Here is a 57,671-nt window from a genome sequence, read left to right on the forward strand (position 1 = left end):
GTAAATAGTAATAAGAAGTGAAATATAATGAAGATAGAAAGCGATTGGCTGTCCGCTGCCAAAGATTATAATGTCTTCATGTTCATTAAAAGCATAATAACTGAACCAGAATGCAAACAGAATAATATTGATTAAAGCAATTAGTGCAGCACCCTGATATCCTGTGTCGGTTTTCTTTTTTGCTAAAAATCCTGCCAGTACAGCCGAGAATAGCAAATGATATACAACAGGAAGTGCCGCTGCAGAACTTGAATTTTCTATTGCGTAATTAGATTGGTAAATGACTTCAAACAATCCTGCTAAATAACTAATTAGAAAGCCTGCCTGAATAATGAAATTTCTATATTTTTCAGGATTAAACCTGAATTGGTAAAGTTCGACGCTTTCGCTCTCCTTCTTTAATAAAAACCAAACAGCAAACAATGAAGCCGCTGCGAATAATCCGGTTGTGAATATTGAATTGATTACAATATTTAAGATCTCATCTCCATTGTAATATTTGTTCCAGTCCATTATAAGGCTGATAAGCATTAAACCGTGTACAATTACAGAACCAAATCTGTAACTGCTGATTTTTGATTTTTGCGAAAGCCATAATAACAAAACAGCTTCTGCTGCCCAGAACAACGTAATATAATTGCCTTCAAACTGAATAGGAATTGCCAGTGTAATGAATGTCAGTGTTAATCCAATAAGAAGATAAACCGCTCTTTTATCCAAACCGAATTTTTTATATAAAAACCAGGCATAAGTAAGATTGAGTAAGGCGATTGCGGTTGTAAAAAGTCCTCTTAATTCCGGATGATAAAGATGTAAAATAGACATTCCGGCAGCATAAAACAAAAAGGTGTTGCTGGCTAATATAGTTAATTGCGCAGTAGAGAATTCTCCTTTTGTTCTTATATTATTGATGATGTTCATCAGGATAAAAATGAAATAGAAAACAAATCCAAAAATTAAAGCTCCAAGATAATGGGGTTTGTCAGCTTGTAATTCCTGCGAAAGCCATCCGCCGTACAACAAAACGGTAAAAATGTATGATAAGATGTTAACCAGATTCCATTTTTTGTGATAAGCCAATGCTAAAATACCAACATTGAGGATTCCGATGTAGGTAAACAATACCACATAATTTCCTTCTCCGGTGCTGACCATAAAAGGAACGGCAAAGCCTCCTATCAGGGAAAGAACAGCCAGTTCAATTCGGTTATAAGATAAAGATATCAAAGCACTGAAAGCTGTAATGATAACCATTATGCTAAAAGCAGCGGTTTGATTAAATAAATGATAATCATGAAAAGCAATTCCAATTGTGAAATAAAAAATGGCAATCGCACCTGCTACAATTACTGAGCTGAATGCTGCATAACTTTTACGCAGTTTGTGAGCAACTCCCATAACCAAAACACCGCAAAGAATCCCAATGCCAACACGTGCAGGCTCGTTAATCCAATCTTTGTCGATTGCGTATTTTACAAAATAACTGATTCCTAATACCAGAATTAAAATACCAATTTTATTGATTAGGTTTTCACCGATAAATTTCTCGAGGTCCGGATTTTTTTCTTTGAAGTTTTCCCAGAATGATTTTTGTGGTTCAGCAGGTACAATTGGTTTTCGCACCGTTTCCTGAAAAACAGGAGCCGGTTTTGATTCCATAGAAAAAACAGGTTTTTCTGCTTTTATTTCCGGGGTTTCTTCTTTTTTAGGTAAGATGACAGAAGGTTCTGTTATTACGGGTCTCTCGGGTTTAATTTCTTCTTTTGGAGTAATTATAGGAGAAGTTACCGGTTTTTCTACAGGTTTTTCGGTTGGTTTTAGCAGATCTATTTTTTTATTGAGCTTTTGAATATGGTCTTCGAGATTGTCGAAACGACTTTTTATGTTGTTCAGAAGGTAAATTAAGAAAAAAAATAATCCGACTAAAAGAAAGCTTTCCATGTCAAAATAATATAATGTTACGAAGGTGTAAATATAGCAACATTTTAATAGGAGGGGTGTTTTTTTAGTTTTTTTCGCGTTAATGTTGTGTAGGGTGCGTTTAACCGCAAAAAGCTAAAAGGAGAAAAACACAAAGTTTGCTAATTTATCGGGATTTTGGTATTATGAGTAAACATTGCAGATAGATTTATTTTGATGTTGTTTCTGCTGTTTTGCGATAATGAGAAAGCTTGTAAAACAAAAAAGCCGAACATTTCTGTTCGGCTTTTGTCGGGGTGGCAGGATTCGAACCTGCGGCCTCCTGCTCCCAAAGCAGGCGCGATAACCGGGCTACGCTACACCCCGAAGATGTAATGGTTTACTGCCCGAAAGCGGATGCAAAGATAGAAATAAATTTCATTTATAAAAGCAAAATTTTAAAAATAAATAAAACTTATTTTCGGATAGTTATTTAGGATTTATTTTCGGCGTTATTTTTTATAATAAAGTTTACATTTGCAACTCTTAAAACAATACACATTATGTCAGATACAATCGAAAAAATTAAATGCCTTATTATAGGTTCTGGTCCTGCAGGGTATACTGCGGCTATTTATGCAGCCAGAGCAAATATGAATCCGGTTTTATACCAGGGGATGCAGCCAGGAGGCCAGTTAACTACCACTAATGAAGTAGAAAATTTTCCGGGATACGTTGATGGTGTTACAGGGCCGGAAATGATGATTCAGTTACAGGAGCAGGCAAAACGCTTTGGTGCTGATATTCGTGACGGCTGGGCTACAAAAGTTGATTTTTCAGGCGGAGTTCATAAAGTATGGATCAACGATTCAATTGAATTACACTGCGAAACTGTTATTATTTCTACAGGTGCTTCGGCTAAATATTTAGGATTACCATCAGAACAGCATTATTTAAATATGGGCGGGGGAGTTTCTGCCTGCGCCGTTTGCGACGGATTCTTCTATCGCAATCAGGATGTAGTAATTGTTGGAGCAGGAGATTCTGCCTGCGAAGAGGCGCATTACTTATCTAAACTTTGTAAAAAAGTAACGATGCTGGTAAGAAGCGAGAAATTCAGAGCTTCTAAAATCATGGAAGAACGTGTTCGCAAAACAGAAAACATCGAAATTTTAATGAACCACGATACTGTTGAAGTTCTTGGAGATAATAATGTGGTGCATGCTATTAAAGCCTTAAACAAAACTACAGGTGAAGTTATCGAAATTCCGGCAACAGGTTTCTTCGTAGCTATTGGCCACAAACCAAATACGGATATCTTTAAAGATTATATCACATTAGATGAAACAGGTTATATCGTAAACACTCCTGGAACTTCTAAAACAAATGTTGAGGGTGTTTTTGTAGCAGGAGACGCAGCAGATCACGTATACCGTCAGGCAATTACTGCTGCAGGTACAGGATGTATGGCTGCTCTTGACGCTGAAAGATATTTGGCTTCTAAGGAGTAATTTCTTTAGTCTCAGTTTTCAGTCTCGGCCGCAGTCTGAAAAAAATATATAAAAAAAATCCCAATCAATACGATTGGGATTTTTTTTATAGTCTGTAAACTGTAAACTGTAAACTGTAAACTGTAAACTGTAAACTGTAAACTGCGACTGAAAACGGTCACTATTTAATCTTCTTAAACAGCTTAGCTTCTTCAGAAAAACGGGTTAGTTCTATTTTAGGACTTCCGTATAATGAAAGTTCTGATTTATCACTCGCGGCAATCGATGCTGCGATTTCTACTAAAACACTGCCAACAGAAGAATTTTCGGCTGTAATGTTTGCTTCTTTCATTGTAAATTTTGTTCCTGTAAATATTGAATTGTTATCTAAACGAATAGTAGCTTTTTCGGTAATTCCTTCAATAGCAGCGGTAGATTTTTGGTATAAATCGCATTTAAATTTCGTAGCAGAAACCAAAGATTTGATAGATGAATTTTTACTTAACTGTAAATTTCCTTCATCTGCTTTTAAGTTCAATTCTGTTTTTGATTTATCATCGGCAATAAGGCTGAATTTTTTCGAGTTTACATTTAAGTACAATCTCGAATAGTCAAAACTGTTAAATGTAATATCGTCCAGCTGAATTTCCTGAATGGCATAAATTTTTGCTTCATTTTTAGAAATTACTTTATTCAGTGACCCTGTATATGTAACACGGACAGCCAGTTTTTTAAAAATAGTGCTTTCTTTTGCGGTATAAATACGAAGCGTTTTTTCTCTTAAATCAAATGCGATAATATCGTGCAGGTTATCATCGGCTTCGATTTTGATTTCGTTTTTTTCTCCTTTTTCTAAATAAACCTCTAAATTGTCATCTGCTTCGAGACCGTCAAAACTTCCTACGTCTTTAATAGATGTAGTTACATTTTTAGATCCTTTTACTTTTTCTCTTTTCTGAGCGAAAGTTAATGTTGTCACTAAAAGTAATAAAAGCAACGCTGTATTTTTTCTCATCATTCTGAATTTGATTTTGGCAAATATAAAAAAATCATCCACTTAAGATGAATGATTTCTTTTATATTTAACAGTTCCGTAAATATTAGCTTTGGCTGACACTTCCTCCTGAACTTGTTGATTTTTCGATCGCCTTAGGAACATTGTTGTAGTTAATATTGCCTCCGCTGCTAGCCTGAGCTTTAAGACGTAAAATAGGATGAACATGTATTACAGCACCGCTTGAAACTTCTGCATCAATATCATTTGCCAATAACTCGCCGGCCTGGATTGAAGAACCGCTCGAAGCCGAAGTTTTAACTTTTAAAGCCTTTCCTTTAATATCTATCGAACTGCCGCTGCTTGAATTACAGGAAACATCGTCTGATTCAACATCTACATTCATCGATGCCGCACTTGAGGCTTCCAGTTTAATATCCTCTCCGTGAAGAACATTTATACTTCGAACCGTCGAGGCACTTGATGCTTCTATTTTTTCAATCGAAGGTATTCTTACCGTTACTTTTTTCTGAGTTACATTGCGGAATGAAGAAAACTTGCATTTAATTACCAGAGTCCCGTTTTCTACTTTAGTAATAATTTCTTTTTGAAGGTTATCATCGGCCTCCACTTTAATTGAAACCGAATCAGATTGTTCAACAACCAAATCTATGGCATTGCTTACTTCAATATTTTTAAAATCTCCCTGAACGAATCTTTTTTCAGTAGTCACATTGCCGCTTCCTTCAATGCTGTTCATGTTTAAATTGCAGGATGCAAATAATAATGCCGTAATTGCTGCAATAAAAAATTTTGTAATATGAATGATTATTTTGATCATGGTTTAGTTAATTTTAATTATAACTCCGTTTTTATCAGTGGTTAGTCTGCTTTTGGTTGTTTTACCGTTTATAACTTCTTTTCCATTTATTTTAATCGAAACTTCTTTTACGGTATCGTTTGTGATTTCATTGTCATAATCGTCATCGTTTGCATCATAACTGTCCTTATGATCATTTTCATTTTCAGGACAGTTTAAACATTTAATTTTAGAACCTTCAACTTTGTAGTTGTAATTACCGCTGAAATGAAGATTGAAAAAATCATTATCAGAATCATCATAATCCTGTAGAGAAGCGTCTGGTTTGAACAATTGTCCTTGAGGTAAATATAAGTATATGTTAATTTCCTGACCTCTGAATTTGTTTTTCACTTCTGTGAGAAAATGATTATCCAAAATTAACTGATTTCCGTTAATCTGAAATTTAAAATTGATTTTTTCTGCTCTTTTTTTCGCATTGGTAAATGAATTTCCTCTTGCGCTTTTTTCAATCTGAACATACGGCGAAGCTTCATCTGTACGTAAAACGTGTAAACGTACATTTGTAGAGTAGATTAAATCGTTTCCTGCTGAATCCTGAACAAATTCAAACTCACCGTACTGCTCCAAATCTTTTGCGTAATAATCATTGTATCTGAATTTTACATACAAAGTATCCTTTGGCGTAATGGGTATAGCTCTTTTTTCGACTACTTTATTATTATACGATACCTCCGTTGCTTGTTTAATAAGAATACTGATTGTGATAGTAATCGCAACAATCCATACCGCTAACAAAGTGTATTTAGCAAAATTACCAATTGATCTTAAATTTGGAGATAATAGTTTAAAACCTAATAATGTTAAGAAGAAAAACGGAATTCCAACAGCAAAAAGCATCAATAAACCAAATGACCAGATAGGATAATCTGTAAAGTTTTCAGCTTCTATAAAATTCTGCCATGGGAAATCAATAAAAACGTTCGTTCCTAAAGTAAACACTCCAATTAGCAGCAAAACCAAAGTTGCAAGTCCTGCCATAATCAAAACTACGCCTAAAACCTTTGCAAAGATTTTAAAAACCGTCATGATAAAGTCTCCAAATGAACTACTTATTCTCTCAGCTCCCGACTTTACCTGGTTTCCCATTTTGTCATAATCTGCATTTTTGAATTTTTCAGATAATGAGTCAATTTCCTCGCGTACTTTTTTTTCGATGTTCGAAATGGTAACCGGCTCTCCTGTCATTTCCAGTTTTTCAGAAGTTGTAACTGCCTCAGGAGTTACAATCCAAAGTACAAAATAAGCTAAGATTCCTGTTCCAAAACCGGCAAAAACAAAGATTAAGAATACAATTTTAATCCATACGGCATCAATTCCAAAATAGTGTCCCAAACCTGTTGCCACACCTCCAACCATACCGTTTTCTTTGTCACGGTATAATTTTTTATGACTTCTTTTATTGTAATTATTATACGGTGCTCCGGTATTTTCTTCATCTTCGATTCTGTAATCTTCCGGCTGCCCCATAACCGCAATCACTTCGTCAACATCTTTCAGTGCAACAACATGCTTTTCGCTTTTTTGTTTTTCTGTTAAAAGTTCAGAAACACGCATTTCGATGTCTTTTATAATTTCATCTTGTCCTGATGAGTTGTTAAGAGATCTTTTTATAGCGTCAAAATAGCGTGTCAATTTTAAATATGCATCTTCATCGATGTGAAAAAACATACCGCCTAAGTTAATATTTACTGTTTTGTTCATGACTTATTGATTTTGATTGGTGATTAGATTTACGGCATCCGACAATTCTGTCCAGGTACCGCTGAGTTCGTTTAAAAATGTTTGTCCTATTTCGGTTAATCCGTAATATTTTCTTGGCGGTCCTGATGTTGATTCTTCCCATCGATAATTAAGCAAACCGTCGTTTTTCAGTCTAGTTAAAAGCGGGTAAACTGTTCCCTCAACAACTAATAATTTCGCGTTTTTTAAAGTGTCTAATATTTCAGATGTGTATGCGTCTTTTTCTTTTAATACTGATAAGATGCAAAACTCAAGAACACCTTTGCGCATCTGTGCTTTTGTGTTTTCAATGTTCATAATTTCATTTCATTTTTTTTAGATTGAACAATTCGTTTTTTGATTGATGATGATTGATTGATGATTGATTTTTTTTTGGAGCTGTTTCCTGCTATCCGTTCCAATCTTTTGTGCCTCCCGAAGCCTCGGGATCCGCACAAAAGGATTTCCACTTCTATCAGGGCTGGTTCCTATATTGTCTATAACCTTTAACCTCTGTTACACTGAGCAGATCCCCAATTACTTAATAAAAGGAATTGTTAGCGGATATTTGTATAATTCTCCGTTTGAAGCTTTTATAGAAGCATAGATTACCAAAAAGAATTCAACAAATTTTAAAAACCCAAAAAGTAAAACTGCTGTTGCACCTACACTTAAAAGTCCGATGCTGTCTTCGAGATTAAAATTTCTGATAAAGAAATCCTCGTCATTAAAAACTGCTTCGATTGGCAGATTTTGTAAAAAGACAGTCAGGAAAATTGGAACCGCGATTAATGCTAAAACCAATGTGTAAAGCAATAAACTAAGTTGAAAATTCAAAGCTTGTTTTCCGTGGTGGTTTACAAATTCTGATTTGTCTTTGTAGCTCGACCAGATAATAATTGGGAAAATGTAATTTCCAAATGGAATAACGTATTGACTTAAGATGCTTAAATGTGTGAATGCCGAAGTATTCTTTTCTGATGATTTTTCCATGATGAGTGGTGTTGATGATTGTATGATTAAAAGTATATAGTATTTTCTTATGCAAATATATGTTCAAAAAACAGTATCTTGTTTTGCATAGTACCTAATATTAACAAAAAATTAACATTTTAAAAATTTGAATTCTATAGATAATTACTTGAAAACCATTGTTAAGTATTGATTTTACTGACAAGTTTATAAAGTAATATCGATTTATTGTGCGTGCATAGTTTTTTTGTATTTTTACATAAAAAAACAATCACATGGCAATTTCTGTATCAAAACTCAACAAATTTGTATTATTCAAATTACCATCGGCATACTTTTGCGGGGTGCGTGTAAAAGCAATTGATAAGGACAGATGCATCGTAAGTGTCAAGCATCGCTGGATAAATCAGAATCCTTTTAATTCGATGTATTTTGCAGTTCAGGCCATGGCGGCAGAATTGACCACAGGGGCATTGGTTATTTCGCAGATACAGGAAAGCGGAAAAAAGATCTCAATGCTGGTCGCTAATAACAAAGGAAACTTTACCAAAAAAGCAACGGGCCGCATTACATTTGTCTGCAACGACGGACATCTTATTGTTGATGCAATTCAAAAAACCATAGAAACAGGCGAGGGACAGACTTTCTGGATGAAATCGATAGGAACAAACGAAGAAGGCGTTCAGGTCTCTGAAATGGATTTTGAATGGAGTATTCGTGTGAAATAGGTTTTTACGGCAGATTTCAAAGATTTAGTGATTTCTAAATATTCGGTTTGCCCCGAATTACATTTACTGCAAATTTTACACAAATGCGAGACGCAGAAGTAATTTGTAATATTCGCAGCAAAAAAAGACCTCAAATCTGAGGTCTTAGAATTTCAATTATTTTTTAGTGCAGCAAGCTTTTTTATCTTTCTTGTCTGTTGTTTTTTTGCAGCAAGATTCTTTTTTTGTGCTTTCTTTTTTTGCCGGTTTTGTGTTCTGAGCACTTACGCTGATGGAGAATAAGGCAATCGTTACGATAGTAATTACTTTAGTCATTTTGTTTAAATTATTTTTTGTTAAAGATTGTAATTGGTGAATCAAATATAAAAGGAATAATGATTCGTAAGAATAATCGTGTTGTTAATGTTTTTGTAAAAATGGACAGCTGGTTTAATATTCATTAAAAATGACAATACGTATCAGCTTAATTTTTTTCTCATTCGATTTCTAATTAGAAACTGAATAAGCATGATTGTCAATAAAACGCCAAAAATTAAAAGTTCAAATACTATCATTCCAACTAAGGGCAGACCGCAGCGGATTTCTCCATTAGATCGATCTCTTAAATTGTGACTTACAATAGTAAAAGCGAGATACGAAACCAGAATCTGCAGCAGAAAATTGATTACAGAAACTTTAGTTAAATTCAGCTTTACGCTTTCGTAAATCTTTCTTATCCCAAAAATGATTTGAAATACTAATGGCAAAACAAGTAAAATCAAAGGGTTAATCTGATGCATAAAATGGTTTTTTAGTTTTGTTTCAGCTTTCAAAAGTAATGCCATTATGTTTTAAATGAACTTCTTTTATAGAATCTCATGAAATATGAATTTATATTACTTAAATGATGAAAAAAATCAGTAATTCAAATTCACTCCAAACCCAACACCCATATCACTGTCGTAATGTGTGGTAATACCAAAGTTTCGGGCAACGATATATTTTAATCCCGCCATATATTCCTTATCGGTATTCCACATCAGGTTCATTCGCAAACGTCTCGAAAGCGGAATATCTTTTCGTTCAAATTGCAAACGGACATTTCCATCGGTGTAAACCTCAACCTGCGCTTTTACTAGCATTGGAAGCGTATATTCAAGTCCGGCGCTAAAAACCGAACGACTGTCTTTGGTGTTTTTCTGTCCGAAGATATTCTGTTCCTGTTCATCCATTCCCATTTTTCGATAACGCCAGTCAAAACCAATAAACGGCATCAGCCACTGCATTTTGCCAATGTAACGACCAATATGCGTTTCGGTTTCGTAACCATGTTTGTCGTTGTATCCTAATCTCCATTCGGTTCCAATGCTCCATCTGGTATTACTGTACATCGCTTCACCGTCATTTCCGTTTGATGCAAAATCATTTTCAGCCATAAAATGAAACATACGATCGTCCATTTTCAGCATTTTATAAGCCATTTCAGGATGATGAATCAAAGGATTCGGTGCTGAATTTTCATAACTAAAAATACGTCCCATTCCGGCCATCATGTGATATAAAATATGGCAGTGAAAAAACCAGTCTCCATCGGCATTCGCTTCAAATTCGATAGTGTCGGTTTCCATCGGCATAATGTCGATTACGTTTTTCATTGGTGCATAATCACCCTGATCGTTGAGAAGCCTGAAATCATGACCGTGCAAATGCATCGGGTGGCGCATCATTGAGCCATTGTATAAAGTAATCCGAACAATTTCTCCTTTTTTAATTAAGATTTTATCAGTTTCAGAAACCACTTTATTGTCTAAACTCCAGACATAACGGTTCATGTTTCCCGATAATTCAAATCGTAATTCTTTTACGGGAGCGTCTTTTGGAAGATTGGTTTTATGTGGTGCTTTCAGCATTCCGTAATTCAATGTAACAATTTCAGCCGTTTCGGTGCTGTCATTACTCATTTTCATTTCTTCCATATTATGACCGGAATGATCCATTGGCTTTGCATTTTGATCTTCTCCCGAAATTTCAGGATACATTACGGCATTCATGTCCATTTTATTCCATGACATATTCATGCCCATATCGTTCATTTCGCCATTCATTTTCATCATATCGTTCATCATTTTCATACCTTCAAAATATTTTAATTTCGAAAGATGATGAACAGTCTGTTTTTCACCTCCGCCTAAATATAAGGAAGCAGATCCGGTTCGATCTTCGGCTGTTGCCAGAAAAGCAAAAGATTTTTTTTCTTCGGGAATAGTTACTATAACATCATAAGTTTCAGAAACCGCAATAATCAAACGATCGACTTCTACAGGTTCAACATCGTTTCCGTCGCTGGCAGCAACAGTAATTTTACCGCCGCCGTACGTAAGCCAGAAATAACTCGAAGCACCTCCGTTGGCAATTCGCAAACGGACTTTTGAGCCCGGCTTAAATTCGGATAACTGCTGTTCGGTTTTTCCGTTAATCAAAAACTTTTCATAATAAACATCGCTCACATCCATCGCATTCATTCGCTTCCACTCATTGGTCACTTTGGTCGAAAAATGTCCTTGTTTAACAGCTTCGGCATAACTTTGAGTTGTTCCTTTTTTAATGGCAAACCAGTCATTGGCGTTATGCAGCATTCGCTGAATATTCCCTGGTTTAAGATCGGACCATTCGCTCAGAATGACCGGAATAGTCGGCAGATCGTCAATGCCTTTTCGAATCGTTGGGTCGTCTTTCTTTTTGTTGATGATAAAAAGTCCGTACAAACCAATCTGCTCCTGTAAACCGGAATGACTATGGTACCAATACGTTCCGTTTTGAATAATCGGGAAACTGTATTTGTGCGTGGTTCCGGGCTTAATGGGCATTTGGGTTAAATACGGGACACCGTCTTCTTTATTAGGAAGAAACAATCCGTGCCAGTGCATGGCAGTATCTTCATTTTTTAATTCGTTGTGAACATAAATTTCGGCGATATCACCTTCTGTAAAAGTAAGTGTCGGCATTGGGATTTGTCCGTTAACCGCTATCGCTCTTTTTTCTTTTCCTGAAAAATTCACAATCGTATCGCGTACATGTAAATCGTACCGAACCACTTTTTGGGCATTCAGCGATATTACAGCAAAAAAGAGTATAGTGAGATATTTCAGTTTCATCAGATTATAATTTTAAATTTCGAAGACGAAGTGCATTTACAATTACAGATACAGAACTTAAACTCATTGCCAAAGCAGCTAACATTGGCGAAAGCAGAATCCCGAAAACCGGATATAAAATTCCTGCGGCAATAGGTACGCCTAAAGTGTTGTATATAAAGGCAAAAAACAGATTTTGTCTGATGTTTGACATTACGGCATGACTTAGTTTTTTTGCTTTTACGATTCCGTTTAAGTCTCCTTTTACAAGCGTAATTTTGGCACTTTCGATCGCAGCATCTGTTCCGGTTCCCATTGCGATTCCAATATTCGATTTTGCCAGAGCCGGCGCATCGTTGATTCCGTCGCCCGCCATTGCCACTATTTTGCCTTCGGCTTGTAAACGTTCAATTTCTTTTAATTTATCTTCCGGAAGACAATCTGCTTTAAAAGAACTCAAATGAAGCTGATTGGCTACGGCTTTTGCTGTATTTGCATTATCGCCGGTAAGCATGATAACTTCTACGCCCTGATCGATTAAACTTTTTATGGCTTGCGCGCTGTTTTCTTTAATAGCATCGGTAATAGTTACATAGCCTAAAACAGTCTGATCGATTGCGATATACGAAACGGTTTTTCCCAGATTTTGTTCGGCTGTAACTTTGTTTTCTATTTCTTCAGAAATCGAAGCATTTACTTCAAGCATTAGTTTTTTATTTCCTAAAGCTGTTTTTTTATTTTCGATTATTCCGGTGACACCTTTTCCGGTTAGGGTTTCAAAATTGCGAACTTCAAGCAGCGAAATATTTTGCGCTTTTGCAAAGTTTACAACGGCTTTTGCCAAAGGATGTTCGCTGTGCTGATTTAATGAAGCAATGTTTTGAAGTAAAAAATCCTGATCGTTATTTATAGCATAAATTTTCTCTACAGATGGTTTTCCTTCTGTAATAGTTCCGGTTTTATCAGTAATCAGAACGTCAATTTTATTCATGTTTTCCAGTGCTTCGGCATTTTTTATCAGGATTCCAAATTGCGCTCCTTTGCCCACACCCACCATAACCGACATTGGCGTTGCTAATCCCAAAGCACACGGGCAGGCAATAATTAAAACGGCAATGGCATTTATTAAAGCGTAAACATAAGAAGGTTCAGGACCAAATTTTGCCCAGAGAATAAAAGTCAGAATCGAAATTAAAACAACAGTGGGTACAAAATATTTAGCCACTGTATCGGCTAGTTTTTGAATTGGTGCTCTCGAACGGCTGGCATCGTTTACCATCTGGATGATCTGCGAAAGCATGGTTTCAGAACCTACTTTTTCGGCCTTCATTACAAATGATTTGGTTCCGTTGATGGTTCCTGAAATTACTGAATCTCCCACTTTTTTATCAACCGGAATAGGTTCTCCGGTAATCATCGATTCGTCAATATGACTTTCTCCTGCTGTGATTTTTCCGTCTACCGGAATTTTTTCTCCTGGTTTTACCCGTAGTAAATCTCCTTTTTTAATATTGTGAATTGAAATTACTTTGTCATGTCCGTTTTCAACCAGAGTGGCTTCTGTTGGAGCCAGTTTTAATAGTTGTTTGATCGCTCCGTTGGTCTGGCTGTGAGCTTTAGCTTCTAATAATTGTCCGAGTATTACCAAAGTGATGATAACCGTTGCAGCTTCAAAATACAAATGAATGGTTCCGTGATGCGATTTGAATTCGGCCGGAAAAATATCGGGAAAGAACATGCCTGCAATGCTGAATAAAAAGGCAACACAGGTTCCGATCCCGATAAGGGTAAACATATTCAAATTCCAGGTTATAATCGATTTGTAGGCGCGCACAAAAAACATCCATCCGGCATAAAACAAAACAGGAATTGAAAGCAGGAACTGAACCCAGTTCCATTTTTCAACAGACATTAAATTGTATAAAGGATTGTTGGGAATCATTTCAGACATTGAAATAATAAAGACAGGAAGCGTAAACAGTACAGCAATCTTCATTTTTTTCAATAAATCTGTATAGCTTTTGTTTTCTTCTTCTGAAGCCTGCATGGGCACCAGATCCATACCGCAGATTGGACAATCTCCCGGTTCGTTTGAGATAACTTCAGGATGCATCGGACATGTAAATTGTGTCGTGGAGATGGAAACCTGCGGTACTAAATCCATTCCGCAGACCGGACAGTCGCCAAATTTATCATAGGTTTTATCGCCTTCACAATGCATCGGACAGTAAAAAACTCCCGTGGCGTTATGCGGTATGACTTTTTTTGCGTGATCGTGTGAATGTTCTTTTTTTGATGAACAGCAGGATTTTACGGCATTTTCTCCTGAGTTTTCTGCTGTTTTCATTTCAATAGTATAGTTTCCAACGGCCGATAAAACTTCCTGAAGTTTTTCGGTTGCGATGTGTTTGTCCATTGTAATGACCGCTTCTCCGGGATTGAGGTTTACTTCGGCCTGAATGCCTTCAACTTCATTTAAAGTCTTTTCGACTTTGGTTCGGCATCCATTGCACGACATTCCTGAAATTATATATTGATGTTTCATTGCTTTGTATTTTTGGTTTACAATGCAAATTTCCGAACTGTGGTTTAGATCGGGTTGTATAATTTTGAGAATGATTTGTAAGATTTACTAAAAGAGGATTTTTACCGCAAAGCTTTGTGTTTTTTTACCGTAAAGAGCGCAATGAATTTTTATAAACGGGGCTTTGTAAAAACGGAAAGTTCGCAAGGCTATGTGTAAATAACTTTGCGAACCTTATAACTATTGGGATTACTCTCTTTGCGTTTCAGTAAAATCTACAAATTCTCAATCTGAATGCGTTTTTTATCTTTTGACTGCTTAAACGAAGTAGGCGTAAAACCTGTAATTTTTTTAAACTGATTGCTTAAATGCGCTACATTGCTGTAATTGAGTAAATCGGCAATTTCGCTTAAAGAAAGTTCATTGTAAATAAGAAGTTCTTTTACTTTCTCGATTTTCTGGCTGATGAAATATTTTTCAATCGTCGTATTTTCGATTTCAGAAAACAAATTACTCAATGAATTATAATCCTGATTTAGATTTTCTACCAAATAATCAGACAGGTTGGTTTTTAGCTCGTTGTTTTTATGATGAACCAAATCGACAATCAGATTTTTTATCTTTTCGATTGTTTTGCTTTTTTTATCATCGAGCAGATCAAAACCTAAATTTTGAAGATTTTGAAGTAATGTGTCTTTTTGATCTTCTGTTATTTCGTTTTCTAATTCCACCTCGCCAAGTTCAACAGAAATAGTATGAAGTCCGAGCTTTTCAAACTCAGACTTCACAACCATTTTACAACGGGCGCACACCATATTTTTGATGTAAAGCGTCATATTACTTGATGGTTTCTACCACGTTTCCGCAAGTTAACATCGAAGAACCGTAATAAGGGTTTTTAACCGCTTTTTCTTTGCTTAACCAGTCGGCATCGGCCATTGGGCAGTATTGCTTATAAACCGGCTGTTCCGGATTTGAAACCTTTATAAGATCGTACGTGTTTTTAGATAAGGATTTAAAAGACTCACGCTGTTTTTTAATATCCGTATTAGAGGATATGGCTTTTGCATCGGCAGTTAATTTTTTAACCACTTTCATCCAAACCGTATGTTCGTTACTCTTTAGCTTATCCATTTTTACAGCAGTAATAGCGGTTAATAAAGTTGCTGCTTTTGCCGAAGTTGTCTTGGCATCACTTTTAATTAAGGCATCTTTTACGGCAAAATAATTATCGAAAACAGACTGCAGTTCGCTGGAAGCGAGAACTTCTTCGCTGTTTATTTTTGATTTCATTTCGTTTGCTGTAATCATGTTTACAGAAAATACTATGGTGATTGCTGCTAAAACAGCTTGTATTAAATTTTTCATTGTATGTGTTTTTTATAAAAGGATTTTCCTTTAAGTTGTTGATTTTATAATAAAAACAGGTTTAAACCAAACCTATTTATGGCTGTTACAGATTATGAATAGTATATTTTTGGAGGCAGCCAGATTGTGGTAAAACCATCAGAAAGACAGGTTTCATTGTAATAAGTAATAGGTTTTTCTATTGAAAAATTGAAACTGTTATTTTGTAAATTAAGATCGTTTGAAGCCGGAATACTCAATTGCAAAGATGAGGTTGTGCAGTTTGTATGTTTGCATTTTCCGTCGCAGTCGTGTTTTTTCTTCTTTGATTTTGAAGTTTCCTTGCAGCAGTTTTTCTTGCAGCAATCCATTTCTTTTTTTTCGGAAGCCGTTTTTTTATGCGAAACTTTTTCAGCATGATTCCCACAGGCATAACCGGAATTTGGAATCAGAAAGAAACCAATCATCAGAAAAAAGAATACTATGTGGATTTTTTTTGTCAAAGGAAAAATTCGTTTGTTTTACAAATTTAGAGAAAAATACTCAGGCAGAATGTTCTTTTAGGATTTCAATAACTAAAGCTTTTTAAAATCCGTTGGCTTCATATTTCTTTTCTTTTTAAAATAATTCGTCAGATGGCTTTCATCAGTAAAACCAAACTCGTACGCAATCTGTTTAATGGGCAGCTGATTATTCTGGAACCTTTTTTCGATCAGAGTAGTTCTTAAATTATGAATGTAATCGCGGTAGCTAATGGCAAAAGTCCTTTTAAAATAAGCACTAAAATACGTTTGGGCAATATTAAAATGATCGGCAATTACTTTAATCTGAACCAGTTTAGGCTGATAAATGTTCTGATGAATATAATTGGCAATTTGTTCGTTATCGATATGCGTAGATTTCATTTGAAGATTCATACCACGAATCGTTTCTTTTATCAAACCAAAAATCGAGAGGATTTGATAAAAAACAATCGGCGAATTGGCAACGTCAATATATTCATCATATTTCGTAATGTTCTCGACCGTATTTCGTAAAATGGTTTTGCAAGGCTCATCAAACTTTAAAACCGTTTCCTTTAATATTTTGTCCCGCATAAAACTTTCGGGAGTATGAATAAGAAATTCGTCGCAGGTCAGGTTTTGTTTTGAATTAAAATAATTATCAGTGAATTTAATAAAAATAAAACGCGTACTTTTCTTTATATCAAAGTAATGCTCGTCATCCGGCGAAATCACAAACAAATCCCCCGCTTTATACGGCAGCAGGTTGTGGTTTATATGATGGATGCCGCTTCCTTTTTTAATATAGATGATTTCATAATAGGTATGAGAATGCGGAGGCAGATGAAATTTTTCTTCTTCAAACTCATCGAGCATAAGTGTTTTGAACTGATTTAGCTTCGGCATAACATAAATTTACAAATATATGTCGCAAATATACAACTTATTTCTGCTGTGGCGGTTTTAAATTTGCGGTGTAGAAAGTAATTCCCTTTCTCTTTTAATTATATGAAAAAAAGTCTTATTGCGTTGTCATTCGGAGGTTTAACAATCGGTATAACCGAGTTTGTAATGATGGGTCTTCTTCCGGATATCGCTTCAGATATGAAAGTAAGCATTCCGGTTGCCGGATATTTAATTTCGGCATATGCCTTAGGAGTTGTAATAGGCGCTCCTTTATTAGTAATTCTTGGAAGAAATTTTCCACCCAAAAAAATGCTGTTAATTTTAGCCCTAATGTTAACCGTTTTTAATGCGTTATCGATAATTGCACCTTCTTATAATATATTGTTTGCGTCCCGATTTTTATCAGGACTGCCTCACGGTGCTTTTTTTGGAGTGGGAGCAGTTGTGGCGAGCCGACTTGCCGATAAAGGGAAAGAAGCACAAGCGATTGCAATTATGTTTTCCGGATTAACACTGGCCAATTTAATCGGCGTTCCTATCGGAACCTATATAGGTCACAATTTTATCTGGCGTTATACCTTTGTATTAATTGCTTTTGTGGGGCTGCTTACTTTTTTGTTTATTTCCTTATGGATGCCAAAATTAGAAAAAGCAGAAACCGTAAATATGAAAGAACAATTACAGTTTTTTAAACGAACAGATGCCTGGCTGATTATTGGAATCACTGCTATTGGATTTGGCGGTTTGTTTGCATGGATCAGCTACATTGCACCTTTATTAACGAATGTTTCCAAATTTGATGAGGGCGATGTTTCGTATATCTTAATTCTGGCAGGACTGGGTATGGTGGTTGGAAATTTTGCCGGCGGTAAACTGGCGGATAAATATTCGCCTGCGCCAACTACACTGGCTTTATTATTTATTATGTCAGTCGATTTGATTTTGGTTTATTTCTTCTCTTCAAATCAATATGTATCGTTGTTTTTGACATTTTTAACGGGAGCCATTTCCTTCTCGGTTATTGCGCCAATCCAGATGCTGATGATCCGGACTGCAAAAGGAGCAGAGATGATTGCTTCGGCTTCTCTTCAGGGAAGTTTTAATATTGGGAACGCATTAGGGGCATTTCTGGGAGGACTTCCTTTGGCAGCAGGATACAGTTATGCTTCGCCAAATTTAATTGGAGTAGGGATGTCTATAATAGGAATGCTTATTACACTTACTTTAATAAAAATTCACCAAAATGATCTAAAGCTTCAAAAAGCTTAGATGATTTTATAAATCAATCTCTTCGAAGCCCTTAGGATTTTCTAAGGGCTTTTTTTGTTTATTTCCTCTAATTTTTTATTCCAATTGTACTGAATTTGGACTTTGTAAGAATCTGTTTTAGAATAAAACTTGTTAAAATTCTAACTTCTTGTTCTGGTTTTAGATGAAATCTTAAGAAATTAAATGTTAAAAATACACTTAAAAAAATCCTAAATTTTAAGCATGTAATCGATTGTTTTTTTTAAAGAATTGGCAAAAAAACATGAAATTACAATAATATATTTAATATTTATCCATCCTTAAAATTACATATCTCGTATAAAAAGCCTGTTTTATTTTTCATAACACATTTTTATTATGAAATTTTTATGAATTTTAATTTTTTATATTAAAAAAATATTTATGTTTGTGTAATCGATTACAACTTTTTTGAATAGTAATAATGATTTTAAATTTTATCATAAAATATGATGCGTTAAATCATATGAGATAAATGTGCGAAGCCTTATTTTTTCTGACAAAAAACTAGAATCAAAACAAAAAACTAAACCACAAAAGACCACTTAAAACTTTACTAACTTAAATGATCAACCATGAATTTTAAAAATTTAAACAAAGGAACAAATTGTTGCTTTGCCGTTGTTTTTTTATTGTGCCTTCTAATGGGGAGTCGAGCCCACGCTCAGACCGTTACGATTGAAGGTACAGTCAAAGATGCAGCCGGGCTTTCTCTTCCGGGAGTTAACGTACTGGAAAAGGGAACTAAGAACGGAGTTTCTACAGACTTTGACGGACGTTACAAGATTAAACTCACTAATCCTAAAGCTGTAATAAGCTTTTCTTTCATCGGATTTAAAACTGTTGATGTTCCTGCTTCAGGAAAAACCAAAGTCGATGCGGTTTTGCAGGAAGATGCCAACAGTCTTAATGAGGTTGTGGTAATTGGATACGGTACCGCGAAAAAATCTGATTTAACAGGAGCGGTTTCTACCATTTCAGGAACTGATTTGAAAAAAGTACCGGTGGCAAATGTCGCTGAGGCTTTAACAGGTAGAATTGCCGGGGTACAGGTAACTGCCTCAGAAGGTTCTCCGGATGCTGATATTAAAATTAGAGTTCGTGGAGGAGGTTCTCTTACTCAGGATGCTTCACCATTAATTATTGTGGATGGATTTCCAATAAACAATATGAACGATATTTCTTCATCTGATATTGAAACAATGACCGTTTTAAAAGATGCGGCTTCTACTGCCATATATGGTTCTCGTGGTGCAAACGGGGTAATTCTTATTACTACAAAAAGCGGGAAAGACGGGAAAATTCAGGTAAATTTTAATATGTTTTACGGTATGAAAACAATGGCGAAAGAAATCGATGTTCTGTCGCCTGATGATTATACAAAATGGCAGTACGAATATGCTTTGCTTTCACAAACCGGAACAAAATTACCTTCTAATCCGGAATCTTATACTAAGTATTTTGGAAATTGGGAAGATCGCGATATGTACAGCAGTTTAAAGGGGAATAACTGGCAAAAACAGATTTTTGGACGCAGAGGCGAGGTGCAGAGCCGTGATTTAGGAATTAGAGGAGGTACAGATAAGCTTAATTATAATTTTAATTATGCGCATTATGATGAAAAAGCCATCATGCTGGGTTCTAATTACAAAAGAAATAACCTTGCTTTGGCTTTAAAAAGCAAAATAAGCGACAAGATTGATATTGGTTTTACGATGCGTTATTCAGATACTGAGATTGATGGCGGAGGAGTAAACGAACAAAATGAAAAATCTTCGGCAGATTCACGTATGCGTACCATTGTAGGTTATGCACCAATTCCGGTGCCGGGTTTAACGTCAGAAGATGCAGCCGGAGATGGTTCAGAAGTACTGATTAATCCTTTGACTTCTATTTATGATAACGAACGTCAGCAGTTTCGTAAGAACTTTAATATGTTAGGAAGCTTTGGATGGGAAATTGTAGATAATTTAAAATTGAAAGTAGATTTAGGTCTGGATAATTTCAATACTTTGGATTATCGTTTTTACGGACGCAGTACATATTATGTAGCGAATAGTCCAATTGGTCCATTACAAGGCAAGCCGGCTATGATTATGGCTGACGGTAAAGATAAAAGGTTTAGAAATGCGAATACACTAAACTACGATTTCAAAAAAATAATGGGCGGCGATCATCATTTGAATGCCCTTGTTGGACAGGAAAGCATCACTTATACTTCTAATACTGTAACTAGTACTATTCATGGATATCCTGATTTTTTTGGTTTTGATAAAGCAAAAACATTAACAACACAAGGAACACCACAGGCAGTAGATAATTATTACAGCCCGGATGATAAATTATTGTCATTCTTTGGGCGTGCTAATTATGATTACAAGAACCGTTACATATTCTCTGCTACTTTTCGTGCAGATGGATCTAGTAAGTTCTCAGAACAAAATCGTTGGGGCTACTTTCCGGCTTTTGCTGCAGGATGGAAAATTTCTGAAGAGAATTTCCTGAAAGATAAAAACTGGGTAAGTCTTTTAAAAATAAGAGCGAGTTATGGTGAGGCAGGAAATAATAATATTCCTGTTGGACAGCAAATTCAAATTTTTCAATCTACACCAACAACCTGGATCAATGGAGTTACCAGTATATGGGCACCTTCTAAAACAATGCCTAATCCTGATTTGAAATGGGAAACAACAGTTACTCAGAATGCTGGTTTGGATTTTGGATTTTTCAAAAATCGTCTGAGCGGTAATATCGATATCTATAAGAATATTACCAGCGACTTATTAATAAATTTCCCGGTTGCAGGATCTGGATATGATTTCCAATACCGTAACATGGGAGAAACTCAAAATACAGGTTTCGAAGCTACTTTAAATGTCGTTGCTATCGAAAAAGAAAAATATGGATTGAATTTCTCATTTAATATGGCTGTAAACAAAAACCGTATTAATTCACTAGGAGTTATGAATAATTTCGGCGCCGCTACAGGATGGGCTTCTACGCAAATAGGTGATGATTACCTGATCGAGGTAGGGTCTTCACTTGGAACTATGTATGGGTATAAAAATGACGGAAGATATGAAGTTTCAGACTTTGATTATGTTGGCGGAAAGTATGTTTTAAAAGCAGGTGTAACTCCTACTGCAACTACTTTGGTAGGAGACGGAAGTTCTCTTAAACCGGGAGATATGAAATTGAAAGATGTTAACGGAGACGGTAAAGTAGATTTAAAAGATAAAACAGTTATTGGAAATGTGAATCCTAAAAGCTCAGGTGGTTTTGTAATCAATGGTAATGCTTACGGGTTTGATTTAATGGCAGCTTTTAACTGGAGTATTGGAAACGAGGTATATAATGCTGATAAAATTGAATTTTCGACAGCTTCGGGTTCAGGACAGTATAAGAATTTAAATTCTACTATGGCTGATGGAAAAAGATGGACCAATCTGGATCCTGTTTCAGGTCAGTTAGTAACAGAACCAGCAGCATTAGAAGCACTTAATGCGAATACAACTATGTGGTCTCCGTATATGAGAAGCGCCATCTTTACAGACTGGGCAGTCGAAGACGCATCATTTTTAAGATTGAATACATTAACATTAGGGTATACAGCTCCCGAAATGTTTACCTCTAAACTTGGTGTTTCTAAATTAAGATTCTACCTGACGGCAACCAATGTTTTTGTTTGGACCAACTACACGGGTTCTGATCCGGAAGTTTCAACGAGAAGAAAAAATCCGTTGACACCAGGGGTTGATTCAAGTCCATATCCAAGAAGCAGACAAATGATTTTTGGAATGAATCTTAATTTCTAATTTTAAAAGATCACAAAATGAAACATAAAATATTAATAGCAGGATTGATAATTTCGGGTTTATTTACTTCCTGCCAGCAATTTGAAGACGACTATTTAGATACCGATACACCTTCAACATTAGACAGATCTGTGATTTTTGCTTCGGCTGAACTGGCAAAAGGAGCGGTTGACGGAATTAAAGTGCCATTTGCAGAAACGAACTCCTATAGAGGAAGATTCCTGCCATATTATGGACTGAATACAGATACTGAATGGTATAATACTTCACAAACAGCCGGTGATAAAGCAGATTTGTGTGTTTACGATGCAAAGCCGGGTAATACAGAAATGAATACTACAACCAATGCTTACGCGATGATGTTTGCGGGTATTGAACGTGCAAATACTTGTATTGCCGGTATACGTGAATTTGGAAATCCTTTGCCGGATACAGAAATGGGACAGCTTTTAGGAGAGGCTTTAACACTTAGAGCAATTTACTATGCTGATTTACTTAAAGCCTGGGGCGATGTTCCGGCTCGTTTTGAACCTATTACTACCGCAACTTTATATTTGCCTAAATCAAGCAGAGATGTTATCTACAAACAATTAATTGCAGATTTAGGAGAGGCATCAACTCTGGTGGCATGGCCTAACGAAAATGCTTATACCGCTACTGTAGAACATGTAAACAGAGCTTTCGTAAAAGGATTCAGAGCACGTCTGGCTTTGGCAGCGAGCGGTTATCAGCAGTATCCTGACGGAGTAAGAAGAAGTAATGATCCGGATCTTTCTGTTGCCAAAATGTATGCATTGGCATTAAAAGAATCCCGTGAAGTAATCGAAAGTGGTTCTGCTCATTTGGAATCTACTTTTGAAGGATTATGGAGAAAATACAATCAGGAAATTACAACTGCGGGAGGAGAATCTCTTTGGGAACTTCCTTTTGCAGACGGACGAGGCCGTATGTTATTCACTTTTGCAGTAAGACACACAGCAGCCTCAGATCAATTTCAGGCTAATGGTGCTAATCGTGGAGGGGCAGCAGGTCCGTTGCCATTTATTTTCTACGATTATGACCAGACTGATTCCCGCAGAGACGTTACCTGCGTGCCTTATAAATGGGGTACTACTGTACCGGGAACTCCGTTTCCTATTGCTAAACAGGAATTAGGTTCGTTAGATACCTGGTATTTTGGTAAATACCGTTATGAATGGATGACACGAAGAGTTACTTCAGACAATGATGACGGAGTTAACAAAATGTACATGCGTTATGCTGAAGTGCTTCTTATTGCGGCTGAAACAGCAAACGAACTAGAAGGTCCGGGAGCAGCAATGCCATATTTAAAAGAAATTAGAAGAAGATCATTTCCTGCAGCAGTTCAGGCTGAAAAAGTAGAAAACTATGTAAACACTAAAAACAGCAAAGAAGCAATGTTTAATGCTATCGTTGAAGAAAATAAGTTTGAGTTTACCGGAGAAATGGAGCGTAAACAAGCACTTATCCGCTGGAATATGCTTAAAACAAAACTTGACGAAGCAAAACAAAAAATGACAGATTTAGCGGCCCGTACAGGAGCATATGCTGATGTGCCGGCTACTTTGTACTACAAGTATAAAGACGATAACGTAAGTTTGGACATCTATGGATTAAACAGAGGAGAAACAACAAATCCGGGTGCAGCGTATTCATCTGTTGCCTGGACATGGACCGGTGCCACTGCAGAAACTAAGATAAGTTCATTGTACAAAGTGGGAGTTAATCCTGATAACAGACAATTCTGGCCGATTTGGCAGGTGTTTATTGATGCAAGTAATGGTCAGTTAAAAAATGATTTTGGTTATTAATCTTTAGAAATTAATACGTTATTATGATGAAAACAATATATATATTTAGAGGATTAATAGCTGTTTTGCTTCTTGCAATTGGAATTTCAGGTTGCGAGAGTTATAACGAAGAGCTGTTAGACGGTATAGGAAATACAAGAGAATTTTCTCCAATTGGCCTTAAAGCGATAATTAGAAACAGAGCGACTGTCGAATTAAACTGGAATACTAAACAGGATGAAAATCCGGATCATTACATAGTAGAATTTAGTGCAGATGATACAGAGTTTAAAACTATTTACAGAACATTAAATGTAGCTCCGGCAGATTTGCCTGTGCAGGTTGATTTAGAAGGAGAAACGACGTATTCTATTCGGGTAAAAGCTGTAAGTGCCTCTGGTCTTGCCGATTCAAAGTGGTCGGTTACAACAGCTACAACATTATCTGAACAAATATTCTTCCCGATTAAACCGGAAGAGATCCAAACGCAGTCTATTACGTTACGTTGGACACCAGAGAGTAATGTGACTCAGATTTTGGTTACGCCGGGTAATATTACACATACTATAACAGCAGAAGAAAAAGCAGCCGGAGTTGCAACTGTTACTGGTTTAACCGGAGAAACAGATTATACAGCTACTTTAAAGAACGCAGCTAAAACCAGAGGAATCCTGACTTTTACGAGCAGTGTTGATCTTACAAAAGGTATAGTAGTAAACCCGGGAGATGATTTGAATGCTAAAATAACTCAGGCAGCTGCCGGATCCAGATTATTGCTTATGCCGGGTGTTTATCAGACAACGGGTGAGGTGATTTTAAATAAAACACTTATAATTAGAGGTGTAAGACCGGAAAACAAACCGCAACTGAATGTAAAATTCACTGTTAATGCAGGTCTTACCGATCTTTCGCTGGTAGACTTAGATTTAAACGGAACAGGATTAAGCAATGCAGCAACGGTAACTATTTCAGGTACAGCTTCTAATTTTGGAAATATTTTAATCACTAAATGTACGATTCATAATTACACACGTGCTTTAATGTCTGCTAACGTAACAAATGCAAAAGTAACATCGTTTACCGTTGATAATAGTATTGTTACAGAGGTAAATACAAATGGTGGTGCTGATTTTATCGATTTTAGAAATACGTATGCAGCTAACATAGTACTAAAAAACAGTACGTTTAATTCTTGTTCTACAGGACGTGATTTTGTTAGAGCAGATGCTGCATCAGGCCAGTCTGGTACCGGTTTAAGAACTACGACTTTAATCGAGAGCTGTACATTGTATAATGTTTCGAATACTGCAGCTCCAAAAAGAATTTTATACGTAAGATTTTTAGATAACGCCTCAACTGTAATGAACACATTGATAGTGGGAACAACAGCTGTTCATACAAATCAGCCAGCTACAGAAGATCCGGTATTTAGTAAAAATTACTATTACGAAGCAGCAGGTTTTAAAGATGCCTCAATTGTAAATAATAAAATCGATGGAGGAGGAACAGTAGCAAATCCTCAGTTTGCAGATCCTGCCAATGGTGACTTTACATTGGGTAACGGAACTTTAAAAGACAATAAAATTGGAGATCCGCGCTGGATCAACTAAAAATATTATTTCATGTTTGGTTCAAAAAGGGATGCAGGTTTATTTTGCATCCCTTTTTTTATTGTTCAGTCTTAGTTTTTAGTTGGACTTTTCCAGATCAAAAATTAAAAACGGAACACTTGACCGTTTTCATACTGACCACTAAACCCTATTCGATATCAAGATCAAATTTTTCCAGTAAACCGGCAAGTGCTGTATGAGAAACCTTAGTCTTTTTAATTTTATTTTCCGATGGATCAAAAGCGTAGTTTCGGGAGGATCTGAAATCTGTTTTTTCTAAAATACATTCTGCGAAAGTAGAAGCCGAGAGATCGCAATTTTTAAAAATCGCCAGAGACAAATCAGTATTTGAGAAATCGACTTCTTTTAACGAACAATCAATGAAGTTGGTTTTCTTTAATTTTTTGTAAATGAAAGTCGAATAATCCAAAAGGCAGTCCTGAAAATTCATCGAAAACAAAAAGCTGTTGCAGGTACTAAAATCCAGCCCCATTAATTTACAGCCTATGAAATTGATGTTTTTTAATCCGGTATTTTTTAGCGCTGCCAGCGAAAGATTGCAGTTTTTAAAAGTAGAATCTAAAAAATCATTATGACTTAAGTCGCTTTTTGAGAAATTGCAGTTTATGAATTCACAGTTTACAAATTCGGTATTGGCAAGACTCTGTTCTGAATAATCAACAGTGTCGAAAGTTCGGTTTTGGTATAATTTGGTTTCCATATGAGGATAAAAGGACGATAAATAATTTTGTTTATTCTAGTTCGACACACTCAAAAATAGTGTTGTTAAGCAGTAATTGTGTAACATCGAGTTCACTGTCTACTCTTAAAATATTATCGCAGTCTTCGAGGTCAAAATTCCATAAAGATTCAGGTAATAATTCATGAAGAAGGGCAGAAGCCAACTCTAATTTTGACGAATTGTCAACGGAAGTTTTAAATACATAAATCATAATTTGCATTTTTTGAAGAGGCAAATTTCTGAAAAATGTACTCGTATTTATTAGGATTCAGTATTCAATAATTAGGATTTATCAATCAATTTTCTGTACTGAATAGGACTTATTCCGGTATGTTTTTTAAAAAAACGACTAAAGTACGACTGATCCTCATGACCAACCTGAATGGCAATTTCACTTACAGAAAGCGTGGTTTGAAACAGTAAATATTTGGCTTCTAACAAAATGTTCTCATCAATCCACTTCACGGCAGATTTTCCGGTAACATTTTTTACACATTTATTTAAATGATTCGGTGTTACATTAAGAAGCGAGGCATAATAATTAACCTGATGCTGTGTCTTAATGTGCTGATGAATGAGCTCTTTAAATTTATTCGTAATCACTTCTGAAGCCGAAATACTTTTAGAAGTTTTAACCGAATTTTTATTCATTTCGTAAAACAAAGCAATCAGATACGATTGTACAATATTCAGGTTTGCGGTTGAGGTTTCAGAATATTCTTTTTCCAGCCTTTGTAAAATCCTGACAACAGACTGCACATCACCCAAATCTAAAGTAACTTTTGGATTCCCTGATATTTTTAAAAAATCAAAATCATTCAGCATTTCTCGATTGCCATACTTCCCAATTAAAATATCAGGATGAAACTGGCAGATAAAACCCGTATGAACACTTTGAATATTTTCTATAGAAAAAACCTGTCCGGCCGGAACCATGACAATTTCGTTTGCCGTAGTCTGGTATTCTTCGTAACCGCATTTCATTACGTGCGCACCCGAAGAAACAAAAATTAAAGTATGGCAGCTATGTTTAGAAGGCGGAACCGGATATTGCAGGCGTGTCATTTCTTCTGTCTTTAAACAAAAAAAATGATCCGAATTGGATTTAAAAAGCAAATGCATCGGATTATCCTCGCCAAGAAATTTCTCCCGAAATCCCTTTGCTTCGTACGTTTTGATTTTTTCTATCGTCTTTGTTTTCATACCTAATAATACAATCTAAAATCAAGTAATTTACAAAGCGCATAGTGCTTTTGGTACAACTCTTCGACCACTTCGGTAAGATCATCATTTTCCTGATACAAACTAAAAAACGCTTTGTCGATCGTACTGCAGCTGGCAATTTTATTATAAGAGGCACCATAGCCTGAGATGGCACGCGCACCGGTTATGTCGAGAAAATATTGGGCTTCGTCGTCATTGAGGTCCAGTCTTTTTTTATTGGCAAAATGAATAATCTTTCCCTTCATTTTTCCCTCAAAAAGTTCAGCTACTTCTTCAATGCTGTAGTAATAATCATGAAGACAGATGTTATTTTCCTGTCCCGGCATTACCAGATAAATAATCTCGTAATCCTTAAAATTATGATCATCGTAAAGAAGCGTGTTTAGGCTCTCTTCCAGGCCTTCAATCGTATCACAGGTTTTATAAATACTGGCAATTCCTTGATCAAAAGCAATTTCTTCCAAATTTTTAACCACATCAGTAGTCGTAATGTTATCTACATCCTCAACGCCTTCAAGGCAGAAAATAAATTTTTCATTATCCATACACATGTCTTTTGGAAGCTTTCTGCCGAAACAGAAATGTGGTTTAAGACAAAAGTATTTTTTTATGTGGAATAACCACTATTCTAAAGGGATTTTAACGTGTTTTTGACAAATATTTGGCTGCAGAAACCCAATAGAAAAGGCATTTGTTAATAAAATGCCTTTTAAAGATGTTATTTCTGATATTTAAGATCTGAATTTTTTAATTCTGTCTGAATATAAATTGGCACCGAAGATAACAGCTCCCATTATAAAAGGGACAAAATGAGAAAACTGCCAAAAAAGTTCTGCTCCTGTTTTTAAACCTTCGTTTAAAGTTTCGAAAATGCCAAGTCCAATAAAGAACAAACAAACAACAAATAAGACAAATTGAATCTTGTAATTTACTTTGATCATGATTTCAAATTTTAAGGAGATCTAAATGTAGTTCTTTTTTAAGGATTTTCATCTTTTTTTTAAGTAGTAAAAATCTAAAAATGAAGATTTGTAGACTGCTTAATATAACTCATTACAAAAGAACTTTGAACCTTACTGATATTCGGAATGTCCGAAAGTTTACGTATAAAAACATTAAAAGCTTCGGGATCTTTTACAACTACTTTTAAAACATAATCAAAAATTCCTCCCGTTACATAACCTTCCACCACTTCGTCGAGCGCGGCAACCTGTCTCGAAAATTCTTCGACCAGTTCTAAACGCTGGCTGTTTAGAGAAACATTTATAATAACAGTAAAATTTAGACCTACCTTCTTCGGGTCGATCAGTGCAACATAATCTTTGATGTAGCCTTCGTTTTCCAGTTTTTTAATTCGGTCATACACCGAAGTTCTCGACATATTCAGTTTTTCGGTTAGATCTGTAATGTCGAATCTGGCATTTTTTTGAAGAATTCGAAGAAGTTCTATTTCTTGTTTGGTTAATTCCTGCATTGGATTTTTTCCAGTTAAAGTATAAAAAAATAATTCAATTTTGAATAAAATACGTGTAAATGTTTTTATATCAGGATTAAATACATATTTAAACTTTAAATTATGCTCATTGTTCTGTGATTAATACATTTGGATGTACAAAACAATTTTGATACGTTCGGTACCAACAAAAAAAAAGAATTTAAATACCTAGATGATGAAGGGAATTTCATTTGCTTCAACAAAAATAATCCCGTCTGCCGGCGGGAGGCATCAAAGCTGACACAGTAAAAAACTCTGCGTTAAAATTAATTACACCAAACGACTTATTTCAATAAAAAATAAAATGAACAAATATATTATCATAACAGCCTTAGGCGCATTGAGTTTCGGAATGTTATCTTCATTTGCCAAAATCGCTTACGGAGAAGGCTATACTCCCGCAGAAATTACACTGACACAAGCCTTAACGGGAACATTGATTTTATGGGCAATCGTAGTTTCTAGAAAAATAAAGAACGGAAAAAAGATGCAGTTAAACTGGAAACTGCTTTTAGCCGGAACCACAATGGGATCTTCTGCCTTTACGTATTATCTGGCGGTAGCCTATATTCCGGCCTCTTTGGCAATAGTTTTATTAATGCAGATTACGTGGCTGAGTATTTTGGCAGAATGGCTTTTCTTTAAAAAACGTCCAACATTTGTTGATAGTATTACCGCCGTTTTTATAATCTTCGGAACCATTCTGGCAGGAAATCTTTCGGATGTAACCAATGCCAATATTTCTATTACAGGAATTATGCTGAGTTTAGTATCGGCATTACTTTATACTCTTTATATTGTTTTTACAAGCAAAATAGGAAAAGAAATCCCAATGTTTGAAAAAAGCGCTTTAATGACCAGCGGTTCAGCCATGATTATTTTTTTAATCAACTGCGAAGCCATTGTATCCAGCACCCATCTGGATTTTGGTTTGTTGCAGTGGGGAACCTTTCTGGCTGTTTTTGGAACCGTGATTCCGCCTATTTGTTTTAGTGTCGGAATGCCTAAAATTGGTCCCGCCTTAAGCTCTGTTTTATTGACTTTAGAATTGCCTGCAGCGGTTTTTTGCGCCCATATTATTTTAGGCGAACAGGTAACGCTTCTGCAGATTATTGGAATTGCGATTATGCTTGGGTCAATTGTATATCTTAATATTTCGAAAGCCAGAAAAGAAAAAGTAATGCAAAACGAAACGGCTGTATGTTAATAAATATATACGGAAATAATCTTTACGTCGAATATCAGAATAATTTCGAAAACAGACCTACGATCGTCTTTTTACACGACTCGCTGGGCTGTGCCGAATTATGGCGGGATTTTCCTAAAAGAATTGCAGAAACTTCGCAATGCAATCTTTTAGTTTATGATCGTTTGGGATATGGAAAATCAGATTCTATGAAAAGTTTTGTCAGATCAACAGATTATTTAGAAACAGAAGCTTCAGTTTTAAATGATTTGCTGGAAGAACTAGAAATCGAAAACGCCATTTTATTTGGTCATAGCGATGGTGGTTCAATCGCGCTGATTGCCGGAAGTAAATATCCTAGAAGAATTAAAATGGTAATTTGCGAAGCCGGCCATATTTTTGTTGAAGAAATTACTTTAAACGGAATTCGCGATGCCGTTAAGGCGTATGAAACTACAAATCTGCCACAGAAACTTCAGAAATATCACGGCGATAAAACCGAAACTATTTTTAAAGCATGGACGCAGACCTGGTTCCGAAACGATTTCAGAAACTGGAATATAGAATACCTTCTTCCCGAAATTCATTCGCCCCTGCTTTTTATTCAGGGTAAAAACGATGAATACGGAACTTTGAATCAGGTTGAAAATACTATAAATTCAGTAAGCGGAAGAGCCGAAAAACTGATTGTTCCCAACGCAGGTCATACACCGCATAAAGAAACAGCCGAATTTATCGTCCAAAAGGTTACGGAATTTATAGCACGTTTGTATTAAGCAGCCTTTTTGGCTTCTTCTATTTTAACTTCGGGTATTTTAAGATCATATCCTGCACACAGAATTTTTTCTTTCATACCATTTTTTTGTATTTCAATCAGATAATGAAAATCATGCGTCTTACCCGCAGATTTTATTATAAGCCCTTTTTTGAAATCCATTTTTCTCTCAATCACTGTCGCCTTGTAAGATCTTCCACTAATGGTCGTGTAGAATACATCTTGTCCTTTTACAAATTTCATTGTTTAGCTGTTTTTTTAAATTGTTTGCTAATACCCAGTAAAGTCTCCTTTTATTCAGAGTTAAAAATTAATTAGTAAGGGGGTAATAAATTTTTTTTACTGTGCTGCAATGTATAAACAATCGAAATTTCTCCACTAGGTATTTATACCTGTTTTTACTGGTTGAGCGTAATTTAGATTAATAAGAAAATGCTTTAAAATCAAGGGTTTCCGATGAAAAATTGATACAATTTGGAACAGCTTCTGTCACGGTTTTTTTGTACTTAATAACTAGTTTTGAGCTGCTGAATTTTCATTTTAGAAACAAATAAACAAGACAAAAATGGTGCATGAAAGAGTAATGGAAAAGCTGTCGATTTTAGCCGATGCAGCCAAATATGATGTCTCATGTTCATCGGCACAAAGCAAACGAGAAAACAAAAATAAAGGACTTGGCGATTCTTCGGGTTATGGAATCTGCCACGCCTTTACCGAAGATGGACGCTGTGTTTCGCTCCTGAAAATCCTGCTTACCAATCATTGTATTTTTGACTGTGCGTATTGCGTAAGCCGAAAAAGCAACGATATAAAACGCGCCGCTTTTACGGTTCAGGAAGTCGTAGATCTTACGATTGGTTTTTATAGAAGAAATTATATAGAAGGCCTGTTTTTAAGTTCGGGTATTTTTGATAATGCCGATTACACGATGGAACGTTTAGTGCGCATTGCAAAGAAACTGCGATTAGAAGAAAACTTTAACGGCTACATACATCTTAAAGCGATTCCCGGCTCGAGCGACGAACTTTTAAAAGAAGCCGGACTCTATGCCGACCGTTTAAGCGTAAATGTCGAAATGCCAACAGAGCAAAGTCTTAAATTACTGGCGCCCGATAAAAATCATAAAGATGTGATGAAACCGATGGAATATCTGAAAAATGAAATCGTGGGTTATAAAGAAGAAAAGAAATCAAATTACAAAACGCCTCTTTTTGCTCCCGCCGGGCAGAGTACACAAATGGTAATTGGAGCAAGTCAGGAAAATGATCTCGAAATTTTGGGCATGGCCAATTATTTTTATGACCAGATGAATATGAAACGGGTGTATTATTCCGGTTACGTGCCAATAAGTTATGATAACAGACTTCCGGCAATTGGAACTCCCGTTCCAATGATTCGGGAAAATCGATTGTATCAGGCCGACTGGTTAATTCGCTATTACGGATTCAATGTCAATGAAATAGTAGGTTTTGACCAGCCAAATCTAGATCTGGATATCGACCCAAAATTAGGATGGGCTTTACGAAACCTCAACCAGTTTCCGGTAGATATCAATACAGCAGATCTGGAACTGATTCAGCGTATTCCGGGAATTGGATTTTTGAGTGCTAAGAAAATTGTCTCTGCCAGAAAGTTTAAAAAACTCCAGCCCGAAGATTTGAAAAAACTGGGAATTGCTTACAATCGTTCCAAATATTTTATGGCTTTTGCTTCGCCGTTTTATCTTCAAAAAGATTTGACTTCGGTACAAATTAAAGATCATATTTTAAATTCCCAAAACAGCAAATACAAAAATAATTTTTCGAACCAGCTCGCTTTATTTTAATCTCATGACGCAATTAATTTACGATAGCACGTACGAAGGATGGCTTACGGCAGTATTCGAAATTTATGAATACAAACTGACAGATGTTGTCTTCATAACCGATGAATTTTCGAGTACACGGCTGTTTGCAAAAACGCATTTGGTAATGACCGATATTGCAAAGGCGAAACGTGTTTTAACCGGACTCAGACAACGCCTTTCTGCAGATGGTCTTGAAAAAATATATTATGCTTTTCTGTCAGGATCAGAACAGATCGAAGAAATTTTGTTCCGATTTGTAAAATATGTCTTTGAAAGTTCTGAAAATATAGAAGGAGATTTAAGCAATCCCGAAGTTGCAGCAGTTAGAAAAGCGGCGCATTCTACAGGAAAAGAAAGTCACCGAATGAAAGCTTTTGTTCGGTTTAAATTAACAAAAGACGAATTGTATTATGCCATTATCGAACCCGACTGCGATGTATTGTCTTTGATTCAAAATCATTTTAAAAACAGATATGCTGACCAGCGCTGGCTTATTTATGATGCAAAACGCAAATATGGGGTGTATTATGATCTTGAAAATATTTCAACGGTACAAATACAGTTTAATGCCAATACATCTTCTGCTTTAGCCGAAATCAACGATGAAGAAGAAGAATTTTTTCAGAATCTCTGGCGCCGTTATTTCAGCAGTGTAAACATAGAATCCAGAAAAAACACCAAACTTCATTTGCAGCATATGCCAAAACGATATTGGAAAAATCTAACAGAGAAAATTCCAAATCTAAAGTAAAATCTATGCAATTATAAAATGAACATTTTAAGCACATAGAAGCATAGATTTCAGACATAAAAAACAGCAAAACCCGGCTATGTTAATTCAGACCAGTGAAACGCCTTTTTTAAGTTTAAAGAACTATGTCTCTATGTGTTAAAAATATAATTATAACCCGTTGAATGCAATTGTTTTCTATGTAAGATTTAAAAATTATAACACGGATAAAACAGATTTGCTTCGCAAAAACGCGGATATAACTGATTTATACATTAAATAAAAAAAATCCGTGAAAATCCGCGTCTTCGTGATAACGAATTCGCCTAATCCGCGTCAAAATATATAATTTTTGAATTACACCCAACGGGTTAATTATATTCAACAGATTAAATTCTATTTACTTTTCTTTAAAGCATCCAGCAATTCTGCCAGATCGACTACGCCGTAAGTTGACGAATAATCAGAAACAGCATAAGGTAATATAAGACTGTTATTGTGAATAATAGCGCCGCAGGAGTAGACCACATTGGGTACATAACCTTCGCGTTCGTCTTCAAGAGGCGAGAGCAGCGGTTCTTTTAATCGGCCGATTTCTTTAGACGGATCATCAAGATCAAACAACGAAGCTCCTATGCAATAACGACGCATTGTACCAACACCGTGCGTAATTACAAGCCAGCCTTCTTCGGTCCAAAGAGGAGAACCGCAGTTTCCTATCTGAGTCAGTTCCCACGTATAACGAGGTTCCTGCAGCAGGATTGGATTATTCCATTGTGTTGGCCTTTCAGAATACATAATATAATTGTTTACACCATCAATACGGGCGAGCATGGCATATTTGCCTTTTATCTTTCGCGGAAACAAAGCCAGGTTTTTATTCTGTGCTCCTGTACCGTGCAGAGGCATTACTCTGAATGTGTAAAAATCTTCGGTAGAAATTAATTTCGGTAAAATCGCATGTCCGTTATAAGCGGTATAAGTCGCCATAACGCGAACCGAATTATCATCATCAACAAAACGAACAAAACGGGCATCTTCTATACCGCGGCTTTCAGAATCGGAGATAGGGAAAATAACACGTTCTGTAATATCAGAATCGTGTTTGAACTGCAAATCATAAAACGAATTCGCCAGCCAGAGCATTTCTTCAAGCGCTGTTCTTCGTTCCTGACGAATCAACGGATCGTTTAAAGCCGTTTCCAGCATATTTTTTAATACAGCAAATTCAAATTCTTCAGGCAGATCCTGCATAATCTGTGCGATGTATTTATCATGAGTATGCATTTCGAACAATTTTGATAAAAATCGTTCTTTGTTGAATAAGGTTTTGTGCTCAATTTCGGCCTTGTCGATATGATGGCCTATTTTCATAATCTGCAGATTGTTGTTTTTATCGAGGATTCCTCTTCTAAAAACAATCGAAGAAATATGACCTTCTCCCGTAGCACGGAAAGAAATAATAACACGTTTTTCACCGGCTTCTAATCCAGACTGGTCAAAATCCTCGACTATCGAAGGGTTAAAAATCGCAGCCGATTCTATCGCATATTCCATTGTACAATACGAACCAATCAGCATTTTCCGGTTCAGCGACATGGCTTCATAATCAATCTGCATGGCCTCGATAAGATCACGGATTCTTTCGCAGTGTCTAAAAAATATGGCTGAAATATTACGGTGTCTTCGGGCAAATTCCCTAAGCGTTTGTTCTAACGTTTCTATTACTTGTTTTTCGTCCAGTAACATGATACGAAGTACCATCTGCTGGGTTCTTTCGTTGCCGTTCATAAAGTAACGGGCAACAACTCTTCTGGAATCGGGGGTAAATTTTATGTTTTTTCTGGTGACTGATACTCGCATATTTTTATTTTTAATTAAGAAAACAAGAGCATTTTTATAGTTAAAACATATTGGGCAGAAAGAAAAACAAAACCTGCGTATAATAAGATTTCTATTGGCTTCGAACTTGTTTTTGTAATAACAAGTTACTGAATTTGTTAAAGAAAAAAAACTTAATTTTTTATTAAAATTACTAAACAATCTTTTAATTTGTAGTTTTTTATTCTGATAATGAGTTAAATAGCTGAATTTGTTCTAAAGAATTGCGCTCAAACTTCATTCTAACGTTTCGGGGGTAGAAATGAGCAGCATAATTTTTTAAACGTATTTTTGCAGACAGAAATTATAATAACCCATGATAAAAATTAACCCAAAAGAATCTTTTGCAAAAGCGGATATTCTGTTTTCTTTTGCATTGGAATCTGAAGCTGCCGAAGTTTTTCGCGGACAAAATACTTTAATTACCGGAATAGGAAAAGTCAATGCAGCGTATGAATTATCAAAAGCAATTCAGCAAAAAAGACCTTCTGTAATTATCAACCTCGGATCTGCCGGAAGCAGCTGTTTCCAAAAAGGCGAAGTAATCTGCTGTACCAAATTTGTACAAAGAGACATGGACGTTCGCGGATTGGGTTTTGCGCTATACGAAACCCCATTATCCGGTCTGCCTCCGGTTCTCGAATATGGTCTGCTGATGGACGGTTTGCAGGAAGGCATTTGCGGAACAGGCGATAACTTCGAAATGGGACATTGTTCCGACGCTTATAATGTAGTAGATATGGAAGCCTATTCATTAGCCATGATTGCAATGAAAGAGAATATTCCGTTTTTATGCCTGAAATATGTTTCAGACGGTGCCGATGATAATGCCGCCGAAGACTGGACCGTTCAGGTTCATAAAGCCGCAATCGCGTACGGAAAAATTTTAGGTTTAATTGAAGAAGATATTTTGAGTTAGATTAAAATATTCCTGTCTGAAAAATTGTACTTTTGTTTTTGAAATCAAACAAATACATATTTTGCTGATTCGTTTTCCGTATCGTACAGAATAGAATATGTAACCTACATATTCTGTAAATTTTATATTCTTAATTATTATCTTTGAGCTATGAGCACAATAACAAAACCAAGTCACATAGGGCGAAAAATCAGCCGTATCCGTGAAATGAGAGATATGAAGCAGGAAGCACTGGCACAGGCGCTTGGAACAAACCAACAAGCGATTTCTGCAATGGAAAACAGTGAAAATGTCGATGAAGAAAAACTGGTTGAAGTAGCCAAAGCTTTAGGCGTAACAGTTGAAGCGCTTAAGAATTTTTCTGAAGAAGCGGTATTTAGTTATTTTAATAATTTTTATGATAACAGCCAGGGAACTATAGGGAATCATTACTGTACCTTTAATCCTTTGGACAAATTAATCCAATCTCACGAAGAACAGATTAAACTCTACGAACGTTTAGTTCAGGCAGAAAAAGATAAAGTTGAATATTTAGAAAAATTAGTAAAAGATAAATAGGCTTTTATAAAAAGATATATTGATGGGAAAAGAGACTTTTATAAGGTCTCTTTTTTTTGCATTTTGTTATCTAATGATTTAACGAAACTATTTAATTTCAATCCAACGGCTTGTCTCTAACTGCTTTTCAAATAAGAAAACTAACTGCTTCTTTTTCATAATAAAAAACTTTTCTCTTGCATTATCTTTTTCTATAAGTTTCAACGTATCATTATTAGTTTTCCATGAGCCATTAGTTGTTATTACCTTAAAAGGAATATTTTTTCGCGCATTTCTTTTTGAAGTAAATTTTTGTTCAAATAGATAATAAGATTTGTCATCTGATAATTCCAAAATCATTACGTTATACGAATACCCTAAAGCATCATGAGCCTCTATGACACTTCTAAAAATTCTATCCTTTTTTTGAGCATAAACAACACAAAGAGGAAAGAAAAGTAGAATAAAGATTTTTTTCATACGAGATTGTTTTGTTTTTTCTCTAGTGGATGGTACGCCTTCTGCTGGCGCGAGCGTCTCGCTCGTGCTTATCGTCAATTATAAACCTTTCCTTCACACTCAAAATTAAATTTGAGAACAGTATCTTTTTTATGTACGCTAAAAATAAGTTCGTTTTTCTTCTTAATGATAGTATCGCCTATTTCTATATAGGATTTATAACTTGCCCACCATAAATCACTAGTAGGCGATTTACAATCACACTCTTTTTTGGTGATTGGATTAATGCCTTTATAACCAAATCTTCCGTCATGAATGCCTGGCATTTTTTTTACAATTAACAAACATTCATCTTCTTTCATGTCTTTGGCTGCGACATCGCAGTCGCCTAATATTCCACATGAATATAAAAATAAGCAACAAATAAAAATAATATATTTCATAGTATGGAATGGCTTTTTTATTTTGAATGCGTTCACGAGCGAGACGCTCGCGCCAGCTAGAGGCATTTAAAATAGTTAAGGGTGCCAAAATGAACCTTTAACTTTGTATTCAATATTAGCATATCAACGCCAAATAAGATCAAAATCTTAATAAGAAACATCATTATATTTTTTCAAAATTTTTGTTCCGATTTCAGTAGATTTCCAAATTTCAATTCTATAATAATCATTGTCAACATCATTTGCTAAATCTGTTTCCAGTACACTATTAAAATTTGATCCATAAACTCGAACTCTATAGTTGCCTGGCTCAAGTTTTAAAGATAGCTCTACATGATTGTCTGGGCAGTTTAATATTTGCACATCACCTGATGCTATATAAATACACCCCTCAACAATATGATCATATAACTCATAATTTATATTAGCGTTCGGCTTATCTAATATTTCAATTTCTCCTTTTACATTTCCATAGCATTGCGTACCAATACCAACAACTCCTTTATCTAGAGCCAAATGAGAAAAAAAAGCTTCCTCATTCCAGAACTCACTTGGATCAATTTCAGCTTTTATTACAGCGTCCTCAAGATAAAATTGATTGTATTCGGTATAAAAATTAAATTTATGTTTCATGTTTTTTTATATAGATTACATTAAGTCTCTTTATGCTGGCGCGAGTGCAATGTTATTAAGTTAAGAGATTTTTGATTGTAGATTAACAGTTTTTGATTTCGAATTTTAACATTGATAATAAAAAAGATGCTGTTTCCTGTCCTCAAACATCTGAAATTATAAGTTGTTAAGCAGAAATCTTCAATCAAATCATCATTTATCCCTTAACTTAATGACATTGTGCTCGTGCCAGCAGGAGGTATTTGCCATTGCAAAAATTACATTTTATTTTCATGACCTAATTTGAAACACTAAGGTATGGCAAAAGCAATTTAAGGCTTATTAAAATACAAAAAACGAAAGAGACGACCTGCCGGCTGTCTCTTTTTCTATTCAATAATTAAAGGTTAAACTTATTTTTCAGTCAGTTAAGTGGTTAAACTATAAAAACACCTACTCTGATACACTATCCTTTTTTTTAAGACAATATATTCCTAATGCTAAATCAAATATTATACCTGAATAAATTATAAAATATTGTTCTGTAGATAAACAAGGAGGACAATTATGTTGATCTAAACAAGGTTCGCATAAAGGTTGATAATAATAATAGAGAGATATTAATGAAAAATTAACAATTAGTATTTTGATAAAACAATTTCTAATTACTTTATTTATTAGGTCTACCATTGATTTCATATCTAAATTCTTTATCTTTATTATTTTTATCTTTTGACCACTCATCATATGCTTTCATAGCGTCTAGTAGAATTCCGTCTATATTCCTTTGCTGTACTTTCCCTTTTGGTCCTTTTGCCATTATATTGCTTCCCCATCCAGAATTTGGTCCTCTTTCATCTGTATATCTATCTATTAAGCCTAATAAATGTCCTACTTCATGAGGAGCTGAATCATCTTGAGCTAAAGTTTTTCCACTTCTTCCAGTGCTTTTCCATTTACCTTCATCACCATCTCTTACATAGGATCTTTCTACGTCATCGTTTACTTCGATGAAATTATCTCTATTATCTGGATCCCAATTCTCTGGTATTATGAAAGGATCATTTTTTTCTTTTCCTTCATATAGTCCCACTTTTACCTTTACATTCACTTTAAAATACTGTTTTCCATCCAAAGATTTTGAGCTAAATGTTCCTCCCCATTTTGCATTTATATCTTTTTGCATTTGAGAAACCACAGATTTTGTAGCACCTTCACCATATAGATATACTTTTGAAGATATTGTTATCTGTCCTCCTTTTATAACTATAATCCCATCTTTACCATCAGGATCCATAAAAATTACTGGATTTGCATTACAGTATAAGAACGGAGTTTGGCTAGGATTTTTCTCCGCTAACGGGTCTATGTTCATCCATCTACTAAGTGCAGGGTCATAATTTCTTGCTCCATAGTCGTAAACATTAAGCTGTAACTCGTCTTGTAATTCTTTTCCATTGTATTTATACCTTTGCGCGATACTGTTACCAAGTGTTATATTATTGACATAGTTGTACCCCTTATGCTTTAATCCAAAAGGATAATAATTGTTTTCTTCCTGAATAGCCAGATTTTTATCATAACTTAAACGTACATTGCCAAGGTGATCTTTGTATTGGTAAATATAATCAAAAGCTCCGGAATTATAAGAGATATAGCCTTCCGGCTGTGAGAAAAATTTCAATAATCCTCCTTCGTAGATAAATCCTCCAGCGTAATCTGTGGTAATAGTGTTAGCAATTTTTCTTTGTTTTACTCCAGTTGCGTCATAAACGTAATTTATATTTTGCCCTGCTATAGTCACAATAGTTGGCAGATTAAGATGGTTGTAACTTATGGCGGTAATACCTTTGTTTGTGTCGGTTTTCATATTGCCGTTTACATCATAAGTATAATCTATAGTTGTGTCTGCTCCTGTGCCTGTATAATCATCTTTGAAACCATAGGTTTTATTACCGGTATCGGATACAATTTGAAGTTGGTTTCCTTTATCATAGGTATAAACCAGATTATCCATTGTACCAAAATGTGATGGGTTAGTAACAACAGGAACGATGGTTCCGCCCACTAATTCTCCCATTCTTACCAAATTGGTTATATTGCCGTTTTTATCATAATTTATACTTTCATTGAATTTGTTTAAATTATCGTCGGCTTTTAGCAAGCGGTTTAATTTATCATAAGTGTACGTATAGCTTTTTAAACTGGTATCGGAATTGGCCGTTTTCCAGGAAGTCTGACTGATGTTTCCGTTATACAAACGTTTTAAATTATCTGCTGCATCATTGTAATTAATTTGAAAAGCAAATAAATCAGTACCCATTGCATTTACATCGTTAATGTTTTTAAGCCAGCCTCTTATATTATATTTATAGTCAATAGTCTGTAGTCTGTTTTGAGATTCTTTTCCTCCCACAGCTTTGCTTACCAGTTGTCCTAGTTCGTCATAAGTGTTAACAGCTATGACTTCGGCTGTAGCGGCGCCATTAATGGCTTGCGTTTGTTTAGTCAGTCTGCCTGTCTGATCATACGTAAATGTATCTGTTATAGTAGTGGTAACATTGCTTCGGGTATGTTTGGAGATAGTCTGCATTATTTTGCCCACAAAGTCAAATTGGCTTTGTACTATATCTGTAGTAATCAGATAATCATTTTTGCTGTAACTGTAAATAACTCTGCTTTTGTCATCGTAATAATTCCAGTTGGTAATCCAGTTATTGGTTGTTAAAATACGTACTTTACTTCCTGTAGAAAGCCCTTTTGTATTTGTTATTGCACCTATTGAGGAAATATCAACCGGGATACTGTCAAAGCTATAATCGTCATAATAGTTTATTGTAAACAAGCTAATATTTGCGTCATTATTGTTTGGGAAAGTAGTGTTGCTGTAATATACAGTTGTTCCGTTGATAGTGTTAGCGCTTTGTTTTGTTTCAAAACTGACAGTATTTGCATCTGCCAAAAGCTGTACATCCGGACGTGTTGTTTTTACAGTATTTGTATATTCCCCTGTATAAACAGTTCTGTTAAAAACATCGTATTTAGTAAACAGCCATTTTTTGTTTTCTCTTAAATTGGCATCCTGTGTTAAAATTGGTCTGTCTTGCTTGTCGTATACAATATATTCCCATCCTTTTCCGGGTAATTTTTTTTCGATAAGTCTGTTTCTTTTGTCATATACATATTGGTAACATAAATTGTCTAAAACTGTTTTGTTCCCATTATCGATTATGGCCGAAAAAGTACTGCCTGCTTTTGCATGAAAACCAGTAGTAAGCGTAATAGAATTGGATGCTTTTAAATGTAATGGAGAAGAAGGGGCAGGCTCAATTACGGCAGTTGATGTTAAATTTGCATTGATGATATTAGCAGAACCTAAAAGATCTACAGCTTTAGGCGGAATAACAAAACTAAGATTCCCAAAATCATCATATACGTAATAAGTGTCATGTCTTTCGTTAGTGGTTCCTTTTTCTACTGTACCGTATGTTCTTTTTAGAATAATCTGTCCTTCTTTATTTTTGAATTCTATTGTTGAACCGTCCGACTCAACAGGATTGGCGGCAGTATTTTCATCATAAGTGCTGTTTTTGTATAGTACATTTTTGGTGTACAATCCGGAACTTTTTAATACAGGTACATAGATATTGTTTTCTAATAAGAATTCCACTGTAAAAAGTTTTACAGCGTCAGCATCAGTATTGGTTTGATATTTTAGTTTTATTTCATGACCTTCTCCAAGTTTCCAGCTGTTACCGGGAGCTGCCTGTTTTAAGACCCTGTTAAGAGGGGAAGGTTCAAAATCTTTTTCGGAATATGGGTTTGGTGCAGCAGCATTTATATCTGCAGGATATTTTGTTTTATAATAAGTTTTCGCTGCCAGATCAATATCTGCTGTTCGAAAAGCACCACAGTCGTTTCCATCTGTATAAGGGAGATATTCTTTAGTTTGTCGTCCAAAGTCATCATAATCGATATGAGTAATGATATCCTTATAAGTACCTCCGCCGCTTCGTATGGCTATTTGCTGCTTTGGTCTTCCTAGTCCATCATAATAGGTAATAGATTCCTGTTTTTGATTATTGGCAAGGGTTGCTATATCAGTTGTTTTGATTAGAGGTATAATCGTATGAACATAGTTTTCGTTGCTGATTCCTGAACATACAAACGGTTGTAAATTGATTACTATATTGGCTGAAGGGGCTGAAGTACAACCTGCTGAGGTGGTAACCGTAAGGTTGTGAACTAACCCTGCTTTTAACCCTGTAATAGTTGCGCTTGTACCGGATCCGGAGATATTTCCTGGATTAATTTTCCAGCCATTATTTGGTAAACCTGACAATAAAACACTTCCTGTAGCAGTAGTAAGTGTAGGATGTGTTATAGTTCCTACAATAGGCGGAGCAGGTGTGGCAGGCTGTGCATTTATTATTACTGCCGCCGATGGAGGAGAAGTGACTGTTCCTGATACTGCTTTGAAGGTATAGCTTCCCTGCGGTGCCATTACTTTGGCGCCTAAAATAGTTACTCCCGTAGATGGTGAAGCAGTATAGGTGTATGAAGAGTTGTAATTTGTAATTGTAAATTCTCCTTTACTGTTAATACAGTTAGGTTGTGTAACAGAACTCAAAAGAGGAGCTGTTAAACTCGAAGACTGTGCATTGATGACAATATTTGCAGAAGCTGCAGAAGTACATCCGGTAGAATTAGTTACAGTGAAATTATAAGTAGTTGCGGGGCTTAGTCCTGTTATAGTTTTTGTATCTCCTGTTCCTGTAATATTACCCGGATTAATAACCCAGTTACCTGTGGAAGGGAGTCCGCTTAAGGTAACACTTCCTGTAGGAGTTGTTACGTTTGGCTGTGTAATACTGCTCACAATTGGAGCTCGTACACCAATAAAATATTGCACACTGCTTGAACTGTCACTCCACGTAAGGCTGCCGTTATTTCGTCTTGCTCTTAAAAAATATTCTGTTCCCGAAGTAATAGTTATAGTAGAAGCAGAGTTTGCAGTACTTGTGCCAGTTGGGGTGCTTTGCCAATACCAGGTAATATCCTGACCGCCGGTACGAACATTTCCGGGAGGATTACTTCGTTGTAATACGACCTGATTGCAGCCTGAACTTAATACAGTTGGAGCATCGGGCGTTGACGGGCTTGAAAGAACTGTTACATTTAATTCTGCATAATATTGATCGGATTCTCCTTGTCTTTTATACGTGACATATACTTTTTCCTGATTAGGAGAACCGTCCCAGTAAATTTCGGCATCAGGCTGGTAGTTTTCATTTATATACGTAAGAACTGTTCCGTTATTTACAGCCATCCAGTTAAAATTGTTATACATAGTGCTTGATGGAGCATTATTGTCCATAGCATCTTTTAAAGAGTACGATACTATATCGCCATAGTGAACAGTTGTTGGACCGGTTAGATATAATTGACCGGTAGATTGTGCCTGAATTTTTGATGTGTTAAAGAAAATAAGCACCATCAATACAATAAAGGCAATTGTATTTTTTAATTTATTACTTATCATTTTTATGTTTTGATTTTAAAATATCAAGTTTTTTTCTTGATATTTTTGATTTTGATTCTTTTTAGTTTGTATAATTATATTTATAAACAGAAAGGATTTTTTCTTCTTTGTCTTTAATTTGTTTTAATCGGCTATAAGTGTCATATTCATAATAAGTGGTGTATTCTTTTGGGTCTGTCGCACTTGTAATTCCTATTAAAGGATCATAAGTATATGTTGTTACCATAGCATCAGGAAATCCATCTCTAAGAAGTTTTAGTTTTGAAATTAAGTTAATTTCAGTGGTTTTGGTATTTTCTCCGGCAGATGCAGCAATGGCATTTGTGATTAAGGTCTGCTGAGCATTAGTTATACTGTTAGGAAGTCCGGTAGAATACGTAGCGTTTTCAATTTTTGCAATAGGATACTTCTTGTCATAGCCCCATACAAAGCAGGTTGTAATTTTTCCTTTGGATGTAATTTGTATTGGGTTACCATAATCATCATAGAGATCGTAAGTAATTTCGGAATTAGAACTGTAGCGTGTATCTTTTACAGATCCATTAAAATTCGTGAATCCGGAATAAGGAACGGGTATATTTAATTCTGTTAAAGATTGTTGAGCAGGGACAAAATTATTGTCACTTTTTTTATAGGTGAGTAAAGTACTGCTGGTTACTTTATCATTTTTTAAAGAAACTTTTTCAATGAGAGGAGATATAATATTTGCATCAGACATTTGACTGTATACTCCTGTATTAATATTGAATGGATATAAGAACTTTTGGGCAATATTTTCTCCTCTAGAGGTTAATGTTTTGGTTTCTTTTATAAAAGCAGGCTTTTTATTATCAAATGTATTTGTCGTGGTTTGTACAATACTTGTCCCGTCGTTAAAAAATATTTCTTCTGTAATCCTGTTTAGATTTTCTACTCCGATAGTATATTTCTGAACTTTATAACCAAAAAAGGAACCTGGGTTCTGTATTACTTGCTCTAATTCTTCAGATGAAGTTCTTATAGATTGTTTTCCGTCTTTTATATCAAATCCAATGAAATCTTTGAACTTAAATATTGAAAGATCGTAAAATTCGTCTGCTATTTGCGGGACATAAGAATAATCAGTTTGTTTTACTCTGAAGTATGTTCCGTTATTTTCTTTTTTGAATTCTATTTTTTTATAAATATTATTTCCGTACCAGTAATTAGAGGGATCAATTGCTAGTTTTTCTTTTTGAAATTTAAAAAGGCGTGTATCAAATATATACTCTCCTCTTGCCGGAGTGTTAGTTTCGTAATAATTTTCAATTTTACCGATATTATTATTTATGTCTCCAACATACTCTGTCACTTTGCTATATGATACAAGATTGTTTAAAAAGGTATAATAATATCCAGGGAAAAAGCCTTTAATGTATCTGGTACTAAAAGTGCCATGACCATAATCTTGAGCAAAGTATGGTGTTCCTGTTTCACCATCCCAATACACATTAGTATCCCTTATGTAGTATGTTGTAGCTTTTTCTTCAAAAGCATTGTAAATATTAGTGTCTGGTTTAAGATAACTGGGGATTTGCCCAATGCCATCTTCATTCTCACCATAGGTAAATTCTCTTTTTTTTAGGAAACGGCCATTTTTATCTCTATCAATGATATTTAATATCCTCAATCCTCCACATTCTTTTGTGGTTATATCTTTGTATTTATTGCTTTCATAATCAAACGTACTTGTACCTCCCGTTGGGTAAGTAATTGATTTAACCATGCCAATTTTCATATCTTCTAAACTACTATATCTATCTTGACCACTTCCAATTTCTCTAAGAAATAATTGCGATATATTACCCCTGCATGAAGGATACATGAAATAAATCTGTGCTGTATCTTTTTGTATTACATTTTCAACTTTAGAATTATAATATCCCCAGTAATCAGCACTATTTGATAATTTATTGACATTTGGTATTTTATCTAGATTGTAGTAGTCGAATTCATACTTTTCTATAATCTCGGTGGCACTGCCTTTAATGTTAATCGATTTTAGATAGCTTGGACCACTAGTAAGTTTTACGTCAAAATCTGCCTGTCTTATAATATTATTGTTATTTGTTATTTCAATTTTGTTTAATATTAACTCGTTTATATCACCAGTTCCTTTTTTGTATGAAAAATTTATATTTAAGTTGTTATACGAGATTTTAGAAATGTAATAACTATCATTATTGGAAACAGTCGGTTCATTGTAGTTTCTTACAAAATATCCCCCAGAATCATACAAGGTAGACTCCAATGCGCTAAATAAAAGAGAGTTACGAAGTGCTCCTGGGCAATCCAATTTACTGAAGTAATTATCGAAATTATCCAATTGATCATTGATTATTACCGGAACAAGGGGGCTCTTTGTATGTGTAACTGTGAAAATATATTCAAATTTTATAACATCTTTCTTATTTGGAGATGTTATTGATGTTAGGTGCCATGTATTAATGTGATCAAAATCAGGCGTATATTCGTAGTAATATTTGTCTACATCACTCTTGCCAAATGTATAGATATAACCTTCATCATCAACGATCTCAAATTTAGAAAAGATGAATTTGTTATCATAACCATTTCCTACTGAAGGATTATTTAATTTATATGGCTTATAAGGCATAAATGAAGCAGATTTGTTTCCATTATCATCTTTTAGTATGAATTTTCCACTTTGTCCAGTAGGAAGAGAAAAAGTGAAAATGTCATATTCAGTATCTTCATAAGTACCAACACCTGCAGGCAGTCCAATGTGTTGTAAGCCTAAGTCCTGATAGATTATGTTGTTATTAAAGTACCCTTTATCTGACGCGCCGCCATACAATGTTTTCCAATCAGGAATTAAATACTGATTAATACCTTGCTTATGAGGTCTCTGTTCATCAGGATAACCTCGCACTTCACGACTTATAAAACCGCTTGTATTTAAAGCCCATTTTAAACCAAGCATCCCATTTTCTGCGACGTCAGCTTTAAGGCCAGAAGGATGAAACATTAATTTAATAGGTAAAGTTTTACCTGCAAATGGTAGGTCGTAAATAGGAACATTAATATCAACTAGTCCCCTTGATAGATCTACAGGATAGTCAGCGAATTGCTTTAAGAGGTGAACCTGTGGAGATTTAAATTTTTCTTCGGTTAAATTTTGTGGATTTGCTATCGTTGATTGAGCAAAGCCTTCTAGTGATAATAATGCAATAAAAGACAAGAGGTATTTCATAATTTTTGAATTTGGTAAGTAATTAGTAATAGTGTTTTTTAATAAATTTTGTATTGCTTCTTTATGATTTGTTTTAATTGGTGTAGTTGTATTTATTAGCAGAAAGAATTTTCTGGTCATTATCTTTAACTTGTTTCAGACGACCGTACGTGTCATATTCATAATAGGTAGTGTATTCTCTTGGATCTGTCATACTTGTTATTCCTATTAAAGAATCATAAGTATAGGTTGTCACCATAGCATTGGGAAAACCGGCTCTCAAAAGTTTTAGTTTATTAATTAGATTACTTTTTGCTACAGGAGTGTTTTCTCCATATGACGCAGATACAGCATTGTTTATAAGGGTTTGCTGTGCAGTCGAAATACTGTTAGTCTGGCCAGTTAAAAAACTTGCATTTTCAATTTTAGCAATAGGATATTTTTTATCGTATCCCCAGATATAACATATTGATGCTTTCCCTTTTTGAGTGATTTGAATAGGGTTGCTACGATCATCGTAAAGATCATAAGTAATTTCAGGGCTGGATCCATAATGTAAATCCTTCGTTATTCCGTTAAAAATTGAAAATTGGGATAAAAGTATTGGTGTGCTTAATTCAGTAATATAATTTTGATCAGGAACAAAATTTTCATCACTTTTTTTATAAGTAAGTATAGTACTGTTAATTATTTTTCCATTTTTTATGGTTGTTTTTTCGACTATAGGAGAGAGAACGTTTGTATTAGACATCTGGCTGTAAATCCCAGTATTGATATTAAAAGGATATAGGAAGTTTTGTGCCAGATTTTCACCTCTGGAATTCGAAGAGGAAGATTTCTTTACAAATGATGGCTTGTTTATATCGTATTCATTAGCCGTAGTTTGCACAAGACTTGTTCCGTCATCAAAAAATAATTCTTCTCTTACTGAAATTAAATTTTCGGCACCGATCGTATATTTCTGGCACTTATATCCAAAATAAGAGCCAGGATTATCTTTTATACGCTGTAACTCTTCTTTTGCAATTGTTCCGTTCTCAGATCTTGATTTGTTTCCATCATTCATTGCCATAAAACCGTTAAATCTTTTGTAAGTAAAAATCGAAACATCATAAACTTCATCTACGATATTCTCGTCATAACTATAATCTGTTTTTCTTACTTTAATGTAAAGGTTATCTACTTTTTTATATTCGATTTTCTGGCTTAAATTATTTCGGCACCAAAAATTAGAGGGATCAATGGCAAATTTGTTTCTTTTGTAGGTAAAATAACGAGTGTCAAAGTTGTAATCCAGAACCATTGGAACATTGTTTGAATAGTAATTTTCAATTTTACCAATATTATTAGCAGAATCACCTATATATTCTGTTACTTTGTCATAGTGTACCAATTTGTTTAAAAAAGTATAATAACGTAAAGGAAAATACCCATTAAAAATTCTAGTTTTATAGGTAACATCGGCTGATTCATTTCTAAAATATGGACTCCCGTCAGAAGCGGTTAAAATAACTTGGTCTACAATATGCCATTCTGCAGCAGTTTCTTCCATTTCATTTTTAGTATATAAATCTGGAAAAAGATAACTGGGTATCTGACCTATTCCATCTTCATTTAATCCATATTTGTATTCCTTTTTCTTTATCTCTGTTCCATTTTTATCTTTTTCAGTTATGCTTTTAATTCTTAGACCTCCACAGTTTTTAATTGGATTGTCGCCAACATTATATAAAGACATAATTTTATTACCTTCATATTCAAATTCACTTTTTCCTCCTGTTGGATAAGTAATTGTTTTTAGCATTCCAATCTTCATGTCTTCAGGATTGCTGAAACGGTCATTGTTCACACCTATTTCATTTGTAAATCTCATGTTTGCTGGTCCTCCTATACATCCAGCTACAGGATTCAAAAATGCAATATTTACAGTTTCTTTTAAAATTAAATTTTCAACTTGCGAATTATAATATCCCCAATAATCCGCACTATTCGTTAATTTGGTTGCATTGGGAAGCTGATTTAAGTTGTAATAATCAAATTTGTATTTTTCAATTGTTTGATCATTTTTGTCGTTAATCTGAAATGAATTTAAGTAACTCGTTTCCGTACCAGGACTTGTAATGTCAAATTTTATTTTTTTTAAAATTTCGATGTTATTTTTGATCTCAATATTGTTCAGCAGAAATATATTAATGTCACTGGAGGTTCTTAAATAATTAAAATTAATGACTAAATCATTGTAGGTTATTTTTGACAGAATACATGCTTCCTGATTCATATGCGGGGGCATATTGTAATTCTTTACAAAATAATTTCTGTGTAGATCCCAGCCGATCTCATTGTATAAAACAGAATTGTGACAATATCCAAGATCATCCGAAAAATAATCCATTGCGGTAGTTAATTGATCATTTATAATAACGGGTGGCAAAGTACTATTTCCATTTACCGAAGTCTTTGTATATTCGAACTTGATAACATCCTTTTTATTTGGAGCTGTGATTGAATTTAAAACCCAGCAGGTGGTCGAATTATAATCTTGATCAACTTCATAATTAGGTTGATTTGTACTATTTCTTCCAAATTGATAAACATATCCTAAATCATCTGTTAGTTCTAAAGATATGATATACAGACGGCTTTTATAAAGAGATTCGGTTGTGATATTAATTTTATAAGGCTGATAAGGCATAAATGCTGCAGTTTTACTGCCATTTATATCTTTCAATATAAATTTTCCGTTTTTTCCGTTTGGTAAAGAAAATGTAAATATGTCATATTCAGTATCTTCATACTTACCATAAACACCCGGCATACCTAATTGGCTTAAATCTTGGGATTGAAAAATCACGTTATTAGAGGAATAACTGTCATCGTTAGTTCCTCCGTATAAAGTCATCCAATCCGGAGTATACCATTCTCCATTTATACCTTGTTTGTGAGCATTTCTTTCATCTGGATATCCTCGAACTTCGCGGCTTATAAATCCGCCAATATTCATTACCCACTTAAGGCCTAATATTCCATTCTCAGTTATATTTGCTTTGAGACCAGAAGCATGAAATTTAAGGTTTAAAGGAATTTTAATATCTCCGAAATTTATTTCATAAAGCGGTAATGAAATATCTACTAAACCACTTGATAAATCAACCGGATAGTCAGCAAATTGTTTTAAAAGATGTACCTGAGGAGATTTTATTTTTTCCTCTGCCATATTCTGAGGATTTGCTATTGTTGATTGAGCAAAGCCTTCTAGTGATAATAATGCAATAAAAGACAAGAGGTATTTCATAATTTTTGAATTTGGTAAGTAATTAGTAATAGTGTTTTTTAATAAATTTAGTATTGCTTCTTTATGATTTGTTTTAATTGGTGTAGTTGTATTTATTAGCAGAAAGAATTTTCTGGTCATTATCTTTAACTTGTTTCAGACGACCGTAAGTGTCATATTCATAATATGTAGTGTATTCTTTTGGATCTGTCACACTTGTTATTCCAATTAAAGGGTCGTAAGTATAGGTCGTCACAATAGAATTAGGAAAACCTTCTCTTAAGAGTTTTAATTTAGCTATAAGTGCGGTTTCCGAAGTTTGAGTATTTTCATTAGCACTAGCTATTACTGCATTGTTAATGAGGATCTGCTGAGCAGCTGTTATGCTATTGGTCTGCCCAGCAGTGTATGTGGCATTTTCAATCTTTGCGATGGGATATTTTTTATCATATCCCCATATATAACAAACGGTTGCTTTTCCTTTTGACGTAATTTGTGTAGGGTTGCCATAATCGTCGTAGAGATCATATGTAATCTCTGGATCAGAACTGTAATGTATATCCTTTGCGGATCCGTTAAAATTTGTAAATCCGGAGTAAGAAAAAGGTATATTTAGTTCTGTTATAGAATTTTGATGAGGTACAAAATTAGTATCACTTTTTTTATAACTAAGCAAAGTACTGCTGATCACTTTATCATTTTTTAGGGAAATTTTCTCAATAACGGGAGAGATAACATTTGCATCAGACATCTGACTGTATACTCCTGTATTTATATTAAACGGATATAAGAATTTTTGAATAAGGTTTTCTCCTTTTGATGTTGATGTTATTGTTTCTTTTATAAATGTTGGTTTGTTAGGATCGAATGAGTTGGTTGTGGTTTGTATTAGGCTTTTTCCATCAAGAAAAAATTCTTCTTTTATTGAGCTTAAGTTTTCAACTCCAACAATATATTTTTGGACTTTATGTCCAAAAAATGAACCGGGGTTTTGTCTAACTCTTTCTAATTCTACAACAGCAGTTTCTACAGATTCTTTACCACCGTTTATATCGTAGCTGATAAAATCTTTGAATCTAAATATTGAAAGATCGTAAAGTTCTTCAGTTATTTTTTCAGTATAGAAATAATCTGTTTGTTTAACTACAGAATATAAACCATTTTGCCCGCTTTTGTATTCTATTTTTTTATTGATATGATTGCCGTTCCAAAAATTAGAAGGATCTATCGTAAGCTTTTCTCTTTGAAATTTAAAATTACGTGTGTCAAACTCATAATCATTTTGCAATGGAATATTGGATTGATAATAATTTTCAATTTTCCCAATATTATTGCTCTCATCTCCAATATATTCTGTAACCTTATTGTAAGCTACAAGGTTATATAAGAAGGTGTAAAATTTGCCAGGAAAAAAACCTGTAAAATATCTTGTTCTATAAGTTCCTTCTCCTTGGTCAAGTGGTAGGAACGGAGTTTGTGGATTTGACCAATATATATTAGTATCTCTAATATAATATGTAATTGCCGTTTCTTCAAAAAAATTACGAATATTAGGGTCAGGTTTTAGATAATTTGGAATTTCACCAATACCATCTTCATTTTCACCATATTTGAATTTTCTTTTTTTGAGAATATTTCCATTTTTATCTTTTTCAATAGTACCAGTTATGCGTAATCCTCCACAATCTCTTATTATGTTGTTGTCTTTATATTGATTACCACTGTACTCAAAAGTAGTTGTTCCGCCTGTAGGATAAGTAATAGATTTAAGCATTCCAATTTTCATGTCTTCAGCATTGCTATATCTATTACTGCCGCTGCCAATTTCATTTCTGTACCGTTGCTGTACAGCACCCCTGCAAGATGGCGGCATCCAATAAATATCGACAGTATCTTTGAGTATTACGTTTTCTACTTCAGAATTATAATATCCCCAATAATCGGCGCGATGGGATAATTTATCCACAGTTGGAAGTCTGTCCAGATGATAATAATCGAAACTATATTTTTCTATTATTTTATCAGTATTATCTAAAAAACCAACAGATTTTAGATAGCTTGGTTTTTCATAAGAATTAGGCTCATACGGAAACCTTTCAATGTTAAATTGCACCTTTTTTAAAATTCTATTGTTTTTAGAAATCTTTATACCATTTAATTTTACATTTAGATGTCCTGCATATGTAAAATCAGCAACAAAGTCATTGTAAGTTATTTTAGATAAGTAAAATGCTTCTTTATCAATTAAAGGAGGCATATTGTAATTTTTTATAAAGTAATTATAGGTATAATACAATTGTGATTTTGTTGCACTAAAAAGAGGAGAATCACGCCATGCATCTGGACACTCAAGCTGGTTGTAATAATTCAGAAATTCATCAAGCTGGTCGTTAATTAATACTGGAGTTAGAAGACTATTTAGATAAGCTCTGTTGAAATTATATTCAAATTTAATAATGTCTTTTTTGTTAGGAGAAGTTATAGATGTTAAAAGCCAGCAATTAATATATTCATAATTAGGAGAGTTTTCGTAATAATTTACATTTGAATCATTTTTCCCAAAGCTATAAATGTAACCTTCATCATCTATGATCTCAAATTTAGCAAATCTATTTTTGTCTGGACTGCCACTGCCATTTTCAATTAAAGGATTGTTTAGCTTGTAAGGCTTATAGGGTATAAATGAGGCTGATTTATTGCCGTCATTATCCTTTAAAATGAATTTACCGCTTTGTCCATTTGGTAATGAGAAGGTAAATATATCATATTCTGTATCCTCATATTTACCTACACCACTCATTCCAATATATTGTAGTCCGTCATTCTGATAAACCCTATTATTATTAAAATACCCTTTATGAGCTGACCCTCCATACAATGTCATCCAATCGGGTGCGTAAGATGAGTTATTAATACCTTGTTTGTGATTTTTAATTTCATCTGGATATCCCCTAACTTCACGGCTAATAAATCCTCCAATATTTAGAGCCCATTTTAAACCAAGCATTCCATCTTCGGAAGCATCAGCTTTAAGACCTGAAGCATGGAACATTAAATTAATGGGTATCGTTTTATTCGCAAAAAGAATATTGTAAATAGGAATAGTAATGTCTACTAATCCCTTTGATAAATCTACGGGATGGTCAGCAAATTGTTTTAAAAGATGGATTTGTGGAGATGAAAATTTCTCCTCTACTAAACCTTGAGGCGCGGCTATTGATTGACAAAAGCCATTTACTGATAGTAATGCAGTGACAAATAATAAAATTTTGGTCATAAATTAAAAAGGTGTCGTTAGAGAGTATTTTGATAACTAAAGAAAAGAGGTTTAGTCTTAATTTCAGATCATTAAGAGTATTAGATTTTATACGATATTGACAAGTTCTGAACAAATATTTTATTCAAAAGGGTTAATGTAATTTTCAGATTTGGAAATGAAACGAAACACGAAGAGAGATGGACTTTTTATTTTGATTGTTGAAAATATTCTTATTCTCTACAAGAAATAAAAGTCTTTTTATTCGTGTTAATTTGTGTTAAATGTAAATATAATAATCTATTATTTAAGTATTAATCGTGTATTTTTTACAATTATAATACTGGTTGTTTTTTATTTTATTTAATATACTGTAAATGAGTGTTTTGTGTGGCTTTGAAAAGAATAGTGATCAAAGGGATTCTTATCATTTCTGTCCTTTTTTGATTCAAAAAGCAGAAATAAAGAGGAAAAAAATCTCAAACAATCCCCTTCAAAATCTCAATTCCTTTACTCAATTCTTCTTTAGAAGAAGAAGCAAAACCAAGTCTTGTTCCGTTTTCGTTGTAATTTGGATATTGATGTGCTTTTCCATCCGAGAAATACAGACCTTTTTTATAAGCATCTTTGGCTAATCGTTCCAGATTGATCGATTTGTCGAATTTAGTCCAAACCGTCATTCCTCCATGCGGAATTGAAAAATCTATAATATTTCCTAATTCGCTTTTTAGCAAGTCGCAGAAATGATTTCGTTTGTCTTCATAAACGGCAAGCGATTTTCTTAAATAACGCTGTACCGTACCATCGTTTATAATTTCGGCCATTGCATTGTCCAGAATGTGATCGCCCTGACGGTCAAGAAGCACACGGATGTTGGATAAATGTTGAATTACATTTTCAGGTGCTGCGAGATAACCTATTCTAAAAGCAGGCGAAAAACTTTTGCTGAACGAACCGCAGTAAATCACCATTCCGTTTTCGTCGGCGCTGGCAAGAGGCAACAGCGGACGATTGCTGTAGTGGAAATCAAAATCATAATCGTCTTCAAAAATAATAAAACCGTATTCGCTGGCGAGCTGCAGCAATTCGAGTCGGCGGTCGATGCGGAGCGATACTGTGGTAGGATAATGATGATGCGATGTTATATACACCATTCTCACTTTGTTTTTCCGGCAGATCTTTTTTAACTCTTCGATTACCAAACCACGTTCGTCAACCGGAATACCAATATGTTTGGCTTTTGCATGAAGGAAATTGTGTTCGGCGCGGCGCCATCCCGGAACGCCTGATACCACAATATCGCCCGGTTTTATAAGCGCATTGCATACCAGATTAACGCCCATAACGGTTCCTCGTATAGAAAGAATATTTCGGGCAGTTGTTTTTAGCCCCCGTGTTTCATTCAAATAACGAGAGATCGAATCTTTGTAAAATTCAGATCCTTCGGGATTGCCGTAACTTCCAAATTTGTCGTAAAGTCCGCTTCGGGTTAACTGATTGCGATACGCTCTGGAAAGTTCTTTCAGCGGCGCCAGTTTGGGATCGGGGAAACCATCATCAAAATGAAGATTGGTATTAGGAACTAAATAAGAGTTTTGTAAATACTCAGGAGTATCAAATGAAAATCCTGCCGCCTTTTGCGGTGAATTAGACTGATCGAGTAGTTTTTCGGGTTTTATTTCCGGAATATGAGAAGACACGAATGTACCTCGTCCTGTAAAACTTTCAAGCCAGCCCTGATTTTGTAATTCTTCAAAAGCTTTAGAAACCGTAATTCGGTTAATGCCAAAAAAGTAAGCAATATCTCTTGATGAAGGCAGTTTTTGTCCGCTTTTCAGGTTTCCTTGTTTAATAGAAGATAATATAATCTCAGCCAATTGCAGGTAAATGGGTTTCTCTGCAGTTGAATTCAACTTAACATTGCTAAAAATTACTTTTAAAATTGGACTATCCATTTTGAATAAATTGGTCTACAAATATAATCCAATATAGAGTTACTTTTGAACTAGTAAATATGAATTAGTTATGAAAGAAAACAATATCATAATCCGCAAAGCGGTTGAAGAAGACAGTGAAAAAGTCTGGGGTTTAATGCGGGATCTGGCAATATTTGAAAAATATATTGATGTTTTTGCCATTACTCCGGAGATTGTTCGTGAAAGCGGTTTTAAAAAAAGCCCGCCTGATTTTTACTGCATTGTGGCTGAAGATACTGCCGAAATTGCCGGAATGCTGGTTTACTATTTTCTGCCATACACGGCACAGAACAAACCCGCAATTTATTTAAAGGAATTGTATGTGGATGAAAAATACCGCGGACAAAAGATTGGCGAACAATTAATGAAAGCCCTGCACGAAGAGGCCAAATCGAATAACTGCGCTCAAATTAAATGGACTGTCGCACCGTGGAATGATGCTGGGAAAAAATTTTATGAAAGGCTGGGGGCAAACGAAAATAAAGACTGGTTAAACTACGAATGGAGTGTTTAATGTAAACAGATATTAAGTAATTTTATAAAAAAAAGAAGCTATGAGTTTTAATTTACAGCCCGTATTAGAAAATGAATTTTGTATTCTGTATCCTTTAGAAGAAAAGGATTTTGATGTTTTGTATCAGGCAGCTTCAGACCCTAAAATCTGGGAACAGCACCCAAACAAAGACCGATGGAAGAAAGAAGTTTTTGAAAAATTTTTTGAAGGCGCTGTAAAAAGTAAAGGTGCTTTTAAAATCGTGGATAAAGAAACCGGAGATGTAATAGGCAGTACGAGATTTTACGATCCTGATCCGGAGGATGAAAGCATTTTTATAGGCTATACATTTTATGCGGTATCACATTGGGGAAATGGTTTTAATCCTGCGGTAAAACGAACGATGCTGGAGTATCTTTTTCAGCACGTTTCAAAAGTTAAGTTTCATATTGGTTCTCTTAACCTTCGGTCGCAGATTGCCATTTCGAGATTAGGGGCCGAAAAAATTGGTGAAGAAGAAGTGGCTTACTTTGGCGAAGCACCAAAAATGAATTTTATATATCAGATTGAGAAAGTCAATTGGGAAAATAAGATGTAAATAAAAAGTCCTTAAACAGAATCGTTTAAGGACTTTTTATATTGCAAAAGATGCGGTTTTATTTCACTAAATAAGAAACAACATCGGCTTCGCAGAGTCTGAAATACCCCATGGCATAATTTTTAGAATCTGCTGTGTTCACGATATTTCCTCTAATGTTTCCGGGAGGAACAGAAAACGGATTTGAATTTGAAGCGTCCAGAATTAATTTCATATAATTAAAGAAGTTTTTAGAAATCCCTCTGTGTGTAATATCTAATGTATTGCCCGGCATCATGTCTTCGTGAGAATAGCGGGCTTTAATTTCATTTCCGTTATACAGCTCATCATCGGTATTTTCGTATTCCGGAAATATTAAAAATTCACTTCGGTAATCCGTCAGGTAAAAATTCTGCTGGTCCGCCGGATCGTTGTAATAAAAAGTAACTTCGATAACATCTTCACCTCCTCCAAAGTCAGGAACAAGAGCCTGTTCTATCTTCGTAATTGGCGTTACTGAGGTTAGTTTTTCTGATGCCGTAAAAGTTTGTCCTTCGGCCTGAACAAATAATTTGTATTCCATACCAATAACAGGAACAAAATCAGTGCAAACATATACACCGGCTTCGGTTTCATTAAAAGTAAAAACATTGCCGCTGCTGTTTTCAACTCGTACCTGTGCGCCTGAAACTTTTGGTGTTGAGGTACTGTAATAAGGTGCCGTTTTGCTGATTTTTATGGTTTGTTCGTTTCCGGTAGTTCCTTTTTTCCAGATTATTTCAGCATCGATTACCAGTTTGGTTTCTCCGGCATCAAGATCAAGGTTTACAACATCCTCGCATGATGTGAAAGAAAAAACGAAAAGAAGACTTAGTAATGCAAGCGCTTTGTTCAT

At 34.9% G+C, this 57,671-nt stretch carries 45 protein-coding genes and 1 tRNA gene (2 of these 46 cut by a window edge); 14 read left to right on the top strand and 32 right to left on the bottom strand.

Annotation, left to right across the window (positions count from 1 at the left end; translation table 11 throughout):
- Positions 1–1,941, bottom strand: the 5' portion of a protein-coding gene (locus OZP11_RS18565; protein WP_281232001.1) for a DUF2339 domain-containing protein. 546 nt of this gene lie to the left of the window's left edge; the window shows 1,941 of its 2,487 coding nt (coding positions 1–1,941); it begins with the start codon at positions 1,939–1,941; the stop codon falls past the left edge of the window.
- Between the two features lie 270 nt (positions 1,942–2,211).
- A tRNA-Pro gene (locus OZP11_RS18570) sits at positions 2,212–2,286 on the bottom strand.
- 176 nt (positions 2,287–2,462) lie between these two features.
- Here OZP11_RS18570 and trxB point away from each other — a divergent pair.
- Complete coding sequence (trxB, locus tag OZP11_RS18575) at positions 2,463–3,410, top strand: thioredoxin-disulfide reductase (RefSeq protein ID WP_281232002.1); 948 nt, start codon at positions 2,463–2,465, stop codon at positions 3,408–3,410.
- A gap of 160 nt (positions 3,411–3,570) precedes the next feature.
- On the opposite strand, the gene OZP11_RS18580 is transcribed toward trxB, so the two are convergent.
- The 5 genes from OZP11_RS18580 to OZP11_RS18600 form a co-directional block, all read right to left on the bottom strand.
- Complete coding sequence (locus OZP11_RS18580; protein ID WP_281232003.1) at positions 3,571–4,407, bottom strand: GIN domain-containing protein; 837 nt, start codon at positions 4,405–4,407, stop codon at positions 3,571–3,573.
- A gap of 82 nt (positions 4,408–4,489) precedes the next feature.
- Positions 4,490–5,224: a head GIN domain-containing protein gene (locus OZP11_RS18585; RefSeq protein ID WP_281232004.1), complete on the bottom strand. Its 735-nt coding sequence runs from the start codon at positions 5,222–5,224 to the stop codon at positions 4,490–4,492.
- 3 nt (positions 5,225–5,227) lie between these two features.
- Positions 5,228–6,967, bottom strand: a complete 1,740-nt coding sequence (locus tag OZP11_RS18590; RefSeq protein ID WP_281232005.1) for a PspC domain-containing protein — start codon at positions 6,965–6,967, stop codon at positions 5,228–5,230.
- 3 nt (positions 6,968–6,970) lie between these two features.
- Positions 6,971–7,303, bottom strand: coding sequence for a PadR family transcriptional regulator (locus OZP11_RS18595; RefSeq protein WP_008464689.1), 333 nt, complete (start codon positions 7,301–7,303; stop codon positions 6,971–6,973).
- Positions 7,304–7,522: 219 nt separating this feature from the next.
- On the bottom strand, positions 7,523–7,978 hold the full coding sequence (locus tag OZP11_RS18600; protein WP_281232006.1) for a DUF4870 domain-containing protein: 456 nt from the start codon (positions 7,976–7,978) through the stop codon (positions 7,523–7,525).
- A 254-nt stretch (positions 7,979–8,232) separates the two neighbouring features.
- Between OZP11_RS18600 and OZP11_RS18605 the strand changes: the two genes are divergently transcribed.
- Positions 8,233–8,685 carry a DUF4442 domain-containing protein gene (locus OZP11_RS18605; protein ID WP_281232007.1) on the top strand — a complete coding sequence of 151 codons (453 nt, stop codon included), beginning with the start codon at positions 8,233–8,235 and terminating at the stop codon, positions 8,683–8,685.
- 156 nt (positions 8,686–8,841) lie between these two features.
- Here OZP11_RS18605 and OZP11_RS18610 read toward each other — a convergent pair whose 3' ends face one another.
- From OZP11_RS18610 to OZP11_RS18645, 8 genes are all read right to left on the bottom strand, one after another.
- On the bottom strand, positions 8,842–9,000 hold the full coding sequence (locus tag OZP11_RS18610; protein ID WP_281232008.1) for a hypothetical protein: 159 nt from the start codon (positions 8,998–9,000) through the stop codon (positions 8,842–8,844).
- 143 nt (positions 9,001–9,143) lie between these two features.
- The gene (locus OZP11_RS18615) at positions 9,144–9,464 is read right to left on the bottom strand and encodes a hypothetical protein (RefSeq protein ID WP_281232009.1); all 321 of its coding nucleotides are present in this window, start codon (positions 9,462–9,464) and stop codon (positions 9,144–9,146) included.
- Positions 9,465–9,581: 117 nt separating this feature from the next.
- Entirely contained in the window at positions 9,582–11,819 is a 2,238-nt protein-coding gene (locus OZP11_RS18620) for a multicopper oxidase family protein (protein WP_281232010.1), read from the bottom strand.
- 4 nt (positions 11,820–11,823) lie between these two features.
- Complete coding sequence (locus tag OZP11_RS18625) at positions 11,824–14,343, bottom strand: heavy metal translocating P-type ATPase (RefSeq protein WP_281232011.1); 2,520 nt, start codon at positions 14,341–14,343, stop codon at positions 11,824–11,826.
- Positions 14,344–14,597: 254 nt separating this feature from the next.
- A complete protein-coding gene (locus OZP11_RS18630) occupies positions 14,598–15,116 on the bottom strand; it encodes a helix-turn-helix domain-containing protein (RefSeq protein ID WP_281232012.1) in 519 nt (172 codons plus the stop codon).
- 43 nt (positions 15,117–15,159) lie between these two features.
- Positions 15,160–15,690: a DUF3347 domain-containing protein gene (locus OZP11_RS18635; protein ID WP_281232013.1), complete on the bottom strand. Its 531-nt coding sequence runs from the start codon at positions 15,688–15,690 to the stop codon at positions 15,160–15,162.
- A gap of 92 nt (positions 15,691–15,782) precedes the next feature.
- On the bottom strand, positions 15,783–16,172 hold the full coding sequence (locus OZP11_RS18640) for a hypothetical protein (protein ID WP_281232014.1): 390 nt from the start codon (positions 16,170–16,172) through the stop codon (positions 15,783–15,785).
- 72 nt (positions 16,173–16,244) lie between these two features.
- Positions 16,245–17,078: an AraC family transcriptional regulator gene (locus OZP11_RS18645; RefSeq protein ID WP_281232015.1), complete on the bottom strand. Its 834-nt coding sequence runs from the start codon at positions 17,076–17,078 to the stop codon at positions 16,245–16,247.
- Positions 17,079–17,180: 102 nt separating this feature from the next.
- On the opposite strand from OZP11_RS18645, the gene OZP11_RS18650 reads away from it, so the two are divergent.
- The 4 genes from OZP11_RS18650 (at position 17,181) to OZP11_RS18665 (ending at position 25,601) form a co-directional block, all read left to right on the top strand.
- Positions 17,181–18,347, top strand: a complete 1,167-nt coding sequence (locus OZP11_RS18650; RefSeq protein WP_281232016.1) for an MFS transporter — start codon at positions 17,181–17,183, stop codon at positions 18,345–18,347.
- 593 nt (positions 18,348–18,940) lie between these two features.
- Positions 18,941–22,180, top strand: a complete 3,240-nt coding sequence (locus OZP11_RS18655) for a SusC/RagA family TonB-linked outer membrane protein (RefSeq protein ID WP_281232017.1) — start codon at positions 18,941–18,943, stop codon at positions 22,178–22,180.
- A gap of 17 nt (positions 22,181–22,197) precedes the next feature.
- Positions 22,198–24,012 (top strand): RagB/SusD family nutrient uptake outer membrane protein, encoded by a 1,815-nt coding sequence (locus OZP11_RS18660; RefSeq protein WP_281232018.1) that lies wholly within the window; start codon positions 22,198–22,200, stop codon positions 24,010–24,012.
- A 23-nt stretch (positions 24,013–24,035) separates the two neighbouring features.
- Positions 24,036–25,601 (top strand): DUF5123 domain-containing protein, encoded by a 1,566-nt coding sequence (locus OZP11_RS18665; RefSeq protein WP_281232019.1) that lies wholly within the window; start codon positions 24,036–24,038, stop codon positions 25,599–25,601.
- Between the two features lie 148 nt (positions 25,602–25,749).
- Here OZP11_RS18665 and OZP11_RS18670 read toward each other — a convergent pair whose 3' ends face one another.
- From OZP11_RS18670 to OZP11_RS18695, 6 genes are all read right to left on the bottom strand, one after another.
- Complete coding sequence (locus OZP11_RS18670; protein WP_281232020.1) at positions 25,750–26,322, bottom strand: pentapeptide repeat-containing protein; 573 nt, start codon at positions 26,320–26,322, stop codon at positions 25,750–25,752.
- Between the two features lie 31 nt (positions 26,323–26,353).
- Positions 26,354–26,554, bottom strand: coding sequence for a hypothetical protein (locus OZP11_RS18675; protein ID WP_281232021.1), 201 nt, complete (start codon positions 26,552–26,554; stop codon positions 26,354–26,356).
- A 71-nt stretch (positions 26,555–26,625) separates the two neighbouring features.
- Positions 26,626–27,546 (bottom strand): helix-turn-helix domain-containing protein, encoded by a 921-nt coding sequence (locus OZP11_RS18680; RefSeq protein ID WP_281232022.1) that lies wholly within the window; start codon positions 27,544–27,546, stop codon positions 26,626–26,628.
- A 2-nt stretch (positions 27,547–27,548) separates the two neighbouring features.
- Positions 27,549–28,112 (bottom strand): DUF6642 family protein, encoded by a 564-nt coding sequence (locus OZP11_RS18685; protein ID WP_281232023.1) that lies wholly within the window; start codon positions 28,110–28,112, stop codon positions 27,549–27,551.
- Between the two features lie 186 nt (positions 28,113–28,298).
- Complete coding sequence (locus OZP11_RS18690; protein WP_281232024.1) at positions 28,299–28,508, bottom strand: hypothetical protein; 210 nt, start codon at positions 28,506–28,508, stop codon at positions 28,299–28,301.
- Between the two features lie 74 nt (positions 28,509–28,582).
- Positions 28,583–29,041, bottom strand: a complete 459-nt coding sequence (locus OZP11_RS18695; RefSeq protein ID WP_281232025.1) for an Lrp/AsnC family transcriptional regulator — start codon at positions 29,039–29,041, stop codon at positions 28,583–28,585.
- Between the two features lie 325 nt (positions 29,042–29,366).
- On the opposite strand from OZP11_RS18695, the gene OZP11_RS18700 reads away from it, so the two are divergent.
- Both OZP11_RS18700 and OZP11_RS18705 read left to right on the top strand, forming a co-directional pair.
- Positions 29,367–30,269: an EamA family transporter gene (locus OZP11_RS18700; protein WP_281232026.1), complete on the top strand. Its 903-nt coding sequence runs from the start codon at positions 29,367–29,369 to the stop codon at positions 30,267–30,269.
- Positions 30,263–31,024, top strand: coding sequence for an alpha/beta fold hydrolase (locus tag OZP11_RS18705; RefSeq protein WP_281232027.1), 762 nt, complete (start codon positions 30,263–30,265; stop codon positions 31,022–31,024). The genes OZP11_RS18700 and OZP11_RS18705 overlap by 7 nt, the downstream gene beginning before the upstream one ends.
- Here the strand turns inward: OZP11_RS18705 and OZP11_RS18710 are convergent.
- Positions 31,021–31,266: a hypothetical protein gene (locus OZP11_RS18710; protein ID WP_281232028.1), complete on the bottom strand. Its 246-nt coding sequence runs from the start codon at positions 31,264–31,266 to the stop codon at positions 31,021–31,023. The two genes, OZP11_RS18705 and OZP11_RS18710, sit on opposite strands and share 4 nt — an antisense overlap.
- A 322-nt stretch (positions 31,267–31,588) precedes the next feature.
- On the opposite strand from OZP11_RS18710, the gene OZP11_RS18715 reads away from it, so the two are divergent.
- Together OZP11_RS18715 and OZP11_RS18720 are read left to right on the top strand one after the other, a co-directional pair.
- Positions 31,589–32,848 carry a putative DNA modification/repair radical SAM protein gene (locus OZP11_RS18715; protein ID WP_281232029.1) on the top strand — a complete coding sequence of 420 codons (1,260 nt, stop codon included), beginning with the start codon at positions 31,589–31,591 and terminating at the stop codon, positions 32,846–32,848.
- A 4-nt stretch (positions 32,849–32,852) separates the two neighbouring features.
- Positions 32,853–33,620: a TIGR03915 family putative DNA repair protein gene (locus OZP11_RS18720; protein ID WP_281232030.1), complete on the top strand. Its 768-nt coding sequence runs from the start codon at positions 32,853–32,855 to the stop codon at positions 33,618–33,620.
- Positions 33,621–33,995: 375 nt separating this feature from the next.
- Here the strand turns inward: OZP11_RS18720 and OZP11_RS18725 are convergent, their stop codons facing one another.
- Entirely contained in the window at positions 33,996–35,462 is a 1,467-nt protein-coding gene (locus OZP11_RS18725) for a glycoside hydrolase family 130 protein (RefSeq protein WP_281232031.1), read from the bottom strand.
- A gap of 334 nt (positions 35,463–35,796) precedes the next feature.
- Between OZP11_RS18725 and OZP11_RS18730 the strand changes: the two genes are divergently transcribed.
- Entirely contained in the window at positions 35,797–36,399 is a 603-nt protein-coding gene (locus OZP11_RS18730) for a 5'-methylthioadenosine/S-adenosylhomocysteine nucleosidase family protein (RefSeq protein ID WP_281232032.1), read from the top strand.
- Between the two features lie 150 nt (positions 36,400–36,549).
- Entirely contained in the window at positions 36,550–36,957 is a 408-nt protein-coding gene (locus tag OZP11_RS18735; protein WP_281232033.1) for a helix-turn-helix domain-containing protein, read from the top strand.
- Positions 36,958–37,044: 87 nt separating this feature from the next.
- On the opposite strand, the gene OZP11_RS18740 is transcribed toward OZP11_RS18735, so the two are convergent.
- The 8 genes from OZP11_RS18740 to OZP11_RS18775 all read right to left on the bottom strand — a co-directional run bounded on the left by OZP11_RS18740 (position 37,045) and on the right by OZP11_RS18775 (position 55,685).
- Entirely contained in the window at positions 37,045–37,416 is a 372-nt protein-coding gene (locus OZP11_RS18740; protein WP_281232034.1) for a hypothetical protein, read from the bottom strand.
- 74 nt (positions 37,417–37,490) lie between these two features.
- A complete protein-coding gene (locus OZP11_RS18745) occupies positions 37,491–37,838 on the bottom strand; it encodes a hypothetical protein (RefSeq protein WP_281232035.1) in 348 nt (115 codons plus the stop codon).
- 147 nt (positions 37,839–37,985) lie between these two features.
- The gene (locus OZP11_RS18750; RefSeq protein WP_281232036.1) at positions 37,986–38,471 is read right to left on the bottom strand and encodes a hypothetical protein; all 486 of its coding nucleotides are present in this window, start codon (positions 38,469–38,471) and stop codon (positions 37,986–37,988) included.
- A 649-nt stretch (positions 38,472–39,120) separates the two neighbouring features.
- A complete protein-coding gene (locus tag OZP11_RS18755) occupies positions 39,121–43,992 on the bottom strand; it encodes a DUF6443 domain-containing protein (protein ID WP_281232037.1) in 4,872 nt (1,623 codons plus the stop codon).
- A 61-nt stretch (positions 43,993–44,053) separates the two neighbouring features.
- Positions 44,054–47,344, bottom strand: a complete 3,291-nt coding sequence (locus tag OZP11_RS18760; protein WP_281232038.1) for a hypothetical protein — start codon at positions 47,342–47,344, stop codon at positions 44,054–44,056.
- A complete protein-coding gene (locus OZP11_RS18765; RefSeq protein WP_281232039.1) occupies positions 47,298–50,495 on the bottom strand; it encodes a hypothetical protein in 3,198 nt (1,065 codons plus the stop codon). The genes OZP11_RS18760 and OZP11_RS18765 overlap by 47 nt, the downstream gene beginning before the upstream one ends.
- A 73-nt stretch (positions 50,496–50,568) precedes the next feature.
- A complete protein-coding gene (locus OZP11_RS18770; RefSeq protein WP_281232040.1) occupies positions 50,569–53,751 on the bottom strand; it encodes a hypothetical protein in 3,183 nt (1,060 codons plus the stop codon).
- 458 nt (positions 53,752–54,209) lie between these two features.
- Entirely contained in the window at positions 54,210–55,685 is a 1,476-nt protein-coding gene (locus tag OZP11_RS18775) for an aminotransferase-like domain-containing protein (RefSeq protein WP_281232041.1), read from the bottom strand.
- Positions 55,686–55,755: 70 nt separating this feature from the next.
- Here OZP11_RS18775 and OZP11_RS18780 point away from each other — a divergent pair, with 70 nt between their 5' ends.
- Both OZP11_RS18780 and OZP11_RS18785 read left to right on the top strand, forming a co-directional pair.
- On the top strand, positions 55,756–56,220 hold the full coding sequence (locus OZP11_RS18780; RefSeq protein WP_281232042.1) for a GNAT family N-acetyltransferase: 465 nt from the start codon (positions 55,756–55,758) through the stop codon (positions 56,218–56,220).
- A gap of 40 nt (positions 56,221–56,260) precedes the next feature.
- Positions 56,261–56,797 carry a GNAT family N-acetyltransferase gene (locus OZP11_RS18785; RefSeq protein ID WP_281232043.1) on the top strand — a complete coding sequence of 179 codons (537 nt, stop codon included), beginning with the start codon at positions 56,261–56,263 and terminating at the stop codon, positions 56,795–56,797.
- 58 nt (positions 56,798–56,855) lie between these two features.
- Here the strand turns inward: OZP11_RS18785 and OZP11_RS18790 are convergent, their stop codons facing one another.
- Positions 56,856–57,671: the 3' portion of a DUF4249 domain-containing protein gene (locus tag OZP11_RS18790; RefSeq protein ID WP_281232044.1), read on the bottom strand. The gene runs 27 nt beyond the window's last position; the window shows 816 of its 843 coding nt (coding positions 28–843); its start codon lies beyond the right edge, outside the window; the stop codon is at positions 56,856–56,858.

The sequence above is a fragment of the Flavobacterium gelatinilyticum genome (genome assembly GCF_027111295.1).
Taxonomy (GTDB): domain Bacteria; phylum Bacteroidota; class Bacteroidia; order Flavobacteriales; family Flavobacteriaceae; genus Flavobacterium; species Flavobacterium gelatinilyticum.

Excerpts from the sequence above, each read along its gene's own strand:
- OZP11_RS18585 (WP_281232004.1), bottom strand. The coding sequence starts at position 5,224 with ATGATCAAAATAATCATTCATATTACAAAATTTTTTATTGCAGCAATT.
- OZP11_RS18755 (WP_281232037.1), bottom strand. The coding sequence starts at position 43,992 with ATGATAAGTAATAAATTAAAAAATACAATTGCCTTTATTGTATTGATG.
- OZP11_RS18740 (WP_281232034.1), bottom strand. The coding sequence starts at position 37,416 with ATGAAAAAAATCTTTATTCTACTTTTCTTTCCTCTTTGTGTTGTTTAT.
- OZP11_RS18725 (WP_281232031.1), bottom strand. The coding sequence starts at position 35,462 with ATGCGAGTATCAGTCACCAGAAAAAACATAAAATTTACCCCCGATTCC.
- OZP11_RS18630 (WP_281232012.1), bottom strand. The coding sequence starts at position 15,116 with ATGGTTGTGAAGTCTGAGTTTGAAAAGCTCGGACTTCATACTATTTCT.
- OZP11_RS18745 (WP_281232035.1), bottom strand. The coding sequence starts at position 37,838 with ATGAAATATATTATTTTTATTTGTTGCTTATTTTTATATTCATGTGGA.
- OZP11_RS18645 (WP_281232015.1), bottom strand. The coding sequence starts at position 17,078 with ATGCCGAAGCTAAATCAGTTCAAAACACTTATGCTCGATGAGTTTGAA.
- OZP11_RS18600 (WP_281232006.1), bottom strand. The coding sequence starts at position 7,978 with ATGGAAAAATCATCAGAAAAGAATACTTCGGCATTCACACATTTAAGC.
- OZP11_RS18735 (WP_281232033.1), top strand. The coding sequence starts at position 36,550 with ATGAGCACAATAACAAAACCAAGTCACATAGGGCGAAAAATCAGCCGT.
- OZP11_RS18705 (WP_281232027.1), top strand. The coding sequence starts at position 30,263 with ATGTTAATAAATATATACGGAAATAATCTTTACGTCGAATATCAGAAT.
- OZP11_RS18695 (WP_281232025.1), bottom strand. The coding sequence starts at position 29,041 with ATGCAGGAATTAACCAAACAAGAAATAGAACTTCTTCGAATTCTTCAA.
- OZP11_RS18605 (WP_281232007.1), top strand. The coding sequence starts at position 8,233 with ATGGCAATTTCTGTATCAAAACTCAACAAATTTGTATTATTCAAATTA.
- OZP11_RS18760 (WP_281232038.1), bottom strand. The coding sequence starts at position 47,344 with ATGACCAGAAAATTCTTTCTGCTAATAAATACAACTACACCAATTAAA.
- OZP11_RS18655 (WP_281232017.1), top strand. The coding sequence starts at position 18,941 with ATGAATTTTAAAAATTTAAACAAAGGAACAAATTGTTGCTTTGCCGTT.
- OZP11_RS18590 (WP_281232005.1), bottom strand. The coding sequence starts at position 6,967 with ATGAACAAAACAGTAAATATTAACTTAGGCGGTATGTTTTTTCACATC.
- OZP11_RS18595 (WP_008464689.1), bottom strand. The coding sequence starts at position 7,303 with ATGAACATTGAAAACACAAAAGCACAGATGCGCAAAGGTGTTCTTGAG.
- OZP11_RS18730 (WP_281232032.1), top strand. The coding sequence starts at position 35,797 with ATGATAAAAATTAACCCAAAAGAATCTTTTGCAAAAGCGGATATTCTG.
- OZP11_RS18775 (WP_281232041.1), bottom strand. The coding sequence starts at position 55,685 with ATGGATAGTCCAATTTTAAAAGTAATTTTTAGCAATGTTAAGTTGAAT.
- OZP11_RS18720 (WP_281232030.1), top strand. The coding sequence starts at position 32,853 with ATGACGCAATTAATTTACGATAGCACGTACGAAGGATGGCTTACGGCA.
- OZP11_RS18610 (WP_281232008.1), bottom strand. The coding sequence starts at position 9,000 with ATGACTAAAGTAATTACTATCGTAACGATTGCCTTATTCTCCATCAGC.
- OZP11_RS18785 (WP_281232043.1), top strand. The coding sequence starts at position 56,261 with ATGAGTTTTAATTTACAGCCCGTATTAGAAAATGAATTTTGTATTCTG.
- trxB (WP_281232002.1), top strand. The coding sequence starts at position 2,463 with ATGTCAGATACAATCGAAAAAATTAAATGCCTTATTATAGGTTCTGGT.
- OZP11_RS18750 (WP_281232036.1), bottom strand. The coding sequence starts at position 38,471 with ATGAAACATAAATTTAATTTTTATACCGAATACAATCAATTTTATCTT.
- OZP11_RS18650 (WP_281232016.1), top strand. The coding sequence starts at position 17,181 with ATGAAAAAAAGTCTTATTGCGTTGTCATTCGGAGGTTTAACAATCGGT.
- OZP11_RS18780 (WP_281232042.1), top strand. The coding sequence starts at position 55,756 with ATGAAAGAAAACAATATCATAATCCGCAAAGCGGTTGAAGAAGACAGT.
- OZP11_RS18675 (WP_281232021.1), bottom strand. The coding sequence starts at position 26,554 with ATGATTTATGTATTTAAAACTTCCGTTGACAATTCGTCAAAATTAGAG.
- OZP11_RS18715 (WP_281232029.1), top strand. The coding sequence starts at position 31,589 with ATGGTGCATGAAAGAGTAATGGAAAAGCTGTCGATTTTAGCCGATGCA.
- OZP11_RS18685 (WP_281232023.1), bottom strand. The coding sequence starts at position 28,112 with ATGGATAATGAAAAATTTATTTTCTGCCTTGAAGGCGTTGAGGATGTA.
- OZP11_RS18700 (WP_281232026.1), top strand. The coding sequence starts at position 29,367 with ATGAACAAATATATTATCATAACAGCCTTAGGCGCATTGAGTTTCGGA.
- OZP11_RS18670 (WP_281232020.1), bottom strand. The coding sequence starts at position 26,322 with ATGGAAACCAAATTATACCAAAACCGAACTTTCGACACTGTTGATTAT.
- OZP11_RS18635 (WP_281232013.1), bottom strand. The coding sequence starts at position 15,690 with ATGAAAAATTTAATACAAGCTGTTTTAGCAGCAATCACCATAGTATTT.
- OZP11_RS18580 (WP_281232003.1), bottom strand. The coding sequence starts at position 4,407 with ATGATGAGAAAAAATACAGCGTTGCTTTTATTACTTTTAGTGACAACA.
- OZP11_RS18765 (WP_281232039.1), bottom strand. The coding sequence starts at position 50,495 with ATGAAATACCTCTTGTCTTTTATTGCATTATTATCACTAGAAGGCTTT.
- OZP11_RS18660 (WP_281232018.1), top strand. The coding sequence starts at position 22,198 with ATGAAACATAAAATATTAATAGCAGGATTGATAATTTCGGGTTTATTT.
- OZP11_RS18615 (WP_281232009.1), bottom strand. The coding sequence starts at position 9,464 with ATGCATCAGATTAACCCTTTGATTTTACTTGTTTTGCCATTAGTATTT.
- OZP11_RS18625 (WP_281232011.1), bottom strand. The coding sequence starts at position 14,343 with ATGAAACATCAATATATAATTTCAGGAATGTCGTGCAATGGATGCCGA.
- OZP11_RS18690 (WP_281232024.1), bottom strand. The coding sequence starts at position 28,508 with ATGATCAAAGTAAATTACAAGATTCAATTTGTCTTATTTGTTGTTTGT.
- OZP11_RS18710 (WP_281232028.1), bottom strand. The coding sequence starts at position 31,266 with ATGAAATTTGTAAAAGGACAAGATGTATTCTACACGACCATTAGTGGA.
- OZP11_RS18665 (WP_281232019.1), top strand. The coding sequence starts at position 24,036 with ATGATGAAAACAATATATATATTTAGAGGATTAATAGCTGTTTTGCTT.
- OZP11_RS18620 (WP_281232010.1), bottom strand. The coding sequence starts at position 11,819 with ATGAAACTGAAATATCTCACTATACTCTTTTTTGCTGTAATATCGCTG.
- OZP11_RS18770 (WP_281232040.1), bottom strand. The coding sequence starts at position 53,751 with ATGACCAAAATTTTATTATTTGTCACTGCATTACTATCAGTAAATGGC.
- OZP11_RS18680 (WP_281232022.1), bottom strand. The coding sequence starts at position 27,546 with ATGAAAACAAAGACGATAGAAAAAATCAAAACGTACGAAGCAAAGGGA.